We start from the raw sequence: 57458 nt of genomic DNA, 5'->3' as shown, positions 1-57458 counted from the left end.
CCTTTACTATTGGCGATCTAAAGAGCTCCTTTAACAATTTGTATCTAAAGAGAAAAACTCATACATTGATCTTTATAAATTACTCCCATCAGTAAATCTTTTAAAGATTCGTTATAAAACATCAGGACTCGATATTTTCCCTTACGTTTTGCTTTTATATGTTTAGCCTCTTCCAATGAAACAAGATGCTTAATAAGTGCTTGTAGCGAATGGAACGGTGTGCTCCATAATTAGACGTACCATAAGTTCATACAGTGTCAGTCATTACATTCGGATATCTCGTCTTAAATCAACCTCCGAGTTGAATCGACAAATGCTTTTAATATAGCGCCTTTATTCCATTTCATCTTTAGAGTATAAGCAACTCCCTAGTTGGAATCAACAATAAGCTACTACAGGTTTTCATATTATAAACGAAAAACCAAAAGAGCAAAGCAAGTTAAAAATGGTTTGCTCTTTCTTGAAATAGACTTTCATTCTTGTGTATTTTTATGTCAATGCGATAGGCTTAAAAGTACCTCACTTAACCTGCATATTTCTAATACGTCTTTTTCCTCTAAAGGAATAAATCCAATTTGCGATAAATCATGCTGCAGCTCATTCGGTAATTCCTCAAGATACTTTTCAAAGGAAAGACCTTCTGACGTTTGAAAATATAACCATAATGCTTCACCATACATTTGATACAGCAAATTCAGCTTTTCCTTTTTATTAGATAATCGTTGGATTTTTCTTTCACATAAAATATCGTGGATTTCAAATACGCCATTTTGAGAATAGCCTTTATTCCGAAGGTATTTGCGGAAACGACTGATAATATGCTGAACTTCTAAAACGTTCACATTCAATTGAAATGGGGCCACTCGTTTAAATTTATGATACACTTCTAAGTTGGATTCCGGGTAGCATACGCTCATTGGCAAGTGAATCATCATGACAAAATAAATATAAAAATCCGGCCTCTGTCCAGGCACCCATTGCAGCAATTGTAGCTGAATAATAATGTTGCTGCTTTAGACAATCTGAAGCAGATGTTATTCTTTCCCTAACAATCTGGGAAGCTTGTGCAATCATCTTTTTTCTGCCATTCTTTGAATGAAAATAGTCAGTAGTCCATTTTATTAACTTATCCAGTTTTCCTTCTTCATCTTTAAGAATGGTCACTTCAAGCAAAAACCTAAACTCCCAAGGTGAGACTTCTATCATCTCTTTATTTGGTAATTCACTGATATGTAATGTCTCTAATTGAATGATTTCCCCTTTATAAAGAATATCAGCCTTTTTCGTAGCTATTTCGTTCTGTGTGAATACGGTTAAATCTACATCGCTATATCGGTCTGCTTCGCCTCTTCCTACCGAACCACCTACATAAGCACAAATCAGTTCCTTATCTTTAATAAACTCCCTAGCAACCTGAAGCAATTCACCGCTTTTATTTATTAATCTTCCCTTTTCCATCTATTCCCCCTCCTATTTGCGCAACTCGAAAAACTGCCACTGCAGTATTTGAGCAAGGCAGTTGTTAACATAAATACATCTATTTTTTTCAAACCTTGGGAATATTCCATCTACTCCTAAAAACCTAATTTACACAAAATTATAACGGAAAGCCACCGTTCGATAAAAAATCCAAAAGGGATTAAAATGCTACAACCTATACCTGCTTTTTCTTCATTCGTGTACCGAGTATGATAAGAGCAACATAGATTACAATGGCAATCGAATCTATAAGCGTATCCCTAACCCCTGACACGTCAAGGATTGCGGTAACACCAAGGATCACCATCAATCGGACAATCAGAATCGTCACAATCAACCATGCGGTAAAGCGGAATTTTGATTGATCGGTTTGGAATGACATGAAAATAAAAGCGATACCGAAGATCAGATTTTCCGCCGTAATGATGTGCCAAACATACGTGAATATTGTCTGGGTACTTAAGGATACGGCTTCAATACTAAGCATCGGTAAGATAACGGATTGTCCGTTCCATGCGTGCGTGATGGCAAACAGTATGGCAAGGACACCTGCAATCAGATAATAAAAATTCTTAATCTTGATATTCAGCACACCCCTTCCTAAGAACTTCTAGTTCCTTTATTCCCTTATTAATGCCTTCGCTAAAAAACAGTGGCTCACATCTATGACCATATCATTCTATGCTATAACCTACCCCGTTATTTCTAGAACAAGGCATCTTCTTGAAGAAATGTTCCAAATAAATAATGCCTAAGTGCAATTCTCACTTTCAATCACGATGACTGATAATTCTATGTATCGTTACATTAATAATTCTACATTATTATTGAATTAGCCTACCCTTTTGCGGAAACTAAAAAAGTTGTCAGATCGATTGCTCACATTTAACCATTTTGGCCTATTATTAATCTAAATTAGTTTCTAAGCATATTGAAAACGTCCTACATTTGGATACTTTTTATCCAAACTCGTTATGCTTCAACTGGCTTTTTGTAAAATTAGGAAAAGACTGCAACCAGTATTTAAAGGTTTACACCAGTTAGCACCAGAATATTTGCAAGCTAATTGGCTTTTAAGGAATAGCCCTCTTAATTAAAACAAACCAAATTAAATGGCTCCTTTTATTTTTTCGATTACCGTCTGATAAAATTTAATTTGGTGAGGTACAAATTTATTTTTCTCGACACTCTCATCAATCAGTACTTTCTTTCCATCATCCTTTACTTTATATCCACTTATCCTAATTGATTCCCTTTTACCGAACCAGAGGTCAGCAAAATGGCTAAATTCAGTTTTTACAATTCCGGACACTTCTTCTTTCTGAAGAGTAAACTCTTCAAAGGACTTTGTACTTTTATATAAAAATACGTTTGCGATTTCCTTATCTATAAAATCTTCTCTGATTACACAGTAGTCTATGATTCCCAAAGGAATTAATTCCTGAAAGGATATATCCACCCCAATCTCTTCCTTAATTTCCCTTACACCATCTTGAACTGTTTCATTTGCTAGTAAATGCCCAGCAGCTGTTACATCCAATAGATTAGGATAATCTTTTTTTAAATTGCTACGAAGTTGTAAATAAAGACAATCCATTCCCTTTTCTTTACGAATAAACCAACAGTGAAAAGCTTCGTGCCAATAACCATATCTATGTACATCCTCACGGGTGGCAATACCGATTTGATTTCTACCTCTATCAAAAATCTTTAATAGCTCATTTTCCATACATGATTCTCCCTAAGGCAAGTTTTACTTGAATTCTCATTCAAACCTACCTCTCCTTTAAAATATGTCCTTCAAATATTGTAGATTTGTAACACAAAAAGAAATTACATCAAAGAAGGTCAACTACTTCCATATTAATGGAACTTAAACTCGTTTAGTAAAACAATAAGATAATCTATCAAACCCCTTATTTTTATAGAAGTCATGTGTTTCTGTTCGTTGAAATCCGCTATTTAATATAAGACAAGAAAGTCCCTTCTCTGCAGCAAAAATCTCAACATGTTCAAGGAGTTTCGTTCCTATCCCATTTTGCTGAAAATCATTTTGCACAGCAAGACCATTAATCTTTAAGTATCCTATTTCGTATTCCAACGCCATTGTTTGAACCACAGTAATAAAGCCTACTACCTTGTTTTTAAACGAGGCGACAAATGTTTTGTAATTCTCATCTTTATTCATTTTTTTGAACCGTTCGGAAATCTTTTCAATATCGACATTGAGATTTTCTAGTTCATTATTCCATAACAATAAAACGTCAGCATAATCATTTGGTCGAATTTCGCGAATTTCAATCTCCATAGCCAACCCCCGATTTTCGGTTTTAGAATTGCCTTTATCTCTTGTCTAAATTTTGATTGGAGTAAACCTATATTTTTAAATGAGATATTAATCCACTGCGATCCAAAATCCTCCGCGTCCCTCCGTAGACATAAGATATCTCATCTAAGTCAGCATTCAACCACTGATCATAGTCAAAACCAAACTCTTAATGAAAATTAATAACCAATTGTTTAACTGGTTCAGCATATATTTCATTAAATGGCAAAATGTTAATAAACGTAAAACCCCCCATCACTATGTTAGAAAATACTGGTCTTCAAAACTTCTTTTATATTAAAAGAACTGATTGCATTAAAAAATATCCTTGTGGTTTTTATTCCATTCGTATTCCATTATTGTTGCTGTTTTTAATGCTCGTTCTTCTCCAAGTAATTTTTCAATAACGTATAACGACGCATCCATCCCCGCTGATACACCAGCAGAAAAAATAAACTTCCCATTGTCAACGTATCGAACTCCTTCCAGTAGTTCGGAAGATTTAGATGCAACTTCTCTTAATTCATTAAAAGCCAAACGATTCGTCGTGAGTTTTAAACCATCGATAAAATTTGTTTTCGCCAGGATTAAAGCACCTGTACAGACAGATAATACAATTTCTGTGTCTGTAGCAACTGTATTTAGCCAATTTATTATTGTTCCATTCTTCATTTCCTTTCTGGAACCCCATCCCCCTGGAATGATAAGAATATCTGGACGTGGACAATTCTTAATGGAATAATTAGGATTTATACTAAGATTTCCTAGAGCAATAATTGGTTGTTCTTTTTCGGCTACTGTAAAAACATTAAAATCTCTCCCTCTATTACTCCCCGCAATGAACACTTCATAGGGTCCTGTAAAATCGAGAATTTCTACATTTTCATAAATTAAAATTGCAACATTCCTAGAAGTTTTAACATTTTCCATTTCATCACCACCTCAAAATGATAAAAGGCATTTGGAGATTATAAGTTGGTCAGTTCAAGAACTTAATAACCGTTTAGATAATCAATAGCCTAACCGATTATCAGTTTTGCTGATTCTATTCGCTCTTTCTCATTTCCAATAAACAAACAGGTAATGTCTTTTGTTAGGTATTCATCTAAAAATTCTAAACTAATATAAAACCGAGCCACTTGCGGTATTGGACGATTATCACTACCCAATAACTCAACTATTTTCCAAGAAGTAGTTAATAATACAAAACAAGCGTTCATCTCAACCTTTGCCTCTTCTGCTGCTATAATTTAAATAAGAAAACCTGCAAACCAGTAGGCTATGGATTTCATTTCATCTTGGAGGAGTTTTATATTATTTGAAAATTGTAATAACTGAGTATATAGTTTTTTTAAAAATATCCAGAGCTTCAGTTTGAGTTTTGCATTTATTTAATACACTTTCAAAAACACCTAATTTATTAGTCGTTTCCTCTATAATTATCGTATTTCTCTCGATCCTTTTATAAACTAAACGATTGATTAAGTTAATTGAATTGATTTTATGAATTCCTTATAAAAACCCTTTCCTTAATCAAGTAGACCGCTCCAATAATTTCACATCCGTAAGATTTTTAATCTCTTTAAACAGACGATATATTTTTCTGAAACAGTGAATGTCCATCACTTGCACCTACTTTTTTAAAACCATTATCCAGATAAAATTGATTTAATTGAACGTTATTTTCTACGCAATCCAATCTTAATGTCTTGATTCCTTCATTTCTTAGATATGTTTCCAACCAGTGGATCACTTCTTTTCCCAAGCCTAGGCCGATTTTAGAACGATGAAGGGCTAATCTATGAAGATATATTGCCTGATCGTTTAATTTCCCCCAAGTATGTTGATCCCAGTCACTTTGTTGCCGATAAAGTGTAAACGTTGCGATAAGCTTACTATCTTTTTTAATCGTGAATGTCTCTTGATTATTTATTGCCTGCTTTATCTCATCATCCTCGCCTCCACTTGCTAGGAATCCCCATTGGTCAATTCCCTCTTCTTTCAACCAATTGGCAACATCTTTCAATAAACATATAATTTCGTCCGCTTCTTCATTTTTTGCTAAAAACACTTGATAACTGTTCACCAAAGGAAATTCGTTATGTTTCATTGTTTATTCCTCTCATTCTTGTTCCTTTGCATTTTGGACATCATTAGTTAAATCCGTATTTTAGATGCATTGTCCCACTTTCAAAGTAGTTTTTGAGGTGTTGGAAACTTCCCGTGGGTGCCACTTCTTTCAATTCTAATTGATCTATGGTACGCCACACCATTTTGACATCTGCATATTCTTTATGCCTCCATTCCTCATCAAATTGATTAAGCAACCGTACTTCGTAAATAAGCGTCATTCGATGTTGTATTTTTCCGCCATTGGTCAAATACTCTTCGGACACAAATTTCAAATCTCCAACCTGAATATCCAAATCATATTCTTCAGTAAATTCACGACGAAGTGCCTTATCAGTGGATTCTCCAAATTCTACCGTACCACCTGGAAAACGATAAAATGATTCTTCATCATCACATTGAACCAAAAATTGAATCGCCTCTTGATTTTTGCGCCATACAATCGCTTCTGTACGTAATACTGGTTTCATTGTTCACCCTCCTTTTGGAATGCTTCAAACCGTGCTATTTAAAAATGTAAACGCTAAAACGGATTGAAGGTCATAAATAATATCCTCTCATGCAATTCAACGTGATTCCGAAAAAAGTCTCCCTCTTCAATCGTGTAAAGGCGGGCGTAACCCAACGATAAAGTGAAATTTCATTCAGAGTTTTTTTTCATTCCCCTTTGAATTCAGAGGATCAAAGGCTAAAATCGCGACATCCTGTCGCTACGCCTTTGTGACCAACATCCTGTTGGCCTGAACCAATCGGGCTTTTACTGGCAGTTGACCCGCACTTATAATTCTTGTTTTCTCTCGAATTCTTGAAGTGGAGGTCTTACTGCCAGTTAATGCGGGATAAAAGGGAGATGACTCTCGGTTGGCCAAGCCCAAGATTTTCACCTTATATATTTTAGATCATTCAAATTCCACTAATCCTTCCCAGTTAGCTTTAAAAGCCCCACTTTTAATTGTTTTTTTATGAATAGGTTCCGTTTTCTAGTGAAAAATAAGCTAATACTGTACAAGGAGGTCTCTCATTGAGAAGAGCTGCCATATTATTGCTGATCATTTTCATTTCATACAATAGTGTTTGTGAAGCAAAAACCACAACAGAAAAAGTCCCTCAAAATCAGCCACCTACCATAATGGAGTTAGCGTTTTTAAGACATCTTGGCATAACGACCATACAGGAAATTATGCAACAACACGGCGATTTTCAACTATTCACTTTTGATAGGATTGAAAAAATAACAAGAAATATTGATAATGATTCATATGATGTATCATTACATGTAATTGGATTTGAAGGTCCCCTTAACCCGCCTTATAAATTAATTCAAATGACGATTCGTATACCAGGAGCGAATTACAGCAATTACAGGGTCATTTCCTATAAGTATCGGTATGTCTCTGATGAAGAATTTGACAAACTAACTAAATATGCGGCTGATTAACTGTATAAAGGAGATAGGATCCTTTAGGTAATTGCGGATAAATTGAGTCAGTCAATGCGGAAAAATAACGTAATTAATCCTTTTCAGCCTAAAAATAAACATTATAAATTCAATTATTTTCTCCTCAATATGTAGGCATAGAATATTCTTTCACCATTGTTTAAAGATCCCTTACTTCGTAGCTAATATTGTAAATTCCCAAGGGATGTTCTCATTATTCCAGCCACGATGCCCATCAAATTTTTTAAAATTACAGGGGAAAATTAATTTTTGATTAGGAAAATCTCCTGTTACTCTGATAGGTTTCGTAGCTTCAATGCAACCTCTTTTGGTCTAACGTCAATAGATGATAATGTTTCGATATCGATCCAGACTGGTAAATATGTACCTCTTTCTCTATTTTCATCAGTGTACTCTTCACCTTTTCCAGTTCCAAATACCCCATTCATAATTTCGGCCCTAAAAAAATATTGTGTTCCGTTAAATCGAACTTTCGCAATGCATTCTTTGATTTTTACCTTAACTCCTAATTCTTCAAATGCCTCTCTTTCGGCAGTTCTTTCAGGTGTCTCTCCATTTTCTATTCCCCCACCGGGAAAAACATAATAGATAGAACCCTCTCTAATCCTCCTAATCAATCCAACCTTTTTATCTTCTATCAACACGACCGAACCTCTATTTCTCATAGGCATTCTCCTCTATTCTTATAAAATCGGCCCGCCTGCTATCAAAATACGAAGCTATGTGGAAGTTAATACAAAGATCAGGATAGAAGCTCTGTTCCATTAGTACGCCGGTAACCAACACACATTTTATTAACCATCCTTCAAAATTTCACTTACTTTCTAACACACACCGAAAGCGTTCTACTCCTGGATACCTTTCACCCGAACTCAATATTTTGAATCCGTAACGCTTATAAAATTTTACCGCATCCTTATCGGTTTCAGCAGAGATAAAAGATAGAGAGTGCTTAATTTCAATAAAACGAATCATTTTACTTCCTATTCCTTTACCTCGATGATTTGTAGATACTGCGATATGCTTTATTTCACAACGGTTTACATCAAAAAGTTCTATACCTATACATCCCACAACTTCCTCTTGTAAATGGTAGCCGTAGAGCTTTCGTACGGGGGATTGCATGTATAATTCGTATTCTCTTTCAACATTCTTTTCCGCTGTCGCAAAGGATAAAAGTTCTCTTATATCCGATTGAATAGGTGTAGACTTGATTTCAATCATGAAAACACATCCTTTTTTGCTTTTACCTCTTTTAGAGCCTTCGAATAAACAGTTGGAACTTTACTTTCATCAGATCCATCAATAACAGCCGATTCACTATGGAGAAATATTTGAAGCGATTTGTTAAAACGTACTTCTAAATAGTTGGATGACAGCAGATACTCTGCCACCCCTAAACTATTGCACTCTTATACTTAACATCCAGCACTCAATTCAGTTCCAATATATGACTTACTTTATAAACTCCCTCTACTTTTAAGAAGCCACATTTTATATATAAATTAACGGCAGCTGTATCATCAGTAGATGATAACCTTAATGTTCTAAAGTTTTTCTTTGCTTCAGTGATTATTGTATTTAGAAGTTTCTTCCCTACACTAGTACCTCTATTCTTACGTAAGACGTATAAGTGCCTCACTCGTCCTACATCCGGAAGGGTATGATATGGGTCAATATTCAGTCCACCAATGCCAATCACTTCTCCATCTAATTTTGCTATATACAGTGATTCACCTTTTTTATCAAATTTGTTACTACCCGTTTTATATTCATCTACTAATCTCTGAATAAATTTATATCCTTCAGATAAGCTATCATCTATGAGTAAATCCAAATTATACTGTTCGATTGATGTAACTTTTTCAATTTGCATTGTATTCCCCCTTAGCATTATGGGTTGATCAAACTTTCATAAAATGTTTGCTAGGGATCTGATTTTGGAAATGGTTTACCGAAACTCACATCTTGCCCTTATATGCGATTTTGGCCGTCATCCTTATTAGTGAATAGCACCGTTTTTACTTAAGTACAACTCTGTACACTATACTAATTCAGGGAATTCTAATTGGTTTATCATCACTTACCATACTGACAGAATTGAGAATTAGTATGTAAAACGGATAAACGATCAATCCCCCTATTGCTATAAGACCAGTAACAGGATTAGGGGAATCTCCACCATAAGTTATCGGGAATAAAGATGCGAAAACATAAATAAAAATAACAAAAAAAGGTACCCAAAGGATGACTGTCCAAAATTTAGCCTTTCGCCCATCCAGCCACTTTTTTGTTAAGAAAAAGAGTAGTATTGTACCACCTATAATTGCGACAATAAGCGTTACGCCAGTCAAAATAAATACCATACCAATTTCCCAATTTGTTAGCCTGCTAATTCTATACACATTTAACATAAGTTCAAGAGGAACAAATACCATAAGAGCGTACAGAATACTAATAACATTTAATTTTAAGAAATATTTCATAATAAGCCCCCAATAATTATCACCCTCTTCAACTCTACTTATAAGCAGTAGGGTTTGCACGAGAACTTGTAAGAATTATCGTTCGTAATAATTTTATTGCTTTTTGCCCAGTCAGTAAGTTCACTAAACATTAAGTCTTCTTTTTTCACTTTCATCACCTTAATGATAATTTCCACCTTAAGTATCGTTACTCCATATCGTTACTCCTTCTTCTACAAACAAATGACCTCTCAATATCCCAAAGAGACTTGTAACAAAATTATCGTTGTAAATATGCGGTTAATTGAATTAAATCTAAAATAGACAATTCACAGACTTTCATCCAGTTGTTTACATCTCATGACCCAATAGTTATATTTATCTGCATATCTCTCATCTCATGGATTTTGTGCAAGGTATTAAGGTGCATTGATTTATCTTCGGGCGACTTAGCGAATTTATACCACTCCACAAGCCTGTATCCGAACATGGCAAGAGTTAGTTCATAGATACACTGGCAATTTTTTTAACCATCGAATTGTTTTAAGCTGCATGAGGAATTATGTGATTTCTTCAGAGGATACGGGATTCCTTCAAAAAGCATCCTCTTCCAGCGAGAAGGCGAGCGTTACCAAAACTCCAAAAAGCACGTAGCAAATCTAGGCAACTAATGCCCCGACCAACAAAGATCATTCAGAAATATAACTATAAAAGTCTTTTCGTGATAGGTTAAAACCATTATTTGAAACAGCGGGGGGATGGGAATCTAAGATTTTTTAAATTCTTTAAAAGTCATTTCACGCATCCCTTGTGTTTAATAACCGATACTCATTGGGCAATGTTTCTCGTTGTTGGATCAATCAATGCATTCGGATTATCCTAGCCAAAAACATTTGTGAGAAGATCATTAAAGGATGGCACTCCCAAAAATATGAAAATGACTTATTTTATTTTCTAAGGCATCATCTATTCTTTTAATATTCCAAGGGTGTATTTGTTCAGGCAATTTTTCTCTTTCAAAGAATTGCACTTGTTCTATTTCATCATTCGGCTTCCAATCAATCCTCTTCAAGATAGCCGCCTTAAACAAGAAAACCAAATTGTCATTTGAAGAAGAGTAATAGGTTGAAATAAGATTATTTACTTCCACAACATAACCTGTTTCTTCTAATACTTCTCTTTTTACGCCGTCTATTGGTGACTCATTCTCTTCAAGTTGACCACCGGGAAATGTCCAATTACGGGAGCCATAACCGATTTTAGTCAATAAGATTCTATTATCCTTATCCGTAATTGCCGCAAAAACACCAACCATATTTTGATTTCTCCTTTCCTCTTAAGAGTTTCAACAAAAAGAGCAATCTTTCTTCCTTGATTAAGCAATCGATCTTCAGCGAAAAATGAGCCACTCTCATATCAAAGCAGGCTACTATTTTTTGATATTAGGATGAATTATGAGTGCGCATATTAGTAATCGAGAATTTGTAGATGGGTCGTCTGCTTTTCAACTACTTTCGAAAACAAATGGGCATTATGCCCATTCAACAATTACAAATCATCACAACATTCCCATCTGGATCTTCTATGTTAAACCAAGCTGTATCGCCTACTCTCTCGATTTCTCTTACAATTTTAATTCTCTTTTTTTTAATATATTGATAGGCTTCATCAATATCAGGTGCATAAAAGTTAAAAATGGGACTTAAACTGGGGGTGTGCTTGTAATAGGGGTCAAAGGTGTGATCATCTAATGTTAAAGAAGTTGTTCCTGTAACTGGAACATTATAAACAGGTGATTCTATATCGTCTAAATCAACTTGTAGCGCTAATAAATCACAATACCATTTAGCCGCTGCTTTCAAATCTGAGACATGAACAAAAACACCATTCATTTGATTTTTTATAGCCGTTCTTTCCATTTGTATCATCTCCTAAGGTAGATTTTCAATAGCTCAAGACACTCCAACCAATCTACTATCTAGCTTCTGATCTTAATTAATCATTTTCTAATTTGCTTAAAGTGGTGGGGAGTTCACTGAGGTGTATAACGGTCAACAAACACTTGTAAATATTGGTTCGCCAAGTGATAAGGATATCCTAAAACAAATGAATCAAATAGTGATCTTTATCCATAATGCTCTACCAAACTTCTTGACCTAAACATTTAATGGACGTTTGAATATCGACTAATATCGCTATTTGCCCTGATGCCAGCAGATGCTATTTGAATAAAAGTATGATTCATTTTCCCCTCCTATAGATTATTTAAAACTAGTTCACCAATACGCTTACAAGTATTTCCCTAAGCCACTTCCCTTTAGTCAAAAAATTCCATATGCGACTTTTCTTGTTTATAGTATTTTAATCGATCTTGTAAAGTACCTGTGTGAAATTCAAATTTATGTCCATCTGGGTCGGTAAAGTAGATCGATTTCTTATCTCTCTCATCTCTTTGACGGCCTGGCAAAATGTTTATCTTTAATTCCTGTAATGTATCGTATATTTTGTCGTATTCTTCCTCTTCAATTGAAAAGGCAATATGTGTGTATGATAGGTTAATTTCATCACGAGGAATGTCTTTTTCTAGATTAAGTGCAAGCCATATGCCATTTAGGTCAAAGTAGGCTGTGCTTCTCCCTTTTACTAACAATTTGGCTCCAAATACTTTTTGGTAAAAATCCACCGATTTTTCTAAGTCAGAGACGGAAAATAACAAATGATTAATCCCTTTGATTGTCACTTTTGTCACCCCCTAAGTTATGACCTGGTGCAAGAGTGAAATATGCCGCCAAGCACACTAAGCTTTCATCATTTTCGATACAGCACCAGATCTAGCAGTCTACTTTGTTAATCGGCCTCGATAGACAATTAGAGTAATAACGTTTAATAAAATAGTTACAATAAGAAGTACTGCAGCCGCAGATGAAACAGCATCTGTTGTATCCATCAGGGCGGACCAATCACCAATTTTCACAAGATGATCATTGTAAAATATTTGAAAACATAGCGAAACAGCACACGCACTCAAACTCGCTATTGGAAAAATAATCCACTTATTATGTTCCTTTTTATATAGCATAAGCGCTACTAGCGGGAGGATCCAAGCTACTAGACCAAGGATTAAACTTCCCACGTTAAGCCAACCAACCATACCGAATCTCCTCTTTCTGAGTCTGCAGTTTTTACCTATTTTATTATTTCAATAATTACAAATTATTTCAAGGCCAAAATAAAGATTAAAAGGTTAACTGGACACAGAAAGTGTAAAGAGCTTCCCATACTATCTGTAAATATCCGATCCATATTTAAGGTAAATAAAAGGAGCTGCCAAAAAGTCAGTTTATGATCCTTTTAACCAGCTCCACCTTCATTATTGTTTCACTTCACTACAAAGCTCTCGAGTTTTATAAATAATTTTGCGAATACTATCCACCGATAAATTATAGGTTTGTTCCAGTTCCTCGAATGACTGGCCTTCCCTATATAATCGGTAAATTTCTTCATTTCGTTTCGCTAAGGCAAGACGCGATCCGTTCGCTTCGCCCCATCCTACCCGCTGATTGGTTTGCTTCGGGATATAAATGAGCTCTCCTTGAATATATTTCTGGAGTTCCTTCAACAAATGAGGCGGAAGCACCTCTTTTCCATTTTTGTATGACAAGCCAAGACATCCTTCCTATTAAGATGTATGTGTCGATCATAAGTTATTTTCTCATTCATGAATAAAACTCCTTTCATATGGTTTTATTTCAGTAAGCCTTTTCACTTTTTAATATACATTAGATTTGGAAAGAAAAGGAGACCGCAAAATGCGGCCCCATGTTTCGCAATTTCCGCTAAGCGGAAATCACCTCATATTTTGTGATCAATTTCAATCAGCCTCCTTTCCGAAATTCTATCGGTCCGACATCCTTATTAACTCATATTTCCAGTCCTGTGAACAAGGGATAGAATAGTTATATTTGTTTTTTACCAATTTTCAAGCTTTCACAGCTCCTGAGCTAATCGAATCATATCGACAACTTGTATGCCATTTTCAAAGATTTTTTCTGGATAATGCCGAAGAAAGAAGTCTTTATCAATCCCCGTTATTCTAAATCCACACTTTTGATAAAGAGCGAGCTGATCGATACTTGCATTCCCTGTGCCAACCTCAATCGTTTTACAATCAAGTCGACTTGCTTCTGCGATCGCATGAAGGACTAACTGTTTTCCAATCCCTTTTCCTTGATGATTTTCTGCCACAGCAAGATTCACTAATTCTATCGTTTCAGGTCTTGTTCGCAGCAAAACATAGACACCGATGATTTGCTCCTCTTCTAGGGCAACAAAGCAATTTCCCCGTTTCAAATAGTTCTCAACAATTTGTCTAGAGGGATCTGCCAGTAAAAGTAGGCCCATAGGTGGCTTCTCCTCTTTCATTAACATTCTGATTTGCACTCTTAGTCCTCCCACATCAAACAAAGTTCATTGTCATTCCACTTTACCATATTGGAAGAAAAATCACCTATTTTATACCAGGTACTAATACCAAGTGGTATAATAGATAAAAAACAAGGATGTGAGCTAATGCTTCAATCAAAAACAAAGGTGACAGCGATTGGAACAGCTGTCCCAGATAAAAGATTACTTAATGCAGATCTAGAAAAAATGGTGAAGACAAGTGATGAATGGATTGTCCAACGAACTGGGATGAAGGAAAGAAGAATCGCTGGAGAAAATGAGTTTGCTTCAACTCTGGCGTTTCGAGCGGTCAACAATCTAATCCAAAACTATGATAAAGATTTGCATGATGTCGATGGGATTATTGTAGCAACAACAACCCCTGATTATGCTTTTCCAAGTGTGGCTTGTCAAATTCAAGCGCATTTTCAAATCCCTTGCACAGGCGCATTTGATCTTAATGCGACTTGTGCAGGATTCACCTATGCCTTGCATGTTGCTAATAATTTGATAACTTCAGAGGCACATAAAAAGATTTTGGTTGTGGCAACAGAAACATTATCAAAGGTAACGGATTATCAAGATCGATCTACTTGTATCTTATTTGGAGATGGGGCTGCCGCGATGCTACTTGAGTATGATGAAGAAAATCCAAGTTTTCTCGCAAGCCATATGGGAACAGATGGAAATGGGGGTATTCATGTTTATCGAACAACACTTGCCTCGACGATGAACAACACAGCTCTCAACACTTCAGGCAAAATGGTCCAAAATGGTCGAGAAGTGTACAAATGGGCTGTGCGCACCATTCCAGATAGCATGCGGACTTTAGCCGACAAAGCTCAGCTAACATTTGCTGATATCGATTGGTTCATCCCACACAGTGCTAACTTACGAATGATCGAATCCATCTGTGAAAAATCAGGCTTTCCAATCGAAAAATCCTTAACAAGTGTCAAATATTTTGGCAATACCTCATCCGCTTCGATTCCATTAGCCTTACAGATTGGGATTGAAAATGGTCAAGTGCAAACAGGTGATACACTTATGGTATATGGTTTCGGTGGAGGACTAACACATCTAGGTCTAATTCTCAAATGGGATGTATAAGATTCTAGACAATATTCGACTTATATCTTTATTGCTCGGGAAATAATTCTAGCTCTTTTTTCAATATCAAAGAAAAGCCTGAGCGCTTTGGGTAACGCTCAGAAATTGAATTTATCTGTAACAAAACAGGTGAGAATAAACTTCTCCCCTGTTTTGCTATATAACCTTATTGAACTGAGCCCAGTTCATCTTCCGTTACCCATTTATGATTTTTGACTTCTTCCCCACCTGTTGTTGGTTTGTAATCAATCATATAAACGGTTGTTTGTTCAGAGGATACAATCTCAGCTGTGGCCCCTTTCATTCCTTCCATATGGTCTGCTTCAAGTGTCACTTCTGATCCTGGACTTAATGTTTCTTGACCTGCATCGGCTATTTCTTCCTGAATGACCCATTTATGATCCTTCACTAGCTCTCCACCATTTGTTGGTGTATATGTGACAACATAAGCTATCGTGTCATAAGCGCCCACTATCGTTGCCTCTGCCCCGTCCATTCCTTTCATATGATCCGTTTCAACTGTAGCTTGGCTCCCGACTTCGTATTTTGGCTCTTTCGCTTCCTTTAATCCCTCTGGTACTTCAGCTGAGTTTGAATGCTGCATGCCATCATGATCTGAATTTCCCTCTTCAGCCATCCCCATTTCTTGATTATCCTCAACATTTTCTTGAGGAGGTTGTCCCTCATTTTTTACATCTTGATTCTGATCCGTATTTTGTCCACAAGCTCCTAATGCAAGCATCATGGCAACATTAATACTTAAAATATAACGATGTTTAGACATGGTGTATTCCACAACCTCTTTCATATAGATTTAATTTTTTGGTCTAGAGCCTATCCTCAAGTCCATTATTCCCTCCTATTCTCTAGTTAAACCATCCTCTAGTTTCTTATATTTAGGAGACCCCTTTGCTTCCTATGTACACTAACAAAATAGTTTTCTCTAATAAGGAACGAAAAAAATCTTCATTTGATCTTCCAATCAAATGAAGTCTTTCGTTTAATTTTTTTACTGTTATTTCTCCTAACTGATCTACATTGTTTATCCGTATTTCAAGGTGCTTGCGCTTTGCTTAGATTCACTTATTCCGTAGGAATATTCTCACATTAATTAGAAATAAACTCTGATATCATAAAGAACAGGAGGAAATATTATCGCTTTAATTCCTTATGAACCATTCAGTCATTTAGAAAATATGAAAAAGGATTTCGATCGATTCTTTACGGATTTTCCATTTCATTCGGAAATGAGCAGCATTTAGGAGCGATTCGGGTCGATGTTCACGAAACAGACAATAAGGTTATCGTAACCTGTGATATCCCTGGACTTGAGAATAAGGAAGATGTGAATATTGCTCTTAACAATAACATGTTACAGGATTGGTGGGACAATCCAAAAAACAAATGTAATAAATGAAGAACATATGCATAGAATAGAACGCTATGTAGGCCAAATTCCATCGTTCCATCTCACTCCCAAGCCCTGTTTCACATGAGGGAGTAAGTGCCACTTATTGGAATGGTGTCCTTGAAATCAAGATAACTAAACTGGAAAATGATAATAGACAAAGAATTGATGTAGAATTCCATTAAAATGAAGCCAAATGATGAAAGACCGAGTGGAATCGGTCTTTTTTCATTCGTTTGCTAAAAGCAGACAACCATAAGTTGAATCGTTATTTTTTAATTATTCAATTAAATTAAAAAGGATCTGAACGGGCACGATAAAGTTTAAATTATCCGTAGCGTAAACCAAGCGTGTCTCTATATTCTCCGCGTTATCCTATCCGTCCAAAAAAGTCCTTAATTCCACCTACAATCCCTGTAGCGATTTTCCCTTGAAAAGCGGCTGAATTGATTCGGGCCTCGTCCTCAGCATTGGATATATATCCAAGTTCGAGCAACACCGCAGGTATTTTGTTTTCTCTTAATACATAATAATCTCCATAAGAGACACCGCGATTACGGGCGTAAATATCTTCCATAAATATGTGCTGATGGATGCATTCAGCTAGTTTTTGATCACGTTTATGATAATAATAGGATGTCATCCCACCTACATCGTTTGTCTCAAATGCATCATAATGAATGCTTACAAATAAATCTGCTTGATTTTCAGCTGCCAACTCTACTCGTTCTTCAAGTTCGACATATTTATCATCATCACGTGTCAGTTGAACCTCTGCGCCGGCTTGTTCTAGTGCAGCCTTAATTTTATTTGCTGTCTCTAATGTAACTTGCTTCTCAAGCGTACCATTTTGTCCACTGGCTCCAATATCATTGCCACCATGCCCGGGATCAAGTACAATTCTTCTTCCTTCCAAAGTCAATATTTTTTCGCTTTTAGTCGTTTTATTGCATTCCGTTCCATCTATTTTTTCATTTTTCTCAAATTCAAATGAACGATTCACTGCAAAGGCTAAAAGCAGGATCATAACTAAGACAAGTACTTTCCATATTTTCATATAAATTTCCTTTCTAGGTTCATTCATTTTTATAAACGAGAATCTGATAAAAAGTTATTGGGAAAATGATGTTGGTCACTGTAGACCCCAAACTCATAGCCCTGCTCTTTAAAAAAAGCAATAATTTGCGGTAATAGCTTCAAGGTTTGTTCCTTTTCGTGCATAAGGACAACTTCAACATCCTCTGTTGTAGTCGATTTTATGATGGTCATAATTTTTTGGGGATCATTGGGATATTTCCAATCTTGGGAGTCAATTGTCCAATCCCAAACTTTCAATCCTGCTTCAATGACCTGAACGTGAATAAGTTCGTCTTGCAACCCGGGAATAGATCCATAAGGAGGACGCACTAAATGAGGGTTCGTTCCTGTAATCTTGTGGATTAACGCTAATGTTTTCCGCATTTCCGGAACAAACTGCCGGTTTTTGTATAATTCGTCAGAATCATGTGTCATACTATGGGCGCCAACATAGTGGCCTTCCTTAATGGCTCGTTTCACATCGGATTGATAGGATGGTTGCTTTAAATGGCTTCCTTGCATAAAAAAGGTTGCATGAATGCCATGTTCCTTTAAAACATCAAGAAAATCTCCAGTCCATTTACTTGGACCATCATCAAAAGTTAAGTAGACCATTTTCTCGTTTTTCTTATCCCGTAACTCTTCTTTCTCCCTTTCTATCTCCTTTTCCGTTTGCTTACCAGCTTCTTTTTTCACTTTTTCTTCACTTTTTCGTGGTGAAGGACTGGTTTCGCCAAGCGTTTCGGCCATTATTTTTTTATCCTCTATCTTGTCAATGGGGGATGCTGTTTTTATGAAGTAATCTATCACCCAAACAAGGGACACTACCAAAAAAAGCAATAGACAAATTTTAAAAAAGACTCTTATCCTTCTTTTCTCCCAATTAGACTGGTTTTGCATAAGTTTCCACTCCCCTCTTCTATCTCTATTGCTAGATTAAACATGCGAGATATAGATAAAATGAAGATGAGATGGATTTTGGCTAAAGATATAAAAAAAGCGCAAGCGTCCGTTTAGCGACTAATACATAAAAAAAATATTAGGTCATGGCTAAACCCCATGACCTAATAGCTTTTGTTCCGATCAAACTGTTACTTGTTTTTTCTTAAATAAAAATAAAACAATACACCTGTTTCTGTATTTTCTACTCCATATTTACTTCCATGGAGTTCAAGAATATTTCTGGAAATGGCTAGTCCCAAACCTGTTTCACCTTTTGATCGCTCTCGAGAAGTGTCTCCGCGGTAAAATCGATCCCATATTTTTTCCAATCGTTTCATAAGAATCGGTTCGCCCGTGTTTTCTACACAAATTTTCATTTGATTCACTTCATCCTTTAGCGAAACAGCCACGACACCTGCTTCTGGTGTATGACGGATCGCATTCGTTAAGAAATTCGTGATCACCTGCTCAATCCGATGTTCATTTGCGATCACTTCAAACGACTGAAGCTCTAGTCTAATCGTTACCTGCTGCTTGGAGGCCTCTAAGGAAAGAGAGGTACAAACCCGTTCGATCATTTCATCGATATAGAAGGATTCCACTTCCATTTGATAAGTGCCTGATTCATATTTGGCCAATTCAAGCATATCGGCAATGAGCCGATCCATCTTATCCACTTCCTTCTCCAGTGCTTGAAAGTAATACCCCCTTTTATGCGTGGCCACATCATCTTGTAAAATGGAAATCGTGCTTTTCATAATACTTAACGGCGTTTTAAGCTCATGTGAGACACCTGAAATAAATTCTTTTCTTGTGTTCTCTAGCTGCTTTTCTTTTTCAATATCCTGCTGCAGCTGCTCAATATGTTTGTGTAATGTGTCCGAAAGAGTATTGATGTTTTCCGATAATGTCCCCAATTCATCCTTTGATTTCACAGTGACACTTTCAGAAAAGTCCAAGTTAGCCATTTTTTTCGTTGTTTGATTAATTTTTAGCAGGGGACTAGCGATTTTTTTCGAATAATAAAAGGATGCTAATAAAACAAGTAGCATTACGAATACAATTAAATAAACATAATACTCCTTTACCATTTGCACAGCTTCATCCACTGGCTGCAGTGATGTCATCGCAATTAGATACGATCTGTGACCATCGATTGACAAGGACTTGATTAATATTTTGTACTGAATATTATTTTGCTCATCGTCCTCCACTTGAATGGATTGGTCCATTGTTGGATTTGGTTTCAACAGAAGAGAGGCTTGAAAATCTTTGATTTTATCCATGAATAGAGTGTTTGTGTAGATGGCATTCGATCCTTCACTCCGATTTGGAAGATGTACAGCTGTAACCGTTCCGATCAACTGAACAATATCTTGTTGTGAACTTGCCGGTTCTACTGGTTTCACTTGCTCCAATTTATCCCTTTCTCTTATATCGGCTGGCGATTGTGAACTAGATTCTTCGAGGAAGGAGCGATCTGTTTCCTGCAACTGGCCTGAAGGGTTTTGTTCGATCCACTTGCTGAGATATTCTCCTGCTGCTTTTTTCAACTGCTTATTTTCCCAGTAAGCTATATTTTCTTGTTCCTGTTCTAGCTCATATGGATCCAAGGCTCCGATCGTTCCTAGCGAATTAGGCACAAATCTTCCTAAATGACCGATGACATAAGGGACGACTGCCGATCCTCTCTTAACCCCGTATATGCCAATGCGTGCATCTGGCTCAAGAAGAAGATCATCTGATAAAGCATCCTCAAAATCTAGCAAATAGTAGAGAGGAATACGGATTGTTTTATCAACAAAAGCTTCGTCCTCCGTTCGCTCTGACTGAATTTCCATATAAAAATCATCCACGTTTTTCAAATTCCCATTTTGATCCAATGTCGTAATCCATGTATTATGTTTTTGATAAAAATCCTGTTCCAGTTTTTGTTGAACATATTTGTTTTCCTTGTTTTGCATGTAATCGTCTGCATAACGATCCATGGCCGCCTGAATATTATTGACTTTTTGATGGGCATAATATTGCTTAAAAAAAAACGTTTGCCCGATAAAAACAGTCGTTAAGATAAACACGCAAAGCAAGATTGTCAGGGTAAATAGTTTGAAAACAATTTTACTTCTCATACAGTCCCCTCAAATTTATAACCAAGGCGTACAATTGTTTTGATCACATCTGCCTTATTACCAAGCTTAGTCCGGATATTCCGTATATGCGTATTAATGGTTCGGTCATCTCCGGCATATTCATAACCCCAAACCTTGATAATTAATTGTTCCCTAGTAACCACAATCCCTTCGTTTTGCATTAGGTAGGAAAGGATTTCAAATTCAGTATGTGTCAGATTGATGCTTTGACCATCAACCATCACAGATCTGGCAGCCATATTAATGAAAATGCCATTCGCGGATTTTACCTGTTGATCTTCCACAGCGCTCTTTTGACGACGGCTTTGCAATAATCGTTTGGCCCGTGCCAATAATATAGCTGGACTATATGGTTTCGTTACATAGTCATCTACCCCAAGTTCAAAGCCTAACAATGTATCTTCTTCCTCAACACGTGCGGTCAGCATAATAATGGGAACATCCGCCGTTTTTCGAATCCGCCTGCAAACAGACCAGCCATCTAATTTGGGCAGCATAATATCTAAAATAATCAAATCTACCCTTTCGCTATCAAATAATTGCAAGGCCTTTTTCCCATCATTCGCTTCCAGTACATGGAAATTTTCATTTAAAAAATAGTCTTTAAGCACTTCTCTTAGAATTTGTTCATCCTCAACAATCAGAATGGTTTCATTCATCGCTTTACCCTCCATTGTTATTCGTTTAAGTATATCAAAACAATGTAAAGATAAGATAAAGACAAACGATTATTTAAAGTAGCAAAGTTTCCCTTTCCCAGCTCTAATTACTCTACTCTTTATCCAGATTGCCGAACTTCATGATCTAGTGCATTCCCATAAAATAAAAATGCTCTAGTTCCATGATTTTTGGCAAAATGATTAAAATACCTACTTAAAGAGCATGTCATGACTATCGAAAAAGCAAAAAAATCAAGGGAACTAGTTATTCACTCTCCTTTTATTCCTAGTAAACAAATAAATTCATTATATGAAAAAAAACTGCTTTTCATAATGAAAAGAGGTTTTTCTCTTGTAAGAATGATTTTTCTCTCAGTTTTGATTTACCTAGGAAAATCATAGCCGCACTTCGGTTCTTCCTAATCATCCCCCAACTCTTCATAAAGCCTTTCCCATTGCTCCTGATTCCTTTCCTTGCTCATTTCAAACTCAAGCTGGTTCATTTTATCTTCTATTTCTAGAAGTTCAGCAAAAGCAGTTCTCAAAACTGTGGACACGGAATTCCACAAGCTAGAATCCTACAGTACGTAAAGCACAAAAAGGCCTCATTTGATTTCTCAATCAAATGAAGCCTTTCGTTTAATTTTTAACTGTTACTTTTCCTAGACGATCTATCCATTGTTTATGAGTATCATCTGACATTGGAGCTTCCATAATCGCGTAGTGTAGGACATACAAACCATCATCAACCTCGATTACTCGTGCCACCTCATGTTGATCTCCATGAAGATCATCATCCTTCAAAATGAACTCATACATGAGTCCATCATCTTTTTCATTAAAAACATTCCACTCTAATTCACCACTTACATCTGCCTTCAAGGATTCTTCCATAAGATCTACGAAGTCTGTCGGAGCAATTCCTTGCAAATCTGGGAAGAATTGAGCTGTGACTAACTCGGTCCATGCTTCAACAGATTCTCCATCTACCACATATTCCCGCATCATATTCCCAGCATCTTCATGTTCAAAACCAACTTGCCAGTCCCGATCATCAAAATGTAATGTCAAATCTTCTAATCTCGAAAATTGTGCAGCTGAATCTGTGTTATCTTCATTTGCAATCTCTTCCACATCTTCAGGTTCATTATTTAAATCCCATTCCGTCTCTTCCTCTTGAGTTTCATCTAAAATATTGCTAAGATCTTCATCTTCCCAATCTTCCTCAATACCGATTGGATTGGTATCAGCCGGATTACTTTGTTCCGATAACGCCGCAAAGCCTAAGACGCTAAATAGAATAACCATTCCAATACAGAACAAAATATAAACAGAAATAACAACCGTTACAATTGTTTTAGCTGATTTCTTCCAATCAGCAAATTTCCACATGAAAAAAAGACCCACTGGCCAGAAAAAAATTAAAAATAGTACGATGACCCATGTTTGCTCATACCATTTTTTTCCAGTAGCTTCAACCATATCGTCTCTCCTCTTTCTAACTATTATTCTAAGACAAAATTAATACCCCGCTCATTATACTGGAGTTTTCATACGATTTCGACTGTATTTAAAAAGTCAGCTATTAGCGCCTATTTCTTTTCGCCTATTTACCTTAGCCTTTTTCTACTTATTGCAGTCTTTAGGTTGATAAAATCAAGGAAATCTGTTTATTAGGATAAAATACCTGTTCTGAATTTAAACGTATCGATTTCTGTTTTATTAGGTATTAGTTATTCTGAAACCATACTACCGAATAAAACTTTGCTAAAATTTATTTAATTATGGGAAATTGCAACTTTTTGTTTACCTTAAACGTGGATAAGATGAAAGGGGGAGTTTGCTTGGAGCTTGAAGACGTTTATGAATTGTATATGAATGATTTGTATCGTTATTTACTTTCCCTTTCACAAGATCACTATGTAGCAGAAGACCTTTTACAAGAAGTTTTTTACAAGGCATTTATTATTATTGACGATTATGAATTTAGCCATATTAAAGCATGGTTGTTCAAAGTTGCTTATCATACCTTTATTGATTATCAGCGAAAAAACAAGCGACTGGTTTTAAAGGATAACATGGAGAAGCATCTGCAAGCAGATTATACAACCCCTGAAATAAATATAATTGAGAAAGAAGCTCTTACTTCGTTGTTAACAGATTTAAATTATTTAAAAGAAAACGAAAAGCAAGCAATTCTTTTATCTGATTTTCATGAACTCTCATATCAAGAGGCAGCTGATATTTTAGAGGTAAAATTAAATACGTTTAAAAGCCATTTAATGAGAGGGCGGAAAAAACTTGTAAAGATTATCAAAGAAAGGGTGAAACAAGATGACCAATAAAATCAATAAAGAGGACGAAAAGCTTTATCGAAAGATCCTCCACGATGCCAAGCAAAGTTTACAAGGCGGTCCTTCTGAGGAAGAGCAAAGAAAAATTATTAAAACAGGAAAAAATAATGCCCGTTTAACCAATATCTTAATCAGTTTGGCGATCATCCTCTTAATCTTACCCATTCTAACCCTTACAACCTTTGTGTACTATGGATTTGGCGGTAAAGCGGATCGGCTAATGGATGTAGCAATCTATACTGTTTATGTGACTGAACCTAATATCAGCCTAAGACCAATGGAAATCGAAGATGATATCGGGCTATTCTCAATGCATGTTTTATTTGATGTCTATAAACGGATTGGCAAAGAGGATTATAAGGCTGGGGATTATGATATCCTCTTTAACCTTAGCCAACCTGATTTCCTCAAGAAAAATTATTACTTGGATCGACCAATGCCGGAAATTCCAACCAAGGAGGCAGAAAGATTGCTTCACCCTACAGCCGTTATTCCATTTTGGGTCGGTGAGGAATGGAGCAAGTTAAATGGATTGCCTGATGGAACAGTAGCAGAACTTTACCTTTCGCTTTCAGAGGTACTCGATCCAGCTGAGGTCAGCCAACTTATGCCAAAAGGTGTTGAGGTACGTTGGCTGGCCGTGGATACAGGACTTGAGGCCGAACAGCAAGATGTTGATGGCCTCCCGTTAACACCGATTGGTTATCCAGTACAGGTTGATTCGACAACGTGGTCACCTTTTAATGGCAGAGAAAAAAGTAATCAAGAGGTTTTCTTAGACCTACTTGATACTATGGAACAAAATGAAGATGTAGCCGTAAAAGTTGCAAGTGCGAAATCATTGGCTCTGAACGAGAGAATCGCCTACTTGAAAGAAAATGATATAAAAGTTTATGGAGCTGTTGTAACAGGGCCTACTCCTGAATTAAGAAAACTCAAGGATGTAAAAGAATTTCGTGCGATGAAAGTGGGGGAGGTAAAATTATGGAATTAAATAGGCAGACCAAACGACATCATAGCTTCTTAGCTGTTGTAGGTTTGATTTCCTTCCTTCTCGGTCTATTCTCCCTCGCTGGATTGAATGCCGGTTTGATTTTAAAGACAGATATAATTCCCGGTTTTTTATTTTATCAACTTCCCTTCCTTGGTCTTTTCTTAGGCTTAATCGGCCTATTTACAGGAAAGCGGTCGAGATTGTATGCTTTCTGGGGAATTGCGTTGAATGCTTTTATCTTAGTCTTTATTACTATGATGTTTATTCTCGCTTGGATGATTAATGTAAAACCTTAAACATTGGATCGAAGTCAAAAATTCATAGACTCCGATGAGTGCTGAGTTTCCCAATTTCTTTTTTCGTAATCCTTATTTCATTTCGAGGATAGGAAGACTACAGCCATCCCCTTATTCTAGTAAAAATCCGTTCCACAAGGAGCAATAGGTGTGATAACATAGGTAAAAAAAGGATATGAAGTTTTGGAACTTATTTCAGAAAAATTAATCTTTATTGCTCTATTTATCTTTATTATTCATTCCATTGAAACACTCGCTTATGCGGTTCGATTATCTGGTGCTCGAGTACGGTTATTAGCTTCCGCGCTCCCGTTATTTAATCTCATGGTGATCGTCTCAAGAATGGCGAATATGATGCAACAACCCTTTACAGGGAGCTTAATTGATAGTGCACCTAAGGGCAATGCGTTAGAGTTTGTCGAGAGCCAATACAGAGTTATCATTGCCTCCTCTACTTTAGGAACGGTTATCGGCATCCTTTTACTCCCTACTTTTATCGCTTTATTTTCAAGAGCGATTATCCATTTATCGGAAGAAAGGGGCTCAATTCCGGCGCTACTAAAAAAAGGGTTCACGATCGAATACATAAAACGGGGCTTCAAACATATTCATTTGCCAAGACGCTCCTATGTAAAAGGGATCACCTGGAAAGATTTTCCCATCAAGTTATTTATCATTAATATGCTAATCACCGCGATTTACACAATTGGCGTTTTATCGGCTTTGTATGCCTCATTACTTGCTCCTGAAAGAGCCTCTACAGCCATTATGGCGTCAGGACTGATTAATGGCATTGCAACGATTTTATTAATCATTTTTATCGATCCTAAAATATCCATTTTGGCAGATGATGTCATTAATCAAAGGGGAAGCTATGCTACACTCAAAGGCGCCTCTTTAATGATGATGACTTCTCGTTTATTCGGAACCATCCTCGCCCAGTTATTTTTCATTCCAGGGGCGGAATATATCGCTTGGTTTACAAAATTTATTGTGTGAGGAGATACAGATGAAACTTGATCGACTTTTACGGATAACGATGGTCTTACTTGATCGAAAAAAAGTGACCGCTCAAGAGCTAGCGGAGGAATTTCATGTTTCGATTCGAACCATTTATCGTGATATTGACACATTAAGTAGTGCCGGAATTCCCGTAATCAGCTATCAAGGTGCAAATGGTGGAATCGGTTTAATCGATAATTATCGGATTGACAAACATTTTTTGAAAGCAGAAGAAATCACCTCTCTCTCCATAGCTTTAAAGAGCTTACTCACAGCCTACGAAGACCCAAGCGCAAAAGCTGTCTTGGAAAAAATACGCCAGATTGTCGGCCATGATTCTGAGGAAGTTTATTTTTTTATCGACGATAGTCCATGGGGACAAGATGTACACATCAAGAAAAAGCGAACCGTTTTAAAGTCGGCGATTGAAACGAGCACATGTGTGAAATTTCTCTATGGAAATAATGCAGATTCCTTCCGTACAATTGAGCCCCATACCCTTGTTCAAAAAGGGCGCTCCTGGTATGTTTACGGTTTTTGTCTACAGCGACAAGCTTTTCGTCTCTTTAAATTAGCAAGAATAAAGGATTTGCACTGGAGCGAGCAGACGTTTCAGCGAAAAAAACTGGAGTTGTCCAAGCTTCCTTGGGACAAAGTTTGGTATGATCATAATGTCATCACCTTAAAACTTGCGTATCAACCAGACATTCAAGATATTATCGAAGAGATGTTTGGTGTAGAAACAATCGATGAAGAAAATCAAACTGTCACCTTGCAGCTCCCTGAGAACCAATGGTTATACGGATTTCTACTAAGCTTTTCCGCCAAAATCGAAGTACTGGATCCACCGCATATTAGGGAGATTATCCAACAGCAAGCAAAAAAAATATTAGATGTATATAAAACATGACAGACTGTTGTCAGGTTTCAATTGATATAGTAAGTTAAAAGGTGGTGAAAATCATGACTAAGCCAAACTTGCAAAAGAAAGATGCATTTAAAGTGATGGGCATTTCAGTAGAAACTTCTAATGAAAACGAAATGACGGATCAAGCCAAAATCCCTGTTTTATGGGGTCGCTTTTATCAAGAGCAGCTTTCAATGCAAATTCTCGCTTTAAATTATACTGTATATGGTGTGTATTCGGATTATGCTACAGATGTAAATGGCACTTATCAAATGACCATCGGGCAAGAAGTGGACAAGGATACACAGTCAGACGAATGGGTAACTAAAACCATCCCCACTTCTCAATATCTTGTCTTTACATCTAAAAAAGGTCCAATCGTCCAAATCGTCGTGGAACTTTGGCAAGAAATTTGGGAGTACTGTAAAGAGAAAAACATTCAGAGAACTTATACAGGTGATTTCGAAGTCTATGATGAGCGCTGTGCAAATCCTGAAGATGCCCAAGTAGAGATTTATATAGCGGTAGAGGAAAAATAAACTATCGGCATTCGCTTTGTAAGTGGATGCCGATATCTGATGGGCGCACAAGGAGAAACGCCGAAAATTGATGAGACATACAAAAATTCCCTTCAGAATAATATCAGTAAATCCAATGAGATGGTCGTTGGATATGTGGAGGTAATAATGTCTTCACATCCCCTTTAGCCGAATTAATTTGCATTTGAGTTAAAAACATACTTGAAGATAAGTTCGCTCCCCTCAAATCAACATCTCGCAAATCAGCACCTATAAAGTCAACACCTCTTAAATCTGTATTCCTCATATCTGCAGCAATCAAATAAGCTCCCCTAAAGTCTATCCCCTTTAAATCTTTACCTTTTAATTTTTTTCCAATCCAGTCAGTTCTTTCTTGATTATAATTTTTGATAGGTCTAGTGCCAGACAGCCTTGCAATTTGGTTTTCCCTAATATATTTACTGGTCTCCGTAAGCAATTTGTTTAATGGATATCTGTACACCACAAGATCAAGTGATAATAGCTCTTCAGCATCAAGCTCTATTAGACTTTGCAGTTCTTTTAACTGATCACTTAATTTATCAGACAATGCACGGGGAATGTCGTAAGTCAAAGCTTCTGCTGTGTAAGCAATCATTTCATATAGTTTGTTCCATGACCGGAAACACTTGGAACATTTTCTTGCCCATTTTGGGATTTTCTCGCCAACTTTGACCTTTAAATGTGATTTGAGAAACGGCTTGTCCAGCACCTAAACAGTCAAATACAGTACAGCCCTTAAAACCCTTTTCTCGCAGATTACTGTGGATTTGACAACTATAATTAGTTTGTAGATGAACACAAGCTGTGCCTGCTTGTTTGTTAATGGGAAAATCACTTGATGCTAAAATATTAAGTGCCGTACAACAAAGACCAAAACATTGCGTACAATCTGCTGTTAAGCTTTCTCTAATCTTTTTGGCTGTTATATGATCCATTTTATCCCCTCTTACCATTTCGATTTGTTAAATCGACCAAATATCCAGCCTATATTCAGGCATTTTAGTGATTAAAATAAATACTTCGAAAACGCATGAAAAACGCCGTCCTCATCATTGGATAAGGTGACATCATTGGCCATTGCTTTTATTTCATCTGGCGCGTTTCCCATCGCGATCCCTAATCCAGCAAACTCTATCATATCAAGGTCGTTATAATAATCCCCGATGGCCATCATTTCCGATTGCTTAATATCAAGAGAATCTAACAAATGGATGAGCGCTTTCGTTTTATTTGATTGAGCATGAACATATTCTCGATGAAACTCTAAATCAATCCTTCTTCTAAGACGCTCCGGGATAGCTAAAGGAATTTCCTGCCATCCTCCCACTTTATTCAGATCCCCTATCGTACATTTCATAATCTTTTCCTGGAGAGTTAAAACATCCAGATGAAGAGTGGGTGTGATTTCATATACTTGATATTGTTGTTCATGCACATCTTCCATCCACTCCACATACACATCAAAAGCAGTACACAGGGAAAAATGAATATGATGACGGCGGCAATAGTGAATTAAAGAAGCAATGTCTTCAACAGAAAAGGAGTATTCCCCAATTAGTGCTTGGTTCGCCGTATTAATGGTGGCCGTTCCATCATTTGATACTAAAATCCCTTTAAAATCCAATTGATCAATAATCCGTTTTGTTTGCATAAAATATCTGCCTGTCGCTAAAACAATATGAATACCTAAATTTTGTGCCTTTTGAATCGCTTGGATATTCTTCTCAGAAATATTTCCATCTCGATTCAATAATGTTCCATCCAAATCTATAGCAACAAACTTATACATGAAATCCCCCACTTTTTTAAACTTTGAAAGACAAAAGCCTAACAACTCTTCTTTATGTATATGGACATCCGTATCAATCATTTCCTGCAATCCTCCGCATTTTTTGAATGGCAAGTATAATCTGTACTACTCCTGGGTGTAAAAGTAGAAATAGCGGGTACCATAAAAAACACGGAAAGATTTCTGGAGGTGCTCGAGATGTATAGCAGCGGTCATATTTCTGGATACGATGGCGTGAACCTATTTTACCGTAGTTGGATGCCCGAAGAATCACGTGGACTTTTAATTTTAATCCATGGAGCTGGTGAGCATTCAGGACGTTATACTCATATTGGTGAAATCTGCATGAAGCATCAACTGGGGGTGCTTGCACCTGATTTACGAGGTTTTGGCCAATCAGGCGGCCCCCGTGGACATGTTAATAAATTTACAGATTATCTCAATGACTTAAATCAATTGATAGAATCATTTCAAGTCCAATATCCTTCTGCCCCATTATTTATTTTTGGACATAGCTTAGGAGGGCTCATTGCAATTCGCTACGCTCAAATTTACCCTCATAAAGCAAAAGGATTTATCTTATCTGCTCCCGCATTAAAGATCCGATTTCCTTTACCCCTATTTTTAAGAAAAACGGTGGAATTCTGTTCTTGGCTTACTCCTAAATTATCGATCCAACCTTTTAAGTGGTTAGGAATCATAAAAAAAGTCCGCTTTTTAGGGCAGCTTTTTCCAGAACCTGATGCAGATTTGATAGAGGATCCACTCTTTACATTTGAATACACTCCACGATGGTTATCGGAATTGACACGTACCGGGATGCACGCTTCATTAGATACGGCGAAATTCCGTTTTCCGCTTTTATGTCTTTATGATCAACAGGATCCTATTGTCCATCCTGATCCAATCTTGCGCTTTTTGGATTCCCTCTCTATTCAGGATAAAAACTATGTTCTCTATGAAGATGGGCTACATAGACATTGGGATAAAAATCATTGTGAACATGCATTGGAAAACGTTATGACATGGTTAACACCGCGTTTGTAGAATGGAGAAAAATCTAACCTGCTTTTAGCTGTATGAAAGGACTTAGATAGTGAAACTTCATTAGGGGGGATCTTTCATCCCCTCCTTCCCCCATGCATTCTGAAATGGAGTCTTTCTCATGGAAAAGTGCACCGACTCATTCTACTGCCTATGAATATAGAGACTTAAATAAGATTAGTGAACTACTCACCACTTAATTTTCTAACGAAAATTTGAAGTGGGAGCTTCTCAGTTCCCCGATGAAAGCAACCTTCCATTTCCCTGAGCATTGCTTCCCGCCGTTCCAGCGGTTCTATCGTTACCTTGGATATTTTACACACAGAAGGACAACTTGTTTTTCGTATATTTGATTCTCTGTGCAACCCTATATATCCAGTTATCAAAGAACACTTATACTTACTATATCGATTTTTTCTGAGTAGTAAGTAAATTCAGCTTGCGCCAACCGAAATTCATCTCCACCTTATTGTTGGGCTATGCCCTGTACAAGCTTGAAGATAGAGACTTCTTTCGGAAATCTGTTAAAAAGAAATACAAAAAGGATGTTCATCCTCATCTAATATTTTTATAAATCGTTCTCTAAAGTTTGACCATGTAACCATGTTCAAGGCTTCTTCAATGGAAAAGAAACCTACTTCTAAACTTTCACTACTCGTTCTTAATTCTCCCCCCCAACAAGTCGCACAAACACTTGATTTTAAATTGTGATAAATACCACAAAACTTGGTTATCTCTATATCTATTCCAGTTTCTTCTTTTACTTCCCTGACAATTCCATCTTGAATAGTTTCTCCTAACTCAATTATTCCTCCTGGGGCTTCCCAACCTTGACGAGGGGCTCTAATAAGTAAGATTTTTCCTTCATCATTAAAGACAACGGCTCCAGCAGAGAGAGAATGTTTAGGACTAGACATTTTACCATACCACCTTTTAATTCATAATCCTATAAATTTTAACCATTATTCCTTATAAAGCTTGCAAATTACTTTAGAAATCAGTTTATTTGAATAACTAAATGAACATTTCGATTATCGTAAATTTATCACTTTATACAAAGTCCTTCCCCTTTAAACATTTCTCCATTCTCTCATTCGTTTGCTGGAAATACCTATTCTCATGTCTCCCATATTTAAAAAGCCATGTTCCATTCCTTCATATTCTTCGATAGCGATCTCATTTCCTGCATCAATCATTTGTTTCTTAAATAATTTGTTTTTTACTTAAAGGCATTGAGAATTTTGGGAGTATCCTCCTTTGTGCCGTACACATCCATAATATTATGCTAGTAAGTTTTTACAATGGCTACATTCACAGTTAAAATTCTGTTAAAAGCTATGTTTTCTTTTTAAGAAGAAAAGGGTATAATGGTATTAGTAAATGAATACATTAAAAATGACTGAAGGTGCTGTAACACCTCCAGCCTATACAATAGCTAGGTTCCCTGCAAGGGGGATCAGCACGAATGTTAGCAGATAAAATCCACCGAAACGAGCCGCAAACTCAAGGGTGGATTTTATTTTTTGTTATTTTTATCTGACATAATTGCAACAATTAACGCTCCAAAACTTACCATAAGCATCAATGATTCTGCAACTGTCATAAAGCATCACCCCCTTTCGGGAGTGTGCTAACCACCCTTGAGTTAACCAATATGCTATTGTCCTCTAATTATACCATCTGAAAAAGGTTAAATACATTTATTTTCTGTATCTCAATACCCTCGACATCTTAATTCTCCCTTTGTTCTCTTTATGTCTAAGTCCTTCAAAAGTATGTCATTAGGCAGTTTCCCAATCCATAAAGAACGAATGTTAGTATATAATATGAAATATATACAAACGTTTGGAGTGATTGAAGTGCTGAATCTTATAAAAAGAGAATCTGACATAAAAATACTTATATAGATCATCTACTTAGTAATTCCCCACTCTAAGAATTCAGGGGATAATTAGAGGCCGAATTACTTTCGTGCAAAAGGTTGGATCTTCTACATCATAAAGATGATTCCTCATCTACAAACGAGGGTTAACCATGTCATAACGTTTTCCAATGCATGTTCACAATGACTGTCCGTGCCTTAATTGACGAACCCCATGCCCTTTAAAAACTCCGCCATTCTCTCATTCGTTTGCTGAAAATATTTATTTTCATGTTTCTCATATTTAAAAAAGCCATGTTCCATTCCTTCATATTCTTCGAAAACGATCTCATTTCCTGCATCAACCATCTGCTTCACAAATAATTTATTTTGTTCATAAAGGCCATTGGGAATTGAGGGAGTATCCTCCTTTGTGCCGCACATCCATAATGTTGATGGTAAAGCTTTTTTAATATTATGGAATGGAGAGATTTCGCTCGCTTGATCTAATAACTGAGGATATCTCCTTTGCATAATATCTATTCCATCCATACCTGCCCCAAAGATGATCAGCGCATTGGGGATATGATCACGCGTCTGACTATAATGGGGCTCATCATTTAAGTGATCAAACATTATAGAAGAAACACATACATATCCACCTGCAGATGAACCACACATAATAACTTTTTCCCGATCACTTCCTAATTCATCCGCATATTTACGCACCCAGCGAACAGCAGACTTTGCATCGGCAATCGCATGTTTCGGGGTAAATCCCTCATCATGGCCAGCCCGATAGTCCACACAAATCGCAACCATGCCAAGCGAGGCAAAATAATTGGCTTGGTGTTGAAAAACGGCTGGGGATTGGGGGTTCTGTTTAAACGTACCACCAATGAAAAAGAGAATCACCGCCTTATTTTTCTTTTCTATCACAGGCTCGAAAATATACAGCTTTACATCTCTTGTTCCAATCCTTTTAAAAGTTTTCTCGATCACTGGAAAATCAAACTTCGGCTCTCTCATCTTTTCGCCTCCCACCATTATATTTATATAAAAAGGTCCTCATTATTTTTGAGTTTCTCTACAACTTCATTGATAAATCTTTGCTTTCCCTGCTGATAGCGCTCATGTTCTTCGGGAAATTGTGCGGCTAATGCGACTTTCAACTCCCCATATCGCTTGGCCGATTCTGGATGTTGGATGAAGTAATTTTTGAAAGCTAAATGAAGCTTGATATGGTCATGACCTGTTTGAAAAATATGGACATGATGGGTTCTATTTAATTGTCCCTTAGGAAAATATCTTCTTCCCTGAATGCCATTTTCTCCTCTTGGCTCATATCCGAGTTCTTCCATCCTTTTATAATATTGATCTACCTTTTTAATTTCTTTCACAACGATGAGAATGTCGATAATCGGTTTTGCATAGTGAATGGTCGGCACAGATGTACTGCCAATATGAAAAATATCTACTAATTCTTCTTTAAAGATTTCCTTTAGCTTTTGAGCCTCTTCTGAGTATTGTTTAGTCCATTCCCCCGTCCATGGACAGATGTTTGTTTTTCGCATTGAACCTCCCCCCTAAAGTGGTCCACCTTCAAAGCCCATCGGCCATCCATCTGCTTTGAATTTGACTTTATATTGAAAAGCTTCTGGATAGTCCCCATAAATGAAAGCAAGTGTAAAACCAGGAAGTCTTGAGCCTTCAAACGTGAAAAAGTGGCCAATTGTAACTGTGGATAGCTCATAATCACTTTCCTCTAAATGAGGAAAAAAAGTTTTTAAATAACGGAAAGTTTGTTGGAGATGCCGAGGAAATTGTGCAAAGATAGCCTCTGCTATCAGTAAAAATTGATCATCTGGTTGTTGATGATTACCATGAACAATGACTTCGACTTCTTCCCAGTCCCCGATTTGGATCGAGCAAAACCATTCTTGCGGAAGACAAGGATCTTCCTCTCCCCCATCATTAGCTAACCCTAAAGCTTTCAAATCTGCTTTAGTCAGTGATTTAGACAGAATAAGTTTTTTGCGTAAAACTTCATTCATCTTTTCTTTAGCATATTTTGCTTCTTCAAATATCATTTCATTTCGCTCCTCCTTTCGTTTAATAGTCCGTTAGATGTTATTTTTCCTTTGAGAACGCATTCCTTTTCGTTTTTGAATCTGATCATTATCTAAAAACTGCTGATACTCTACACTATTCACCCCGTAAATCGCAATTTTTCCTTCTTGATCATAATGAATCCCCCAACCAAACTTTTTCACTAAGGGGGAAGCTCTGAAACAGGCTTTTGGTTTGCTAAAAAACTGTTCACGCAATACAGCGAGATTATTTGACTCCAATTGATTTTTTAAAACATACGTTTTAAATTGAACATCTGCTTGGGTGTATTTATAGGGTTGATTCTTATGAGGTCGTATTCAATCGAGGCAATTGTTGGCTTATTGTTTTTTACGACTGGCACAATCCCCTCTGGGACAAGAGAATCTTCAGAAACAGTGATAAATGTATTTTGATAACTCATAAGCGTTCCCACTTTCCAATTATCCGTTAACAACCATGTTAATTCTATTGTACATAAAAGTCGCTTCTTTGAATATTTGTTTTAGATAATCTCCTCACTCTTTCTTCAATTAGTCATATCGTAACTTTTTCCCTCGCCCTCAACATGTTCCCCCCAAAAAATCAAGCTTAGGAGAAACCTCACAACCAAGGCATAAAAAAAGACATCTAATATGCTCGTTTCCGAGCTTAGATGCCTGACCACGTATTTTTAATTGATTAAAAAGTATAAAGTTTTAGTCTAGTGCCTTGATCCACGTCTTTAGCAGTTCTAGCTTAAATCAAGCATTTTAAGATGTTGCTTTTTGTTCATCCGCAAAGAGACAACGACCTTTTCCAAAGGGAATACAAAGGGGTGTTCCGAAAATCGGATCACAAGCAATTTGGCATTTCATGTCAAAGACTGTTTTTACTAACTCAGGTGTAATAATTTCCTCTGGTTTCCCATGCGCGAAAATCTTTTTATCTTTTAATGCGACAATATAATCTGCGTAACGACTAGCTAAATTTAGATCATGTAACACCATCACAATCGTTCTATTTTCCTGCTCATTCAGTTCAAAAAGGAGGTCAAGAACATCCACTTGATGGGCCATATCTAAATAGGTAGTTGGTTCATCCAATAAAATAATTTCCGTTTGCTGGGCTAATGTAAGAGCAATCCATGCTCGTTGCCTTTGTCCGCCTGATAATGAATCAACTGGCTGATCAGCCAACTCACTCATATTGGTAGAGTGAAGCGCATATTGAACTGCTTCCTCATCTTTTTTTGACCATTGTTTCATCCATTCACGATAAGGATGTCTTCCTTGTTTTACGAGTTCATAGACAGTTAAGCCATCAGGAGTTACAGGTCCTTGAGGCAAAATCGCTAATTTTTTCGCGATATCCTTCGTTTTCAGCTTCGCAATTTCTTTACCATCCAGCATAATCTGACCTTGCTGTGGTTTTAATAAACGGGCTAGAGATCGCAATAAAGTGGATTTGCCGCAGCCGTTTTGACCAATCAATACGGTGATTTTCCCTTTTGGTATTTCGATATTTAAACCATCTATAATAATACTATCCCCAAAACCAAGTGTTAAATCATGTGCTGACAAAGTTTCCACTAAGCTCACTCCTTTCTGGCCAGAATGAAAGTTACTATGAACGCCGTAACCGTACCTGAAATTTATCCACTCTATTTATTTTACTATATTTTTGCTTGTTCAACACAATTATTTTTTTAATGTCTCTAGAAAGGTATCAATTGTTTTGGTTGAGGCGATCAATCCCTTATTTGTCCAACTATCAGCTGCATTCAATACGTACACTTGGTTATTTTTTACTGCTGGGATGCTATTCCAAACTTTACTATTTTCCAGTACATCGAGACCTTCTTCTCCTTCAGCTGCTAATAAAAAGACATGATCTGCATCCAGTTCAGATAATTTTTCCAACGATAAAGCTTCCCACTGTGGTTTTGCTTCACCTAGCTCATCTATAAACTGTGGATAGTGGACACCTAGCTCAGAATAGAGCACTTTTGCACTATGGCGATCTTTTTCAAAAACAAAGTATTTTCCACCAATTACCCAAATGGCAGCAACTGTTTCATCACCAATCGTATCTTGCACTTCTGTCTTTGATTCCGCTACTTTCTTTTCATAATCGTTTATAGCTTGTTTAGCTACATCTTCTTTTCCGAGTAGTTGTCCAAATACATCTAACTGTTTTTGCCAATCATTTACTGTTTCCTCATCCATCACATAGGTTGGGGCAATTTTTTGATAATCCTCATATGTCCCTTCATAACTGTCCATTGTATTTTCTAAAATAATCAAATCAGGCTGATAGCTAAGTACTTGTTCTAATGGAAGGGTCCATTCAATGTTCGGAACAGTTTGCAATTGGTCCTCTAAATGGTTTTGGACCGAGGTGCCAATTGCCCATTTCGCCACTGGCGTTACACCAATAGATAATAATGCATCCTCATGAAATGGGGCTAATACTTTTTTGGCATTTAATGGGATTGTCACTTCCCCCATTTCAGAATCTAAGGTAATTTCTTTATTATTTTCCTCAACAGGAGCCTTGTCCCCTGACTTTTCCGTTTCCTTTTGGGTATCATTGTTTCCGCAACCAGCTATAATGAAAATGATCATGATGAGCATGATAAAAAAGCTATATTTATTTTTAGATAATGTGTTCATCCATTTATCTCCTTTATGCTATAATAACATTTACTGGTAATGATAATCACTTTCAATTATGTTGTCAATAAATATTTAAACCCTTAAATGCATGTTCAAATAGATGGAGTAAAAGGACCCAAGTTGGCTAAAGTTTATACAAATTCTGTTCTGTGATCGCTTCAATACGAGACATGTCAGCCAGGACGTACTATTACGAAGCAACAGGACGTTGCGACTTGAGACTGCCTGCAAGTTTAGCTGTTCATCCATTTCCCTACATTTGAACATCCTCTATAAGAGAGAAATAGGAGAATCATATGCGTTCCGTTATTCAATATTCAAGCACATTAAAAATAATCATTAATCTCGCGGCTTTATGCGCAATTATTTTATCTACTGGATTAGCCATTTCTTATGGATCCACAGAAATAGAACTGGGTACAGTTTGGGAAGCCGTTTTTCAATTTGACCCAGAGCTTTCTTCACATCAGATTATCCAGGAGTTACGCTTACCACGCGCTTTGTCCGCTGCTTTAGTTGGGGCATTTCTCGCCGTTTCGGGCTCGATAATGCAGGGGATGACGCGAAATCCTTTAGCTTCTCCATCGATTATGGGAGTAACGGATGGGGCGGCCTTTGGTTTAATGATGATTCTGGCCTTTTTTCCATCTACCTCTAATCTTGGCTTGACTTTAAGTTCTTTTATCGGTGCGGCGCTTGCCGTAAGTCTCATATTTATGATCGGTTCATCTTCAGGTAATGGATTGACTCCTGTGAAATTAGCCTTAGCGGGAGTGGCGATCGGGACATTGCTCCGTTCGATTACTTCCATTCTTTCCTTACATTTTCAGCTGGAAAAAGAGATGGGTTTTTGGTTAGCTGGAGGACTGGATAAAACAAACTGGTCATCGGTTCAAATGTTGGTCATTTTCGGTGCCATTGGTTTACTGTTTGCTTTCTCCATCGCAAAATCGATGACCGTTCTAAGCTTAGGTGAAGACGTATCCATCGGATTAGGACTAAACAATGCGATTATTAAGATTATAGGCATTGTGGCGGTATTTATGCTTACAGGTGTTTCAGTCTCTGTTGCCGGTGCCATCGGTTTTGTTGGATTGATTGTTCCCCATATCACCCGTTTCTTAATGGGAGCTGATTATCGTTGGATTATTCCATCTTCCGCTCTCTTTGGCTCACTTTTAGTTATTCTATCTGATTTAGTATCGAGAATGATTAATGCACCTTTTGAAACACCCGTCGGGGCCATCACTTCACTAATAGGGGTTCCGTTCTTCCTTTATTTAGCAAGAAGCAAGGGGGAGAAAAAATGAATATAACTCAATCTAAAAAACAACGTAATTTCTGGCTAATTATCGCCTTTTTAATCTTGCTTATTTTTATAATGTTTTTTGTTAGCTTAAGTGTTGGTGTGATCCAGATCTCCCCTAGAGAAGTGATCCAAACAATTTTTAATCAAGGAACAGCTCAACAAAAGCTTGTTTTGTTTGATTTTCGCTTACCAGGGATTGTCTTATGTTTACTCATTGGGGCTGGCTTGGCCGTATCAGGAACGATTTTACAAGGGATAACGCAAAATGAATTGGCTGATCCAGGAATCATTGGGATTAATACAGGAGCAGGTCTTACTGTCGTATTATTTATCTATTTTTTCCGCGACCTTCTTCCGGCATCTGACCCATTATCTATCTTTATTATGCCATTTGCTGCTTTAATTGGAGCGATCGTGGCAGCGCTCTTCATTTATTTACTCGCTTGGAAAAAAGGGGTAAGTCCTACTCGACTGATCTTAGTTGGGATTGGAGTCAATGCAGGGTTTGGTGCCCTCCTCACCATCTTGCAATTACGCATGGATCCACAAGATTACAGACAGGTAACTGTTTGGCTATCAGGGGACATTTGGAATGCGAACTGGGCTTTTGTTCTTGCTCTATTGCCTTGGATGTTGCTCTTAATCCCGCTTGCCTTGCAAAAAGCAAAGACTTTAAATGTTTTTACATTAGGGGATGATGTAGCTTCAAGCTTAGGTACTCCCGTCGAAAGAGACAGACGGATTTTATTGCTCCTGGCTGTTGCGCTTGCGGGGGCTTCCGTTGCAGCTGGAGGAGCTATCGCGTTCATTGGTTTAGTTGTTCCCCATATTGCTAGAAGAATCATTGGCCCCTTGCATCAATATATCATTCCGATCTCAACATTATTGGGAGCCTTATTATTAATGGGGGCGGATTTATTTGGTAAAAACTTGCTAACTCCCACCATGATCCCAGCTGGGATTATTGTCTCGATTATCAGTGCACCTTATTTTATCTATTTATTAATGAAAGTGAAATAAATTCAGGAGGTCTTTTTATGGTTAAGCAAGATGAAGTATATGATGTCACAATTATCGGTGGTGGACCAGTAGGTTTATTTACCGCTTTTTACAGTGGAATGCGCGAATTGAAAACGAAGATTATTGAATATCTGCCCTATTTAGGGGGCAAAGTTTCCTATTTTTATCCACAAAAAATTATCCGTGATATCGGTGGTCTCCCCCATTTATCTGGTGATGAATTAACGGCCAATTTAATCGAACAAGCGAAAACATTTGAGCCAACGATTGTCCTAGAAGAGCAAGTGTTAAATTGCCAAAAACATGAGGATGGTTATTTTATTCTAACAAGTCAAAATGGAGCAAAACATTATACAAAAACGGTAATTTTAGCAACAGGATTCGGATCTTTAAAACCAGTTGAATTAGAGCTTCCTCATGCAAAAGAGTTAACAGAAAAAAGTTTACATTACTCCATTCATGACATCGATCGTTTTAAAGGAAAACATGTTTTGATCTCTGGTGGCGGAAATTCAGCCGTCGATTGGGCTAATGAATTGGAACCCATCGCTGACCAAGTCACATTAATCTATCGTAAATCATCCTTTAAAGGGATCGAAAGCAATGTGACAAAAATGAAAAATTCCAGTGTACAAGTATTAACTCCATATGAGCCAACGGAATTAAAACAAGAAAATGGACGGCTCGCTAGCGTGATCATTCAAAATACTGAACAAACTACTTTTGAGGAAGTAAAGGTCGATGAGCTCCTCATTAACCACGGATTTCATATCGACCTGGGACCGATCACAGAATGGGGAATGGAAATCACGGATGCTGGTATTGTCGTTGAATCTTCGATGGCAACCTCCATTCCAGGCATTTATGCTGTCGGAGATATCGCCCAATATGAGAATAAATTACCTTTAATTGCGGGCGGTTTTAATGAGGGGCCAATTGCAGTCAATAGTGCCAAGCTTTACATACATCCGAAAGAACCTTTACCCCATTTATATTCCACTCATTATGAACCTTTAATTAAGGCTGATTAGAACTTAAATCGCTCTGATGATAGGTTGTCATCAGAGCGATTTCGTTGATGTGTACTTAAAAATCCATTAAAGTGATTGTTTTTTTCCATTCAGGATGTTTGTTGAAAATAATGTTGGTTACTAAAATGAGATTAGCCATATAATCTTAATCAAATCCGTCGTTTACTGACTCGATTGAAGCACCAATGTACAGCAAACAGATGAGACAGCGGCACAATAAGTAATCCGTATGTGGCAATCACAAGAACAATTAGCGATTCAGGTCTCTGTAGCAAGACCACGATTAGCACGAGGATGATTCCCATAATAATTTCCTTGGTCACACGGTTTTGCAGGATTCGTAACCACGATTTGCCAGCCAAACGTAATGGGAAGTCACGCTTCGCCTGTAGTGTTGCGGTAATCAACGCACTAATTGCTGTTGCAACACTGAAAGCAATAATGAATGCAAATAGTGAAAGATTCTGCAACCATACAAGATATGCTGCAAACTGCGCTTGGAGTATCCCCTCTTCGGCAATGTACACTACTTTTAGTTCTCCATTGATATCATGATCACGTAATGCTTGTACATCAAGTCCATGTCGTTCTAATAATTGTAGCGTGGCAGCTACACCAGTAAACACTATGTTGCCGCTCGAGATCATCGATGTCAATGTAGAATCATTGAAGATGTCGTACAACGATGGAACAACAATGAGCAGCACATTATTTTTAAAGTGAAGCCTTTCTCCCCCTCCTCCTTGAGCTACGGGGATTTTAGCTTCATTGGTTGGTTGAAGGAACTGCATTTGTTCGCTTAGATCCTTAGAGTGCCCTTCTCTCGACAATATCTTAATCTCTGCTTGAATTTCATCAACAAAATCATCTGCCATATTGGATTGAGAAACAGGTGTAACAACCGCCTTTTTCGCACCTTCAGTGACTAAGTCAAGCCAACGCTGGTTTACGAAAGATACAGCCGAGTATTCGCCGAATTCAGCAAGTGGCCACATATCTTTAGTGTAAGTATAAGAAAGTGCTACCCCTTCAATCGATTCCGCATCCTTTACCAGCTCCCCAATCATTGGTTCGATGCGATCCATTTCGTCAATGTCAGTTGCAAAGACAATCGATACTTGGTCTGCCAGTTTCTCCCACTGCGCCATTTCAATTGCCTTCGCAGAAGAGTGTTTATATGCAGACCAGGCTGGTCCAGCCGTAGCCACGACTAAAACGAATGTAAGTGCTTGAATCACATTAGCTGTCGAGCGGAAACTTTTTACTGCCGGTTGTCTAGTGGCAAGCATTGTAGCACTCGGCCACGCTGAGGCTGACATGATAAGTGCAGCAAGCGTGGATATACCAATAATAACAGCCTGCAGACTAATGAGTACTTTGAGGAATGTGCCGATATACATCCAGCCATGAAAAACACCTACATAGCTTGCTGCAGCCATAGTTACAGATCCTGCCGAAACGAGTAGCGTCCCACTGAATTCTGTTAGGTCCTGCCCTTTTATCCGCATAGTCGGGCACCCGCCTAGAACTTGAAGTGCACGACCTCGGGCCCTTGCTGATAACCAGAACAGCGCAAGTGATGAAATCAATGCGAATGAGGCAAGAAGTACAATAGTAAATCCCCTTTCCAGCACAACAAATATAAGACTATCTAAGATGGAGTCATCCCAGCGCTTAACTTCCACTCCATCACTATTCAGAGTGTCTTCAAATTCAGCCAAATGAGTTGTGTTGCCAGTCACAAGATAGACCCCATCAGGATAGGAAAAAGCAAGTCGATCTTTATCAACAATCTGTGCTTTCTTGCCACCACTGAACCAAGTAAAATGATCGGGCAGATCCCCATCCTTTAGTGCAACAAAAATTTGTCCATCTCCATTTTCAGCAAGATCTGGGGCAATTTTAACTAGCCCAAGATCCATACTTATATTGAGCTCTTCTAATTTTGAGAATGCTTCAGTAATAGAAAACTCTGATTCGGTGAAACTAATACTAAGCCTGCTCTCACTCCCAATCGCCTTCGGAAAATCTCGATCATTTAGATCGGTAATAATGGCAGCCAACAATGCAAGTAATGTAAACAGTGCAACTGAAACAGCCGCTATAATCCGTTTATACATATTCATTTTCTTTTCACCCCTCTTTCTTTTTGAGCTTCTCTCTTTAGCTAGCGTTCTAACTGTCTCCCTTCATTTAACAAAAGACCATACGTTCAATTAACTCGATGTCATCATCGTATTAACGCTTTTCTTTTATGAACTTCTGTGGGGCACAATAGCATTAGCGCTTCACCAAATGTACCGGAACCCCGAATCCTTCACTTTGAGAAAGCAAGTTGCTGATAGCTTCACGTTCAGATTTTAAATCATAACTTACTAAGATGAGTCCTCGTTCCCGATCATCTGGACATGGTTTGCCCACTTCCACTTTAATTCCATCTCCAAGCTCCTCTATTTCCTTGGCAAATTTTTCGTGATTAGCCAAAGCAGTTGTAGCCTCTGCGACGGTCGGCAGCTTGTCGCAAGATGGGTGCGTATCTTTGGGAAAAGTCGTGATCCAACCATTTATAATGACTAACACTCCTACTATCAGTAGTAAACTAACAATAATACTGATCGTAATCTTGGAAGTTGATTTCATAATTATCCCCCTCGTTTAGTAACTTTTGTAATCGAATTAGTTTTAGAACCGACCTGGTGCAAGATACCACATGATTCAATCATTTCAGCATCATGTGTTGATACAATCACTGTCCGTCCTCGTACTGCGAAGTCCGTAAGCAGTTCGATAACCTTACGCCGATTCGTTGCATCGAGCGAGGCTGTTGGCTCATCGACAAACAAGATGTCAGCATCTTTATAGATGGCACGAGCCAAGGCAAGTCGTTGTTTTTCTCCACCGCTTAGGTGCCCGGCTAACTCCTTCTCCCTACCTTTAAGTCCGGTTTTTTCAAGCGATTGGGTCAGCCGTTCCTTGTTTCCTATGACACGCCTTCCAAAAACACTCGTTTGCATTGTGATATTAAAGGCAACTGATTCCCCATCCATAATGCCATAATCCTGCAATACGAATGCCACGTGATCTCGCCAAAATCTTCTTCTTGCTGCGGAGCCATATTTTGTAACATCGTTCTTGTTAATCAAGATGCTTCCCTTACTCACCGGAAGCAACAATCCGAGACAATGTAGAAGTGTAGTTTTTCCAGATCCACTAGCGCCAATAAGAGCTGTCATAATACCTGGCTTGCAGCTTACTGACTCACCTTCAAATACAATCCGACCACCAATTTTCACTGAAATGTCTTGAGCTTCAATGATCATTTGCACCATCCGCCTGATTTGACATCTTTTGGAGACATAACTAGTCTCGTAAACTGCTCTTTGATTTGATTCCAGAACTTCATTTCCTTCTTATATAGACGATATTTCACTTGCTTCTTACCTCCTAATATCAATAATGTCTCTTCAGGAACAACCAATTTCAATTACGTAGTATAGGGTAAAAAAATAAACACCATTGGAATGGTGTCTTAACAGAACCTTAATTTTAATAAGGAAATAAAATTTTGATCTTCGTGCCTTTATTCGGTTCACTTTCAACCGTAACCTGTCCTCCTTGTTTTTCTACAAACTGCTTAGCAATCGACATTCCTAGCCCTGACCCGAGATGAGACTTGTCTGTCGTTGTCCCTCGATAATACTGATTAAATAACTGTTGGATTGCTTTATCATCTATTCCGATGCCATCATCTATAATTTCTATTAGAGTCGAATTTTCTGTAGTTTCGATCAAAACAGTTATGATTGTTTCCGGAGGATTATGATAAATAGCGTTCATAATGAAATTTTCTAATGCTCTCTTTAATAATGTTGAGTCAAAAGTTAATAAAACCCTGTCTTTATTTTTTACATCTAAATAAATAGGATAGTCATTGGCTAGCGGATATTGCTGAATATCTTCCATTACATCTTTTACAAATGCACTCAGATCTGTAGTGCGTAAATCCAACGGGATCTGCATTTTATCAAACTCATAGACAACACTTAAATCATCAATTAACTGCTCCATATATAAAGATTTTTCCTCAATAATTCTAGCAAATTCCTTAATCTCTTCTTCATCCCATTTATGTTCGGAATGGAGCATGGCTGCATAACCTTTAATATATGATAATGGTGTTTTTAAGTCATGTGTCACTCCTGAAGTCCAGTTCTTCCTTGTTTCCTCAAGTTCTTTTCGTTCCCTCTCCGCCACATTAAGTTGATAGGTTAAACGATCAAGCTTCGACTTAAGTTCCAAAAATGGACCGAACCTCCATTTATTTAAGGTAAAATTCTTTGTTTCTTCAGGCTTTTCAAAGGTCCCAAGTGATAATTGATCAATCCAGCGGATAAAAAAGAAAAGGGGTCTCCTAATTTGGCGATCGATCACAAGGCCAATTAGAATAAGCATTCCAAAAAATAATAGGGAAAATAAGAGATATGTCACTAATCCATTCGTTTCTAAAGGAATGTTCAATAAGTTAAGGACAGAAAATCCGGTAATAAAAAAGATAGCCCCGATCGTTAAAAAAATAATGAATAATAGTAATGAAATTTTCGTTTCTAATTTCATTGGGAACCCCTTTGATTTTCAAGCATATAGCCTAATCCTCTGACATTTTTTAAATACTGCGGATGTTTAGGGTCTTTTTCAATTTTTTGACGTAGTCGTCTAATATGGACCATGACCGTGTTTTCCTTCCCGACCATACTATAGTCTCCCCAAACATTTTCATATAGTTGATCTACACTAAAGACCTGATTAGGGTGCTGGCACAAAAATTTAAGTAATTGGAATTCCTTAGCTGGGCATTTTATTTCTTTCCCATCTACCATTAGTTTTGCTTGATCATAGTACAAAACAAAGTTATCTGTTTGAAAGACCTTTGATCTTTCTGGCATTGTTCTTCTTTGTCGATGTAAAATAGCCTTAATACGGGCGGCGACTTCGAGTGGATTAAAAGGTTTTGTTATATAATCATCTCCACCCATAGAGAAACCGGTTAATTTGTCAATATCAGTCGTACGGGCAGTCAAAAAAATAATCGGAACATCCGATATTTCTCTAATTTCCTGACATAAGTTAAAACCATCTGTATCAGGTAGCATGACATCGAGCAATATCAAATCAATTCTGTGTTCATTAAGCCTCTTTAAAGCTTCAGAACCGGTTTCGGCTTGATATATCTCTCGGAAACCCTCCTTATCTAACAAACGTTTTAGCATTTTAATTAATCCTCGTTCATCTTCTATAATGAGTATACTGTCGTTCACGCTTGCCCTCCTTGTCTAGTCATCTTTCATTTGGGAATATTATTCCGTTCGATTGATTGCGCAACTTCGGAGAAGAATTGCTCAAGTTCTCCTTTAAATTGCGCAACCTATCATGGGGATTGCGTTTGTTTTCACTTTTATGCGCAACATTGAAACCTTATTGCGCAACCTATCTTCTATTGGCTCTACCTAAATTAAGGATTTCTATTGCCTACATGGTAACAAAACTTTGTTCATTAAGCTATGTCCAATAGCCATGTGTTTATCCATGGGGACAATGGGAAAATTATATTTTTATTATTTATTAGTAGCGCAAACTGGGACATATTGTTGGATGCCTGAATAATTCGCTCGTCACAGCTTTACTGAGCTTTCCCTTATGAAATCACTCCACATCTATGGTAGTCTTAAACTACTAATAGAAAGGAGTGTTTGATATGAGCCAATCTATTCCAGAGATCACTCTACATGATGGACTTACACTACCAGTTATCGGTTTGGGGACGTATAATTTGAGAGGTTCGGAAGGAGTTCGCGCGATCCAGAGTGCGATTGATCTTGGTTACCGCTTGATTGACAGCGCCTACAATTATGAGAATGAGGGGACCGTAGGGGAAGCTGTTCGCCGTAGTGCAATTTCAAGAGAAGAACTGCGGATCACCTCTAAACTGCCTGGTCGTTATCATACATACGATAGTGCAGTGAAAGCCATCCAAGAATCCTTATACCGCGCCCAATTGGATTATTATGATTTGTATCTGATTCACTGGCCCAATCCACAAAAGGATCAGTATGTAGAAGCATGGCAAGCATTAATTGATGCACAAAAATGGGGATTTATTCGTTCGATCGGAGTTTCTAATTTTTTACCTGATCATATCGAAAGATTGGAACAGCAAACAGGTGTGAAGCCTTCGATCAATCAAATTGAGTTGCACCCTTTCTTTAATCAGGAAGAACAGAGATTTTGGCATCAAGAAAACGGCATTCACACAGAATCATGGAGCCCATTAGCACGGGTAAGAGAAATTATGGACAATCCCGTATTACAAAGGATCGCAGACCAGCACAATAAAACAGTTTCACAAGTGATCTTACGATGGCATTACCAACTGGGAACTATCCCAATACCAAAATCTGCCTCTTCGAACAGACAATTGGAGAATATCTCCATTTTTGACTTTGTCCTTTCTGAAGACGAGATGAAGCAAATTGCCGCACTTACTCGGCAAGATGGAAGATTAAATGGTCAAGATCCCGCTGTTTATGAGGAAAACTAGCTGCTTTTTTAAATGTAGCGTGAAAAAAGGCGATTTGCTAGGACAAATCGCCTTTTTTCTTCTATTCTACTTTTACAGTTTTTCCTTGTTGACTCCATTTTATATTCAACTCTGAGGGTAAGCTCCACTTTTCGAAGCAATCGATCCATGTTTCAGCTAATCCCTCAACTGAGACAAGTTTCTCACTTTCGTTATATTGAATGAAAGCTGGAGGAAATTCGGGAATTTCTGGAACAGATTGATGCATCGCTTGAATCGCTTTCGCATGTGGGGTCGCCGCTTCAATTCCACAAAGGATCTCATGGTCCCCACGCAATATGGCTTGCACACATACTTCTAGTTTTGCTAACGTATGTGATGGATCTTTATAGCTTTGCTTTTTCCCATTATCCCACTCTACGACGATTTCACTAGATTCTTTATCCTGGTCAAAGCTTATGGTAGCCCTTTCAAATTCTAATACATATGTTGGACCTTTTGATTCCTTGACCGCATGGGATGCTAAATATAATACATCGATATTTTCCTCTGTTTTAATCTGGACGGCACATGTATCAAACGTTTCAATGTCATTCGCCTTATAGAGCTCTGCCTTCAACTCGGCGATCGAGGCACTTTGATCAGTCGCTTTTCCTGCCAAATAAAGCATATGATGTAAATGATGAGCTGTCGCATTACTGGCGATGCTATCAAGAATCACTTCACCATTTGGGCTATGCTTTTTCCCTGCCCATGCTGAGCGATTATAATAATCTTGATCACGGGGCCATAATGTAAGACTTTTAAATCTCTTCGCTTGCCCAAATTCCCCTGCTAAAATTTGCTTTTTTAATTGTTGTACTGAATCGGTGAAAGACCAATTAAACCCGACTGCCAAAAATCGGCCCGTTTCTTCCGCTGTCTCCCTCATCTTTTGAATATCAGCTAAGTTTGTTGAAATCGGTTTTTCACATAAGACATCGCTTCCATGATTCATAGCCAAACAAGAATGCTCCTTATGTAAATGAATCGGTGTAGAAATAATTGCCAGATCAGCTTTATTTTCTTCATAAAACTTTTCTAAAGACTGGTAGATTGGTATTTTCATTTCCTGAAGTTCTTGATAGTATTTTGACCTTTCAGGTGAGATATCCACAACCCCCGCTAAAACCATTTGTTCATTTTCTTCTTGTAACAGTTCCCGTAAATACACATGGCCATACCCACTTGCTCCAACTAACACAATCGAAATCTTTCTCATAATCAAAAAACTCCTCCTTTCTTTATATTCTACTATAAATTATTCATTGTTTTACCAGATATTTCCCCTTTTTGTAAAATTCTCTAATTTTATAGACTACTAGCTTTCCGTTTGGATTATGCTTTGATTGAAACCTATCATGGTAGGTATTATGAAGTAGTGAGGCTTATAAAATAACGCGAAGTGAGCGAAGCCACTTTGTTTTGCATAAAAATATCTTCAATCATTTTGCTTATCATTTTTATTGACAGAAATCAATTCATGAAGCTCCGCCCTTTTCATTGAAGAAGGATTTAGATCGATGAATCGTTTTTATTTCGTTTGGACTGTAAATCATTTAAAAGCTCGTCCAACATTTGAGAGATGATTAATATCTCTGGATCATGTGGATCCCTTTCATATTTTTCATACATTTTCCTTCTTAATATTTCTATTTCATCCTTTAATTTATTAATAAAAATACCCCCACTTCATTATAAATTAATCTAGCGAAATGGAAATTCAGTTTTAAAGACATATATACTGCATAGTACTATTCTACTAATTTCATTTGTTTTAATCTATTATTTACAGTACTTTTTATCCGATTTAAATTCAAAAGTCATAATATCTCTGAACAGGGGAGAATTAGGGGAGAATTTTTAAGGATGTTGTTTTAAAGCAAATCCATGCTTTTTAACTAACTAAAAAGACGTAAAGTAAATGGTTAAGGCATAGCCAAAGGGGCACATATTAGATAAGGAAGCTTTTTAAGTGTAAAGAAGTTTTAAAAGCAATTAGGAATAAACCTTTAGCGGACCGACTGTTTTCGTGCATTTTTTAGATGTATATCAGGTAAATTTTTGCTTAATCTCATATTTCAACTAAGGAAGGAAGGGAACGATTACACCAAAAAGAACAAGTATATACGCCCCCGTAGATTATTTTAATAGTCATTTCCTTAGCTATTTGAGTTCATCCATACCTCTTCATATGGTTGGACAACGACAAATCCCTCGCCTTCAAATTTCATTTGAATCGATTCACCGCTTCCTCTTCCTAAGAAGGTTTTAAGTGTAATATCTGTTTGAATTGTCGGTTGTAAACTCCCTGACCAAGCAACGGTCGCATTTGGATCCGTGATTACTGGCTCTCCAGGTGTAACCCTTATTGTTAGTGGCTCATAATGAGTCGTAATCGCGATCATGCCTGTCCCTTCGCAGCGGATATTGAATAAGCCTCCAGCCATCATCCCGGCAACCCGTTTCATTAATTTAATATCCCATTTTACACTTGGTTCAAAAGCTAATAGGTCGTTTCCATTTACAAAAATAACATCATTTTGTAGGTGCAAAATAATCACCTTTTTCCCTGTATCTGCCAGATACAACTTTCCTTGACCAGTCGCTTTCATTAAAGAAGCTCCTTCGCCTGTGAATGCTTTTTTGAATGTTTTGCCAAGTCCATGTTCTAATAGGCCCTCACGTTCAAACTTAATCTGTCCCTCATAGGCAACCATGGAGCCCGATTTAGCCCATACTTGTTTTTCAAGATTCACTTCTAAAAGCCGAGGAGTTTCCAGTTCGAATAATCCTTCGCCTTTCTCTTCCTGCTCTGTTTGTTTTAGAAATTCTTCAATTGAATATTTCGTCATTATCCTCACAACCTTTCTTTATCTTGTATATACGAAGAATGAACGGTTTAGTTTCAAAAACTGCTTAGTGAGGACTTTTTATCGATAGCTTAAAATCATTCCAATATTTTCCAAGGGGCTTGCGACCGTTATTTTTTAAAACTTCATTGTTTCAGTGATCCACAACTTTTCTCTTCTCGACCAGGTTTCTCATAAAAAAGCTCTTGCTATTCTAAAAAAGAGATGTTACGATTACTCTATCTTTTTACGGAGGCGTTTCTCAAATGACATTCTTTCATTTCGATTTCTAACCTAATTGAATAGGGAAATCACTCTACTTGTGTGTAGAGAAGTTGGGATGAGTTTGTCTAAAAAAGGTGAATACAGGGAAACTTTTCGTTTAGTTTAAGTCGAACGATATATATTTTCATAATAGGCACTCCTTCCGTCTGCTTCGAACACAAGTATTTGTTCAAAATTTAGATTGAAGGAGTTTTTTAATGGAAAAAAATAATCAAGCAAAGAAATATGAATACCTAGTAGATGATCCTAATGTAAAAACATTGCCCATCATGCTTTCACTGATCATTGGTGCCTTTTTTGCGATTTTAAATGAAACATTACTAAATATTGCTTTAACAACCTTAATGAAGGAATTTGGTATTACTTTACCAACTGTCCAGTGGATGGCAACTGGTTTTATGTTGGTAATGGGTGTTGTCATTCCGATCTCCGCTTTATTATTACAATGGTTTACAACGAGACAACTGTTTCTAGGTACTATGATCATTTTCACGATTGGTACAGCAATCAGCGCGATCGCTACATCCTTTCCTATTTTACTAGTTGGACGATTAACTCAAGCCGTAGGAACAGGATTATTAATGCCAATCATTTTTAATGTATTTTTATTAATTTATCCACCTCATAAGCGTGGAAAAATCATGGGGCTCGTCGGTCTTGTGATGATGTTTGCGCCTGCTATTGGACCGACTTTATCAGGTGTAATTGTTGAATATTTAGGTTGGCGCTATTTATTCATTACGGTTCTTCCTTTTGCCATTTTTTCCATTGCCTTTGCCTATAAATTCTTAATCAATGTGTCAGAGGTGACGAAACCTAAAATTGATTTCTTCTCTATCCTGTTTTCAACGATTGGCTTTGGTGCGATTATTTATGGTTTCAGTGCAGTCGGGGAAAGTGAAGCTGGATTCGCGAATCCGCTTGTGTATAGTTTCATAATCGTCGGGATCATTGGCATTATTCTTTTTGCATGGCGGCAATTAAAATTAGAGGAACCTGTAATGGATTTACGGGTTTTCAAGTATCCTATGTATACACATGCCGTTATTATGTTCCTAATCATTATTATGTCGATGTTTGCTTCTGAGATTATTTTGCCGATCTATATGCAAGGTCCTTTAGCTCTAACAGCCGCTACAGCTGGTTTAATTCTTTTACCAGGAAGTATTTTAAATGGAATAATGTCTCCGTTTATGGGCGCTTTGTTTGATAAATTTGGTCCTCGTCTCCTTATGATTCCCGCGACGATTGTTCTAAGCGGGACGATGTTTATGATGAGCAGACTAACAACTGATACCCCTTTATGGGTTGTCATTCTGGGCTATATTTTGCTGATGCTATCTGTTTCAGCCATTATGATGCCAGCAGAGACAAACGGTCTGAATCAACTGCCTAAGCAGCTATACCCACACGGAACGGCTGTCATGTCTACCTTACAGCCTGTCGGTGGTGCTATTGGAGTTTCTGTTTTTATCAGTATTATGAATGCGAAACAACTTCACTTTTTACAAAATGCAGCAAACCCGAAGGATCCCGCTACCATCAATCAAGCTATGGTAACGGGGGTAGAACTTGTCTATTTTATTGCTTTTGCGATGTCCATCGTAGCTGTTCTTTTGGCATTCATTGTATACCGAGCAAAACCAGCGGATACAACAAATGAAATTCAAAAAGAAGGATAAGGTGAAACTTCATTCAGTGGAGACTTTTTTTCATCTTCTACTGAAAAAGTAAGGATCAAGTGGATGAACAGCTAAATTCGCGCCCTCCTGGCGCAACGCTGTTCTGACCAACGTCCTGTTGACAAGGTCAAATCGCGACATCCTGTCACTTCCCTTGCACTTCCTCGTACGTCGTAACACCTTTGTAACCTGCGTCATGCAGGCCTGATCCCATCGCGCTTTTGACTTTCAGTTGACCCTCATTTATAATTCTTGTTTTCTCTCGAATTCTTAAGGTGGGGGTCTTACTACCAGTTAATGCGAGATAAAGAAGAACGGACTCTGACCATTTCTCGATCAGAGTCCGTTCTTTTATATTTCCCTGTATTCTTATTATAATAGTTTTTTAATAATTGCAAGTTACATATCTATAGTAATAAATGGAACAGATTTAACTATTTTTTCATTCATTTCTTGATTAGGATAATCGCTTAATTGTCCCTGATAGATTAGTTTGAGTTCCGGTATTTCTAGAAAATCATTCGGTGCTACTAATGATATAGGTCGGTCAAACTGAAAGATATTGCACTCTTTCAGTACATATGCAACAAATTGAGAACAAAAGAAAGCATTTCTCCTATTAATTGGCTTACGAAGCATAACTCCTACTAGTCCAAATAAGTTGTAACGATACTCTTCCTCCCGCGCTTCAATATCTCGGATAAATCGATTCATTCTTGCCCACTGCTCTTCCGTTACAACCAAGGAATAAATGGCACAACCCGCTTGCCTAAATAAATTCTCTTTTATGTCTTCTTTGGCAAAACCCGCCACAAAAGGATTGCTTGCTGTTTTTCTACCAAAACTATAAACTTCGGATAAATTTATATCAAAACCTATTGATGCGTGATTATAAGGTTGTTTTGTGTAAAATTTTATTAATCTATTAAGAACAGTGCCCGTATCTGTTAATAGAATATAGACATTTTTCCTCCCCATAGTATCCCCCCTGTCTTCTCTATAAATAGGTATAATCATTATACGACAAAATCGCTTTAATAGTTCCATCAAAACCAAATTAGGTCCCTCTATTTTTAGATTTTTATTTCAAAGATAGAGAATTGTATCTAAAGGGGGGAATTAGATTTTCGTTTTCCCGAATGGTACAGTGGAGAGAGCTAAGATTATTACGAAGTAACAGGCAGAAAACCTTCTAATGTAGGACTTGAGGGGGAACAAGGATGGTAGGCGGGAATAGAAAGAGAGGCTGGGACAAAAGTGTTTACGCTTAAGTAAAGTCCGAACTATTAGTGTGAAAATAACCCACTCCGGAAATATACTTCGCTTTCCTCAGGCGAGTGTCAATCCTCCTCAGGCTTCGCCTTCCGGGGTCTTGTCGAACTCTTACTTCCCGCAGGAGTCTACGTATATTTCCTTCGCTAAGGTAATGCAATATTCGCTTTTGAGGATTAGCATTTTAATTATGTCCCAGCCTCGTTACTTTATCTCTTTTTGATCGATCAGTTCTGCTTGAACAATATATCGGTCTGGGGCTAGACCGATATAATCGAAAGGATAGCAAGTTGTAAGTGTGAGTGTCGGATTTTCCTTTTCTACAAGGATAGATTGGTCCTGAGCATCAGTAATCCATGTTTTTCGAATCTGGTATGTGTATTTCAATTGATCCATCATTACATATAGTCGGTCTCCTTCAGAAAGCTGATCAAGACCTTGAAAAGTCGTGTCTCGATGCCCAGCAATTGCGGTATGACGCTTTTCAAAAGGCGTACTTGTAAAAGCAGTATCATACATGCCAATTCCCAGCTTTAATGTATTGGCACTTGTTCCCCAAAATAATGGATATACCGTTCCTAATTTTGGAATAACAAACTCACCTACCTGCTGGCCTTCCTCATAATCTTGAGCTACTTTCTTGGCAGTCTCAACTCCTTCTGTTTCCGCAAAGAGAAGTGCCGGTTCTTTGGTCGTTTGCTCCCACTGTTTATCAATTGATTTGGCTAGTTCAGGGTCCTTTATGATAACGGTTGATTGTTGCCAAAATTGAAATCCATTCCAGCCAACTACTCCTAGCCCTATTATAATGAGGAGAATAGCAATTCTTTTCATTTCATTCATCACCCTTTTATGTCAAAGCATAGGAATAGCTACCTTGAAGTACACGTTCAAAAAGATGGATAAAATGGACTAAGTCGACGACTATTTTGATTTAAATTGCAATCGTCCAACACTAGAACATCTATTACGTTGAAAGTTCGAGAGCGAACTTGCGTATGTTGTACTGACCTAGGACATGGCGATATTAGTCGTAGATCATATATCTTGCAGTGTCATTTTTACCGGATCTTTTTGAACATCTCTTAAAAAATAAGGGGACCTCTCTCCTATTAATGGACCGTTTTATTGCGGTACAGTAACCATCCACCCACCGCTAAAATGAAGAATCCTCCAAAGATACTAGCTGGATAATTTGTCGCTGTATCGGCTAATTCTGCACCTTCACTAGATGATGCGCCAAGAATTTGGAAGAGGTTTTTCGCATTATCAGTGTTGTCAATTTTTCCGGCAAACATTTCAGCGCCAGGTCCATAAGCATAAACCGGCACATCCTCGCCAGTGTGACCTCCAGTTGTCCAACCTGTACCAGACCTTTCATCAAAGATATGTTCAATCGCATTATCTACCTCAGTAAAGAGATCTTCCTTTGAAGCATTATCAATAGCCGCTTGTACAGATTTTACTTCTTCTTCCGTGACATCAAAATCGATATTTTCGGTTAAGACCGTTTGAATATCTTCTTCCTTTTCTACGATCAAACGAGTCATATAATCAGGTGTATGCTTGGCTGCTTTAATGACATCAACATCCCAAAATCCTACATCATTCGCTCCAATCGAAAGGCCACCAGTAGAGTGATCCGCTGTTGCAACGACTAAAGTATGTTGATCCTCTTTGGCAAATTCAATGGCTTTATTAAAAGCTTTTTCAAAATCCTCCATCTCACTCATAGCCCCAACAATATCATTATCATGTCCAGCCCAATCAATTTGACTTCCTTCTATCATTAGAAAAAAGCCATTTTCATTTTTGCTTAACACGTCAATTGCTTTAGTTGTCATTTGCTCTAAAGATGGTTGTTCTTGTGGACGATCGATTGCTTTTTCTAACCCAATAGGTGCAAATAAACCTAAAATTTGTTCACCATCAGCCTTTAAAAGTTCATCCGTTGTTTTAACATATTGATAGCCATCTTTTTCAAAATCTTGAGCAAGATTACGATCTTTTCTCTCAAAGTAATCTATGCCACCACCGAGCAAAACATCTACTTTATGTTTTCCGTTCACTAAGTCATCAAAATAATCATCGGCAATTTCACTATAATTTTTTCGGGAATGCTCATGTGAAGCATAAGCAGCTGGTGTAGCATGATTGATTTCGGAAGTTGCTACTAAACCTGTTGATTTTCCCTTTGCTTTCGCCACTTCAAGGACAGTCTCAGTATCCTCTTGTTCTAGATCAACCGCAATTGCTCCATTATAAGTTTTTATACCAGATGACATCGAAGTAGCTGCTGCCGCAGAATCGGTAATATTTTCTTTTTCATCATCTTGTTTTCCATCATAAAATGGATCTGCCGAATAGACAGATTGCATACCTACTAGATAAGGATCAAACCCAGTGTCCTCCATTTCCACAGTACTTTGGTCATCTTTAAGGTAACGATATGCCGTCGTATAAGATGGTCCCATCCCATCTCCTATCATAAAGATAACATTTTTAATTTGGTTGTTTTTTTCCTGTGTTTCCGCGGAGACAGGAGACGTTCCTAGCGTCGTCCCGATCAACATAGTTGATAATAAAGCAATCGATAATCCTTTGTTCAATTGTACCCCTCCCGAAATCATTTATTTTCTAGCATCTTAAGCATAAACCTCTAACGTAAAACACGTATTAAAGGAATATGAAGGTTTATAAAGATTCCATTAATAGATATTAATATGAGAAGGAATCTCAACTTTTCGCTCACTTAAAGTAAAGAATCCCCCATCAAATGGAGGATTCTCAAAATTCTATCTTAATAGACTTCTAATCTCAGACACTGATTCTGAATCATAGTTTTCAAGTTAACTGAATCTAGCCCTCATACTTATATTTGACTCGTTTTCTTTGTTTTATCAAAAAGAAAAAGACTCCCAATAGTACAAGTAGACCGCCAAGGATTTGCCATTCGGTTATTTGTTCTTTTAATAAAATGGCTGCTAATATTGTAGCACCAACTGGTTCACCTAAAATCGTCATCGAAATCGTAGTAGAATTCACATAGTTCAATAACCAATTATAGATCAAATGAGCCAACGTGGGGAAAATGGCCAACAAGAAGAAAATGCCCCATTCTTTCCGCGGATAATCTACTAATGGGATACCTGCCATTACATTGTAGAGTGCAAGAAATAAACCAGCGATCAGAAAAACACTAAAGCTATAGACCCAATGCGAAAATTTCTTAACTACATTCTGACCAATTAGTAAATAACATACAACAGCGATCACACATAAAAATGATAGAACATCCCCAATCAAGGCCATTTTTCCCACAGTAATATCGCCCCATCCTACCATCACGACTCCAACAAATGCAATCATCATCATTAGTATCGTGGAACCTGCTACTCGTTCTTTATATAGTAGAAAACCACCGATTAAGGCGACAAGAGGCTGCAAGGCTAAAATAATCGTGGAACTTGCTACTGTTGTTAATTTTAGCGAGCCAAACCAAAGAGCAAAATGCAACGCGAGAAACAGGCCAGAACATACAAGCAGTAGCCAATCTTTTCTAGATAACTTTTGAAATTCAGCTCTTTTCTTCCATACAATCGGCACTAAAAGCGCACTCGCCATTAACATTCGGTACATGCTTAGAATCGTGGAAGGAGCACTAGACCATTTCACAAAAATCGCCGCAAAAGATATGGCGATAATAGAAATGACCAGTGGAAATATAATAGACGGTGTTGTTTGATTCGTTTGTTTCATCTTTTCCTCCTAAAGCCGTTCATTCTATTAAATCATTCCACTAGTTTAATTCGTGAGGCCAGTGAAATCAACCATTCCGAAAGGTTTTTTTCAAAATCATGGGAGTATGCTCACAACCTAAGCATATAAAAAGAAAGTAAAATCCCTTGTACATAAGGTGGTGTGAGCGAAGCCTCTTCGGTTTCTTGAATGAAGCATACTTCCCATTTTTTTACTCACTATATGATAGGTTGAAATCCTTTCGCGTAGCTCCGCCCCTTTTCCACAAAAGCAAACATGAAGAAATTTCCCAAAACTTAAGCATGTAAAAAGAAAAAGCAAAATCCCTTGTACATAAGGTGGTGTGAGCGAAGCCTCTTCGGTTTCTTGAATGAAGCATACTTCCCATTTTTTTACTCACTATATGATAGGTTG

The 57458-nt window shown here is 37.5% G+C and carries 60 protein-coding genes and 6 pseudogenes; 15 read left to right on the top strand and 51 right to left on the bottom strand.

Annotated features, from left to right (window positions below; all coding sequences use genetic code 11):
* Positions 1–44 precede the first annotated feature (44 nt).
* The 9 genes and pseudogenes from J2Z23_RS22360 to J2Z23_RS14860 all read right to left on the bottom strand — a co-directional run bounded on the left by J2Z23_RS22360 (position 45) and on the right by J2Z23_RS14860 (position 6405).
* Positions 45–347, bottom strand: a pseudogene (locus tag J2Z23_RS22360) (transcriptional regulator).
* A gap of 147 nt (positions 348–494) precedes the next feature.
* Positions 495–884, bottom strand: a complete 390-nt coding sequence (locus J2Z23_RS14895; protein WP_209974385.1) for a hypothetical protein — start codon at positions 882–884, stop codon at positions 495–497.
* Positions 874–1458: a nucleotidyltransferase domain-containing protein gene (locus J2Z23_RS14890; RefSeq protein ID WP_209974383.1), complete on the bottom strand. Its 585-nt coding sequence runs from the start codon at positions 1456–1458 to the stop codon at positions 874–876. The genes J2Z23_RS14895 and J2Z23_RS14890 overlap by 11 nt, the downstream gene beginning before the upstream one ends.
* Before the next feature lie 196 nt (positions 1459–1654).
* On the bottom strand, positions 1655–2071 hold the full coding sequence (locus tag J2Z23_RS14885) for a hypothetical protein (protein ID WP_174517097.1): 417 nt from the start codon (positions 2069–2071) through the stop codon (positions 1655–1657).
* A gap of 516 nt (positions 2072–2587) precedes the next feature.
* On the bottom strand, positions 2588–3208 hold the full coding sequence (locus tag J2Z23_RS14880; protein ID WP_057988016.1) for an NUDIX hydrolase: 621 nt from the start codon (positions 3206–3208) through the stop codon (positions 2588–2590).
* 144 nt (positions 3209–3352) lie between these two features.
* Positions 3353–3787: a GNAT family N-acetyltransferase gene (locus J2Z23_RS14875; protein ID WP_057988014.1), complete on the bottom strand. Its 435-nt coding sequence runs from the start codon at positions 3785–3787 to the stop codon at positions 3353–3355.
* Between the two features lie 333 nt (positions 3788–4120).
* Positions 4121–4735 (bottom strand): DJ-1/PfpI family protein, encoded by a 615-nt coding sequence (locus tag J2Z23_RS14870; RefSeq protein ID WP_209974381.1) that lies wholly within the window; start codon positions 4733–4735, stop codon positions 4121–4123.
* Positions 4736–5387: 652 nt separating this feature from the next.
* Entirely contained in the window at positions 5388–5915 is a 528-nt protein-coding gene (locus J2Z23_RS14865; RefSeq protein ID WP_057988012.1) for a GNAT family N-acetyltransferase, read from the bottom strand.
* 43 nt (positions 5916–5958) lie between these two features.
* The gene (locus tag J2Z23_RS14860; RefSeq protein WP_057988010.1) at positions 5959–6405 is read right to left on the bottom strand and encodes an NUDIX domain-containing protein; all 447 of its coding nucleotides are present in this window, start codon (positions 6403–6405) and stop codon (positions 5959–5961) included.
* 551 nt (positions 6406–6956) lie between these two features.
* On the opposite strand from J2Z23_RS14860, the gene J2Z23_RS14855 reads away from it, so the two are divergent.
* Entirely contained in the window at positions 6957–7373 is a 417-nt protein-coding gene (locus tag J2Z23_RS14855) for a hypothetical protein (RefSeq protein WP_057988008.1), read from the top strand.
* Between the two features lie 290 nt (positions 7374–7663).
* Here J2Z23_RS14855 and J2Z23_RS14850 read toward each other — a convergent pair whose 3' ends face one another.
* From J2Z23_RS14850 to J2Z23_RS14800, 11 genes are all read right to left on the bottom strand, one after another.
* A complete protein-coding gene (locus J2Z23_RS14850; RefSeq protein ID WP_057988006.1) occupies positions 7664–8059 on the bottom strand; it encodes an NUDIX hydrolase in 396 nt (131 codons plus the stop codon).
* Positions 8060–8207: 148 nt separating this feature from the next.
* Positions 8208–8618, bottom strand: coding sequence for a GNAT family N-acetyltransferase (locus tag J2Z23_RS14845; protein WP_057994612.1), 411 nt, complete (start codon positions 8616–8618; stop codon positions 8208–8210).
* A complete protein-coding gene (locus J2Z23_RS14840; protein WP_165589654.1) occupies positions 8615–8788 on the bottom strand; it encodes a hypothetical protein in 174 nt (57 codons plus the stop codon). Before J2Z23_RS14840 ends, J2Z23_RS14845 begins: the two co-directional genes overlap by 4 nt.
* A 38-nt stretch (positions 8789–8826) precedes the next feature.
* On the bottom strand, positions 8827–9270 hold the full coding sequence (locus J2Z23_RS14835; RefSeq protein ID WP_057988003.1) for a GNAT family N-acetyltransferase: 444 nt from the start codon (positions 9268–9270) through the stop codon (positions 8827–8829).
* Between the two features lie 178 nt (positions 9271–9448).
* Positions 9449–9880 (bottom strand): hypothetical protein, encoded by a 432-nt coding sequence (locus J2Z23_RS14830; RefSeq protein WP_057988002.1) that lies wholly within the window; start codon positions 9878–9880, stop codon positions 9449–9451.
* An 886-nt stretch (positions 9881–10766) separates the two neighbouring features.
* Positions 10767–11174 carry an NUDIX hydrolase gene (locus tag J2Z23_RS14825; protein ID WP_057988000.1) on the bottom strand — a complete coding sequence of 136 codons (408 nt, stop codon included), beginning with the start codon at positions 11172–11174 and terminating at the stop codon, positions 10767–10769.
* A 226-nt stretch (positions 11175–11400) separates the two neighbouring features.
* Positions 11401–11778 (bottom strand): VOC family protein, encoded by a 378-nt coding sequence (locus J2Z23_RS14820; protein WP_128738612.1) that lies wholly within the window; start codon positions 11776–11778, stop codon positions 11401–11403.
* 398 nt (positions 11779–12176) lie between these two features.
* Positions 12177–12599 carry a FosM family fosfomycin resistance protein gene (fosM, locus tag J2Z23_RS14815; RefSeq protein ID WP_209974379.1) on the bottom strand — a complete coding sequence of 141 codons (423 nt, stop codon included), beginning with the start codon at positions 12597–12599 and terminating at the stop codon, positions 12177–12179.
* A 99-nt stretch (positions 12600–12698) separates the two neighbouring features.
* The gene (locus J2Z23_RS14810) at positions 12699–13010 is read right to left on the bottom strand and encodes a hypothetical protein (RefSeq protein ID WP_057987996.1); all 312 of its coding nucleotides are present in this window, start codon (positions 13008–13010) and stop codon (positions 12699–12701) included.
* Between the two features lie 219 nt (positions 13011–13229).
* Entirely contained in the window at positions 13230–13520 is a 291-nt protein-coding gene (locus J2Z23_RS14805) for a CD3324 family protein (protein WP_057987994.1), read from the bottom strand.
* A 326-nt stretch (positions 13521–13846) separates the two neighbouring features.
* Positions 13847–14299, bottom strand: coding sequence for a GNAT family N-acetyltransferase (locus J2Z23_RS14800; protein ID WP_057987992.1), 453 nt, complete (start codon positions 14297–14299; stop codon positions 13847–13849).
* 129 nt (positions 14300–14428) lie between these two features.
* On the opposite strand from J2Z23_RS14800, the gene J2Z23_RS14795 reads away from it, so the two are divergent.
* Positions 14429–15412 carry a ketoacyl-ACP synthase III gene (locus tag J2Z23_RS14795; protein WP_209974377.1) on the top strand — a complete coding sequence of 328 codons (984 nt, stop codon included), beginning with the start codon at positions 14429–14431 and terminating at the stop codon, positions 15410–15412.
* Between the two features lie 166 nt (positions 15413–15578).
* Here the strand turns inward: J2Z23_RS14795 and J2Z23_RS14790 are convergent, their stop codons facing one another.
* A complete protein-coding gene (locus tag J2Z23_RS14790; RefSeq protein WP_238482788.1) occupies positions 15579–16220 on the bottom strand; it encodes a YdhK family protein in 642 nt (213 codons plus the stop codon).
* A gap of 346 nt (positions 16221–16566) precedes the next feature.
* On the opposite strand from J2Z23_RS14790, the pseudogene J2Z23_RS14785 reads away from it, so the two are divergent.
* A pseudogene (locus J2Z23_RS14785) lies at positions 16567–17005 on the top strand (Hsp20/alpha crystallin family protein).
* A 185-nt stretch (positions 17006–17190) separates the two neighbouring features.
* On the opposite strand, the gene J2Z23_RS14780 reads toward J2Z23_RS14785, so the two are convergent.
* The 7 genes and pseudogenes from J2Z23_RS14780 to J2Z23_RS14760 all read right to left on the bottom strand — a co-directional run bounded on the left by J2Z23_RS14780 (position 17191) and on the right by J2Z23_RS14760 (position 23130).
* The gene (locus J2Z23_RS14780; protein ID WP_238456176.1) at positions 17191–17877 is read right to left on the bottom strand and encodes an N-acetylmuramoyl-L-alanine amidase family protein; all 687 of its coding nucleotides are present in this window, start codon (positions 17875–17877) and stop codon (positions 17191–17193) included.
* 29 nt (positions 17878–17906) lie between these two features.
* Entirely contained in the window at positions 17907–18647 is a 741-nt protein-coding gene (locus J2Z23_RS14775; protein WP_083492434.1) for a polysaccharide deacetylase family protein, read from the bottom strand.
* Positions 18648–18988: 341 nt separating this feature from the next.
* Positions 18989–20968, bottom strand: coding sequence for a HAMP domain-containing sensor histidine kinase (locus tag J2Z23_RS14770; RefSeq protein WP_064468472.1), 1980 nt, complete (start codon positions 20966–20968; stop codon positions 18989–18991).
* Positions 20965–21219 (bottom strand): annotated as a pseudogene (locus tag J2Z23_RS22805) (winged helix-turn-helix domain-containing protein); the annotation flags it as partial. The gene J2Z23_RS14770 and the pseudogene J2Z23_RS22805, both read right to left, overlap by 4 nt.
* 65 nt (positions 21220–21284) lie before the next feature.
* Positions 21285–21648: pseudogene (locus tag J2Z23_RS22800) on the bottom strand (response regulator); the annotation flags it as partial.
* Between the two features lie 419 nt (positions 21649–22067).
* Positions 22068–22193: a hypothetical protein gene (locus J2Z23_RS22640; RefSeq protein ID WP_274387274.1), complete on the bottom strand. Its 126-nt coding sequence runs from the start codon at positions 22191–22193 to the stop codon at positions 22068–22070.
* Positions 22194–22287: 94 nt separating this feature from the next.
* Positions 22288–23130: a hypothetical protein gene (locus J2Z23_RS14760; protein ID WP_057987980.1), complete on the bottom strand. Its 843-nt coding sequence runs from the start codon at positions 23128–23130 to the stop codon at positions 22288–22290.
* A 362-nt stretch (positions 23131–23492) separates the two neighbouring features.
* Here J2Z23_RS14760 and J2Z23_RS14755 point away from each other — a divergent pair, with 362 nt between their 5' ends.
* From J2Z23_RS14755 to J2Z23_RS14730, 6 genes are all read left to right on the top strand, one after another.
* A complete protein-coding gene (locus J2Z23_RS14755; protein ID WP_057987978.1) occupies positions 23493–23993 on the top strand; it encodes a sigma-70 family RNA polymerase sigma factor in 501 nt (166 codons plus the stop codon).
* Positions 23983–24996, top strand: a complete 1014-nt coding sequence (locus J2Z23_RS14750; protein WP_057987976.1) for an anti-sigma factor — start codon at positions 23983–23985, stop codon at positions 24994–24996. Before J2Z23_RS14755 ends, J2Z23_RS14750 begins: the two co-directional genes overlap by 11 nt.
* Positions 24987–25292 (top strand): hypothetical protein, encoded by a 306-nt coding sequence (locus tag J2Z23_RS14745; protein ID WP_057987973.1) that lies wholly within the window; start codon positions 24987–24989, stop codon positions 25290–25292. The genes J2Z23_RS14750 and J2Z23_RS14745 overlap by 10 nt, the downstream gene beginning before the upstream one ends.
* 183 nt (positions 25293–25475) lie before the next feature.
* On the top strand, positions 25476–26291 hold the full coding sequence (locus J2Z23_RS14740; RefSeq protein WP_057987971.1) for a lipid II flippase Amj family protein: 816 nt from the start codon (positions 25476–25478) through the stop codon (positions 26289–26291).
* Positions 26292–26301: 10 nt separating this feature from the next.
* Positions 26302–27204 carry a helix-turn-helix transcriptional regulator gene (locus J2Z23_RS14735; protein ID WP_057987970.1) on the top strand — a complete coding sequence of 301 codons (903 nt, stop codon included), beginning with the start codon at positions 26302–26304 and terminating at the stop codon, positions 27202–27204.
* 53 nt (positions 27205–27257) lie between these two features.
* Positions 27258–27740: a GyrI-like domain-containing protein gene (locus J2Z23_RS14730; protein WP_209974373.1), complete on the top strand. Its 483-nt coding sequence runs from the start codon at positions 27258–27260 to the stop codon at positions 27738–27740.
* A 103-nt stretch (positions 27741–27843) separates the two neighbouring features.
* On the opposite strand, the pseudogene J2Z23_RS14725 reads toward J2Z23_RS14730, so the two are convergent.
* A pseudogene (locus tag J2Z23_RS14725) lies at positions 27844–28696 on the bottom strand (pentapeptide repeat-containing protein).
* A gap of 71 nt (positions 28697–28767) precedes the next feature.
* On the bottom strand, positions 28768–29631 hold the full coding sequence (locus J2Z23_RS14720; RefSeq protein WP_209974371.1) for a Cof-type HAD-IIB family hydrolase: 864 nt from the start codon (positions 29629–29631) through the stop codon (positions 28768–28770).
* A gap of 117 nt (positions 29632–29748) precedes the next feature.
* On the opposite strand from J2Z23_RS14720, the gene J2Z23_RS14715 reads away from it, so the two are divergent.
* Positions 29749–30597 (top strand): alpha/beta hydrolase, encoded by an 849-nt coding sequence (locus J2Z23_RS14715; RefSeq protein ID WP_057987966.1) that lies wholly within the window; start codon positions 29749–29751, stop codon positions 30595–30597.
* Positions 30598–31118: 521 nt separating this feature from the next.
* Here the strand turns inward: J2Z23_RS14715 and J2Z23_RS14710 are convergent.
* The 9 genes and pseudogenes from J2Z23_RS14710 to J2Z23_RS14680 form a co-directional block, all read right to left on the bottom strand.
* Positions 31119–31511, bottom strand: a complete 393-nt coding sequence (locus tag J2Z23_RS14710; protein WP_057987964.1) for an NUDIX hydrolase — start codon at positions 31509–31511, stop codon at positions 31119–31121.
* A 153-nt stretch (positions 31512–31664) separates the two neighbouring features.
* The gene (locus J2Z23_RS22635) at positions 31665–31790 is read right to left on the bottom strand and encodes a hypothetical protein (protein WP_274387273.1); all 126 of its coding nucleotides are present in this window, start codon (positions 31788–31790) and stop codon (positions 31665–31667) included.
* A 320-nt stretch (positions 31791–32110) separates the two neighbouring features.
* Entirely contained in the window at positions 32111–32197 is an 87-nt protein-coding gene (locus tag J2Z23_RS22795) for a putative holin-like toxin (RefSeq protein ID WP_420795724.1), read from the bottom strand.
* A 477-nt stretch (positions 32198–32674) separates the two neighbouring features.
* The gene (locus tag J2Z23_RS14705) at positions 32675–33484 is read right to left on the bottom strand and encodes an alpha/beta hydrolase (protein WP_209974369.1); all 810 of its coding nucleotides are present in this window, start codon (positions 33482–33484) and stop codon (positions 32675–32677) included.
* A gap of 23 nt (positions 33485–33507) precedes the next feature.
* A complete protein-coding gene (locus J2Z23_RS14700; protein WP_057987960.1) occupies positions 33508–34029 on the bottom strand; it encodes a GrpB family protein in 522 nt (173 codons plus the stop codon).
* A gap of 12 nt (positions 34030–34041) precedes the next feature.
* Complete coding sequence (locus J2Z23_RS14695; RefSeq protein WP_057987958.1) at positions 34042–34545, bottom strand: hypothetical protein; 504 nt, start codon at positions 34543–34545, stop codon at positions 34042–34044.
* A 33-nt stretch (positions 34546–34578) separates the two neighbouring features.
* Positions 34579–34988: pseudogene (locus tag J2Z23_RS14690) on the bottom strand (DUF6157 family protein).
* A 328-nt stretch (positions 34989–35316) separates the two neighbouring features.
* Positions 35317–36135 carry an ABC transporter ATP-binding protein gene (locus tag J2Z23_RS14685; protein WP_064468476.1) on the bottom strand — a complete coding sequence of 273 codons (819 nt, stop codon included), beginning with the start codon at positions 36133–36135 and terminating at the stop codon, positions 35317–35319.
* Between the two features lie 108 nt (positions 36136–36243).
* On the bottom strand, positions 36244–37218 hold the full coding sequence (locus J2Z23_RS14680; RefSeq protein ID WP_057987954.1) for an iron-hydroxamate ABC transporter substrate-binding protein: 975 nt from the start codon (positions 37216–37218) through the stop codon (positions 36244–36246).
* Positions 37219–37517: 299 nt separating this feature from the next.
* On the opposite strand from J2Z23_RS14680, the gene J2Z23_RS14675 reads away from it, so the two are divergent.
* The 3 genes from J2Z23_RS14675 to J2Z23_RS14665 are packed head-to-tail and all read left to right on the top strand — an operon-like array spanning position 37518 to position 40581.
* Positions 37518–38531, top strand: a complete 1014-nt coding sequence (locus J2Z23_RS14675; protein ID WP_057987952.1) for a FecCD family ABC transporter permease — start codon at positions 37518–37520, stop codon at positions 38529–38531.
* A complete protein-coding gene (locus tag J2Z23_RS14670) occupies positions 38528–39550 on the top strand; it encodes a FecCD family ABC transporter permease (RefSeq protein ID WP_057987950.1) in 1023 nt (340 codons plus the stop codon). The genes J2Z23_RS14675 and J2Z23_RS14670 overlap by 4 nt, the downstream gene beginning before the upstream one ends.
* A 17-nt stretch (positions 39551–39567) precedes the next feature.
* Positions 39568–40581, top strand: coding sequence for an NAD(P)/FAD-dependent oxidoreductase (locus J2Z23_RS14665; RefSeq protein WP_064468477.1), 1014 nt, complete (start codon positions 39568–39570; stop codon positions 40579–40581).
* Between the two features lie 149 nt (positions 40582–40730).
* Here J2Z23_RS14665 and J2Z23_RS14660 read toward each other — a convergent pair whose 3' ends face one another.
* The 5 genes from J2Z23_RS14660 to J2Z23_RS14640 all read right to left on the bottom strand — a co-directional run bounded on the left by J2Z23_RS14660 (position 40731) and on the right by J2Z23_RS14640 (position 45896).
* Positions 40731–42707 carry a hypothetical protein gene (locus tag J2Z23_RS14660; protein WP_238456178.1) on the bottom strand — a complete coding sequence of 659 codons (1977 nt, stop codon included), beginning with the start codon at positions 42705–42707 and terminating at the stop codon, positions 40731–40733.
* Positions 42708–42861: 154 nt separating this feature from the next.
* On the bottom strand, positions 42862–43221 hold the full coding sequence (locus tag J2Z23_RS14655) for a hypothetical protein (protein WP_057987946.1): 360 nt from the start codon (positions 43219–43221) through the stop codon (positions 42862–42864).
* A 2-nt stretch (positions 43222–43223) separates the two neighbouring features.
* Complete coding sequence (locus J2Z23_RS14650) at positions 43224–43901, bottom strand: ABC transporter ATP-binding protein (RefSeq protein WP_057987944.1); 678 nt, start codon at positions 43899–43901, stop codon at positions 43224–43226.
* Positions 43902–44127: 226 nt separating this feature from the next.
* A complete protein-coding gene (locus tag J2Z23_RS14645) occupies positions 44128–45195 on the bottom strand; it encodes a sensor histidine kinase (protein WP_064468479.1) in 1068 nt (355 codons plus the stop codon).
* Positions 45192–45896, bottom strand: a complete 705-nt coding sequence (locus J2Z23_RS14640; RefSeq protein ID WP_082881390.1) for a response regulator transcription factor — start codon at positions 45894–45896, stop codon at positions 45192–45194. Before J2Z23_RS14640 ends, J2Z23_RS14645 begins: the two co-directional genes overlap by 4 nt.
* A 437-nt stretch (positions 45897–46333) precedes the next feature.
* Here J2Z23_RS14640 and J2Z23_RS14635 point away from each other — a divergent pair, with 437 nt between their 5' ends.
* Positions 46334–47176: an aldo/keto reductase gene (locus J2Z23_RS14635; RefSeq protein WP_057989018.1), complete on the top strand. Its 843-nt coding sequence runs from the start codon at positions 46334–46336 to the stop codon at positions 47174–47176.
* A 61-nt stretch (positions 47177–47237) separates the two neighbouring features.
* On the opposite strand, the gene J2Z23_RS14630 is transcribed toward J2Z23_RS14635, so the two are convergent.
* The 3 genes from J2Z23_RS14630 to J2Z23_RS14620 form a co-directional block, all read right to left on the bottom strand.
* Entirely contained in the window at positions 47238–48416 is a 1179-nt protein-coding gene (locus tag J2Z23_RS14630; protein ID WP_057989023.1) for a Gfo/Idh/MocA family protein, read from the bottom strand.
* 293 nt (positions 48417–48709) lie between these two features.
* On the bottom strand, positions 48710–48850 hold the full coding sequence (locus J2Z23_RS14625) for an aspartyl-phosphate phosphatase Spo0E family protein (RefSeq protein WP_274380128.1): 141 nt from the start codon (positions 48848–48850) through the stop codon (positions 48710–48712).
* 506 nt (positions 48851–49356) lie between these two features.
* Positions 49357–50049, bottom strand: a complete 693-nt coding sequence (locus J2Z23_RS14620) for an AIM24 family protein (protein ID WP_057982930.1) — start codon at positions 50047–50049, stop codon at positions 49357–49359.
* 479 nt (positions 50050–50528) lie between these two features.
* Here J2Z23_RS14620 and J2Z23_RS14615 point away from each other — a divergent pair, with 479 nt between their 5' ends.
* A complete protein-coding gene (locus J2Z23_RS14615) occupies positions 50529–52013 on the top strand; it encodes an MDR family MFS transporter (protein WP_057982928.1) in 1485 nt (494 codons plus the stop codon).
* Positions 52014–52412: 399 nt separating this feature from the next.
* Here J2Z23_RS14615 and J2Z23_RS14610 read toward each other — a convergent pair whose 3' ends face one another.
* The 4 genes from J2Z23_RS14610 to J2Z23_RS14595 all read right to left on the bottom strand — a co-directional run bounded on the left by J2Z23_RS14610 (position 52413) and on the right by J2Z23_RS14595 (position 57044).
* Positions 52413–52991 carry a hypothetical protein gene (locus J2Z23_RS14610; RefSeq protein ID WP_057982927.1) on the bottom strand — a complete coding sequence of 193 codons (579 nt, stop codon included), beginning with the start codon at positions 52989–52991 and terminating at the stop codon, positions 52413–52415.
* A 498-nt stretch (positions 52992–53489) separates the two neighbouring features.
* Positions 53490–54119 carry a sortase gene (locus J2Z23_RS14605; protein WP_057982925.1) on the bottom strand — a complete coding sequence of 210 codons (630 nt, stop codon included), beginning with the start codon at positions 54117–54119 and terminating at the stop codon, positions 53490–53492.
* 278 nt (positions 54120–54397) lie between these two features.
* Positions 54398–55858, bottom strand: coding sequence for an alkaline phosphatase (locus J2Z23_RS14600; protein WP_238482792.1), 1461 nt, complete (start codon positions 55856–55858; stop codon positions 54398–54400).
* 286 nt (positions 55859–56144) lie between these two features.
* Positions 56145–57044, bottom strand: coding sequence for a DMT family transporter (locus tag J2Z23_RS14595; RefSeq protein WP_057982920.1), 900 nt, complete (start codon positions 57042–57044; stop codon positions 56145–56147).
* Between the last annotated feature and the right edge of the window lie 414 nt (positions 57045–57458).

The sequence above is a fragment of the Lederbergia galactosidilytica genome, from assembly GCF_017873565.1.
Classification (GTDB): domain Bacteria; phylum Bacillota; class Bacilli; order Bacillales; family Bacillaceae_C; genus Lederbergia; species Lederbergia galactosidilytica.
This window is presented reverse-complemented; position numbering and strand designations above follow the sequence as displayed.

What these genes read in the sequence shown, in the direction of transcription:
- J2Z23_RS14890 (WP_209974383.1), bottom strand. Translation starts at nt 1,458, where the DNA reads ATGGAAAAGGGAAGATTAATAAATAAAAGCGGTGAATTGCTTCAGGTT.
- J2Z23_RS14880 (WP_057988016.1), bottom strand. Translation starts at nt 3,208, where the DNA reads ATGGAAAATGAGCTATTAAAGATTTTTGATAGAGGTAGAAATCAAATC.
- J2Z23_RS14875 (WP_057988014.1), bottom strand. Translation starts at nt 3,787, where the DNA reads ATGGAGATTGAAATTCGCGAAATTCGACCAAATGATTATGCTGACGTT.
- J2Z23_RS14870 (WP_209974381.1), bottom strand. Translation starts at nt 4,735, where the DNA reads ATGGAAAATGTTAAAACTTCTAGGAATGTTGCAATTTTAATTTATGAA.
- J2Z23_RS14865 (WP_057988012.1), bottom strand. Translation starts at nt 5,915, where the DNA reads ATGAAACATAACGAATTTCCTTTGGTGAACAGTTATCAAGTGTTTTTA.
- J2Z23_RS14860 (WP_057988010.1), bottom strand. Translation starts at nt 6,405, where the DNA reads ATGAAACCAGTATTACGTACAGAAGCGATTGTATGGCGCAAAAATCAA.
- J2Z23_RS14850 (WP_057988006.1), bottom strand. Translation starts at nt 8,059, where the DNA reads ATGAGAAATAGAGGTTCGGTCGTGTTGATAGAAGATAAAAAGGTTGGA.
- J2Z23_RS14845 (WP_057994612.1), bottom strand. Translation starts at nt 8,618, where the DNA reads ATGATTGAAATCAAGTCTACACCTATTCAATCGGATATAAGAGAACTT.
- J2Z23_RS14835 (WP_057988003.1), bottom strand. Translation starts at nt 9,270, where the DNA reads ATGCAAATTGAAAAAGTTACATCAATCGAACAGTATAATTTGGATTTA.
- J2Z23_RS14830 (WP_057988002.1), bottom strand. Translation starts at nt 9,880, where the DNA reads ATGAAATATTTCTTAAAATTAAATGTTATTAGTATTCTGTACGCTCTT.
- J2Z23_RS14825 (WP_057988000.1), bottom strand. Translation starts at nt 11,174, where the DNA reads ATGGTTGGTGTTTTTGCGGCAATTACGGATAAGGATAATAGAATCTTA.
- J2Z23_RS14820 (WP_128738612.1), bottom strand. Translation starts at nt 11,778, where the DNA reads ATGGAAAGAACGGCTATAAAAAATCAAATGAATGGTGTTTTTGTTCAT.
- J2Z23_RS14810 (WP_057987996.1), bottom strand. Translation starts at nt 13,010, where the DNA reads ATGGTTGGTTGGCTTAACGTGGGAAGTTTAATCCTTGGTCTAGTAGCT.
- J2Z23_RS14795 (WP_209974377.1), top strand. Translation starts at nt 14,429, where the DNA reads ATGCTTCAATCAAAAACAAAGGTGACAGCGATTGGAACAGCTGTCCCA.
- J2Z23_RS14790 (WP_238482788.1), bottom strand. Translation starts at nt 16,220, where the DNA reads ATGAAAGAGGTTGTGGAATACACCATGTCTAAACATCGTTATATTTTA.
- J2Z23_RS14780 (WP_238456176.1), bottom strand. Translation starts at nt 17,877, where the DNA reads ATGAAAATATGGAAAGTACTTGTCTTAGTTATGATCCTGCTTTTAGCC.
- J2Z23_RS14775 (WP_083492434.1), bottom strand. Translation starts at nt 18,647, where the DNA reads ATGGCCGAAACGCTTGGCGAAACCAGTCCTTCACCACGAAAAAGTGAA.
- J2Z23_RS14770 (WP_064468472.1), bottom strand. Translation starts at nt 20,968, where the DNA reads ATGAGAAGTAAAATTGTTTTCAAACTATTTACCCTGACAATCTTGCTT.
- J2Z23_RS14760 (WP_057987980.1), bottom strand. Translation starts at nt 23,130, where the DNA reads ATGGTTGAAGCTACTGGAAAAAAATGGTATGAGCAAACATGGGTCATC.
- J2Z23_RS14750 (WP_057987976.1), top strand. Translation starts at nt 23,983, where the DNA reads ATGACCAATAAAATCAATAAAGAGGACGAAAAGCTTTATCGAAAGATC.
- J2Z23_RS14745 (WP_057987973.1), top strand. Translation starts at nt 24,987, where the DNA reads ATGGAATTAAATAGGCAGACCAAACGACATCATAGCTTCTTAGCTGTT.
- J2Z23_RS14735 (WP_057987970.1), top strand. Translation starts at nt 26,302, where the DNA reads ATGAAACTTGATCGACTTTTACGGATAACGATGGTCTTACTTGATCGA.
- J2Z23_RS14730 (WP_209974373.1), top strand. Translation starts at nt 27,258, where the DNA reads ATGACTAAGCCAAACTTGCAAAAGAAAGATGCATTTAAAGTGATGGGC.
- J2Z23_RS14720 (WP_209974371.1), bottom strand. Translation starts at nt 29,631, where the DNA reads ATGATTGATACGGATGTCCATATACATAAAGAAGAGTTGTTAGGCTTT.
- J2Z23_RS14715 (WP_057987966.1), top strand. Translation starts at nt 29,749, where the DNA reads ATGTATAGCAGCGGTCATATTTCTGGATACGATGGCGTGAACCTATTT.
- J2Z23_RS14710 (WP_057987964.1), bottom strand. Translation starts at nt 31,511, where the DNA reads ATGTCTAGTCCTAAACATTCTCTCTCTGCTGGAGCCGTTGTCTTTAAT.
- J2Z23_RS22635 (WP_274387273.1), bottom strand. Translation starts at nt 31,790, where the DNA reads ATGATTGATGCAGGAAATGAGATCGCTATCGAAGAATATGAAGGAATG.
- J2Z23_RS22795 (WP_420795724.1), bottom strand. Translation starts at nt 32,197, where the DNA reads ATGACAGTTGCAGAATCATTGATGCTTATGGTAAGTTTTGGAGCGTTA.
- J2Z23_RS14705 (WP_209974369.1), bottom strand. Translation starts at nt 33,484, where the DNA reads ATGAGAGAGCCGAAGTTTGATTTTCCAGTGATCGAGAAAACTTTTAAA.
- J2Z23_RS14700 (WP_057987960.1), bottom strand. Translation starts at nt 34,029, where the DNA reads ATGCGAAAAACAAACATCTGTCCATGGACGGGGGAATGGACTAAACAA.
- J2Z23_RS14695 (WP_057987958.1), bottom strand. Translation starts at nt 34,545, where the DNA reads ATGATATTTGAAGAAGCAAAATATGCTAAAGAAAAGATGAATGAAGTT.
- J2Z23_RS14680 (WP_057987954.1), bottom strand. Translation starts at nt 37,218, where the DNA reads ATGAACACATTATCTAAAAATAAATATAGCTTTTTTATCATGCTCATC.
- J2Z23_RS14675 (WP_057987952.1), top strand. Translation starts at nt 37,518, where the DNA reads ATGCGTTCCGTTATTCAATATTCAAGCACATTAAAAATAATCATTAAT.
- J2Z23_RS14670 (WP_057987950.1), top strand. Translation starts at nt 38,528, where the DNA reads ATGAATATAACTCAATCTAAAAAACAACGTAATTTCTGGCTAATTATC.
- J2Z23_RS14665 (WP_064468477.1), top strand. Translation starts at nt 39,568, where the DNA reads ATGGTTAAGCAAGATGAAGTATATGATGTCACAATTATCGGTGGTGGA.
- J2Z23_RS14660 (WP_238456178.1), bottom strand. Translation starts at nt 42,707, where the DNA reads ATGAATATGTATAAACGGATTATAGCGGCTGTTTCAGTTGCACTGTTT.
- J2Z23_RS14655 (WP_057987946.1), bottom strand. Translation starts at nt 43,221, where the DNA reads ATGAAATCAACTTCCAAGATTACGATCAGTATTATTGTTAGTTTACTA.
- J2Z23_RS14650 (WP_057987944.1), bottom strand. Translation starts at nt 43,901, where the DNA reads ATGATCATTGAAGCTCAAGACATTTCAGTGAAAATTGGTGGTCGGATT.
- J2Z23_RS14645 (WP_064468479.1), bottom strand. Translation starts at nt 45,195, where the DNA reads ATGAAATTAGAAACGAAAATTTCATTACTATTATTCATTATTTTTTTA.
- J2Z23_RS14635 (WP_057989018.1), top strand. Translation starts at nt 46,334, where the DNA reads ATGAGCCAATCTATTCCAGAGATCACTCTACATGATGGACTTACACTA.
- J2Z23_RS14630 (WP_057989023.1), bottom strand. Translation starts at nt 48,416, where the DNA reads ATGAGAAAGATTTCGATTGTGTTAGTTGGAGCAAGTGGGTATGGCCAT.
- J2Z23_RS14620 (WP_057982930.1), bottom strand. Translation starts at nt 50,049, where the DNA reads ATGACGAAATATTCAATTGAAGAATTTCTAAAACAAACAGAGCAGGAA.
- J2Z23_RS14615 (WP_057982928.1), top strand. Translation starts at nt 50,529, where the DNA reads ATGGAAAAAAATAATCAAGCAAAGAAATATGAATACCTAGTAGATGAT.
- J2Z23_RS14610 (WP_057982927.1), bottom strand. Translation starts at nt 52,991, where the DNA reads ATGGGGAGGAAAAATGTCTATATTCTATTAACAGATACGGGCACTGTT.
- J2Z23_RS14605 (WP_057982925.1), bottom strand. Translation starts at nt 54,119, where the DNA reads ATGAAAAGAATTGCTATTCTCCTCATTATAATAGGGCTAGGAGTAGTT.
- J2Z23_RS14600 (WP_238482792.1), bottom strand. Translation starts at nt 55,858, where the DNA reads ATGTTGATCGGGACGACGCTAGGAACGTCTCCTGTCTCCGCGGAAACA.
- J2Z23_RS14595 (WP_057982920.1), bottom strand. Translation starts at nt 57,044, where the DNA reads ATGAAACAAACGAATCAAACAACACCGTCTATTATATTTCCACTGGTC.